The sequence below is a fragment of the Rhodococcus sp. O3 genome (assembly GCF_048897285.1).
Classification (GTDB): Bacteria; Actinomycetota; Actinomycetes; order Mycobacteriales; family Mycobacteriaceae; genus Rhodococcus.
Map to the genome: position 1 here is coordinate 1 of NZ_JBMBTE010000034.1, position 48,289 is coordinate 48,289.

The following is a 48,289-nucleotide window of genomic DNA, read 5'->3' on the forward strand; positions in this document are numbered from 1 at the left end:
CGTGCCGGGACTCCGATGTGTGGCGCGGCCGGGTTCGTAGGGGCCGGAGACGTAGGCCGCGGCGAACCGCACGATCTCCGCGGAATCGCACTTGAGATAGCCGGCACCCGGCGACGACGGCAGGTGGTAGGCGTCCGGGACACCGAGGACACTGCGGGATTCGTTCGCCGAGAACGTCTTCAGACCGATTCGGTAGGACAGATGACTGTCGAGACCGCGCAACCGACCCTCGTCGAGCCGCTGGCTGGCGAGCAGCAGGTGCATGTGCAGCGAACGGCCGAGCCGGCCGATGGCGGCGAACAGATCGGCGAAATCCGGTTGCTGGGTGAGCAATTCGGAGAACTCGTCGACGACGACGAACAGCGCGGGCAGCGGCGCCAGCGGCGCGCCCGACGCCCGTGCCCGCTCGTAGTCACCCACGTTCGCGAAATTGCCTGCCGCGCGCAGTAATTCCTGCCTGCGATTCATCTCGCCCTCGAGGGCATCCTTCATCCGGTCCACCATCGCCAGTTCGTCGGCGAGGTTGGTGATGACGGCGGCCACGTGCGGTGCCCGATCCAGGCCGAGGAACGTGGCGCCACCCTTGAAGTCGACGAGCACGAGGTTCAACGCGTCGGGTGCGTGTGTCGCGATCAGACCGAGCACCAGTGTGCGCAAGAACTCGGATTTTCCGGAGCCCGTAGCGCCGATACACAATCCGTGCGGCCCCATGCCGTTCTCCGCGGCTTCCTTCAGATCCAGTTCGACGGGGGCACCGTCGACACCGACACCGATGGGGACCCGCAGCCGGTCCCGGCCCCGACGCGGCACCCACGCCCGGTCGGGATCGAAATGCGCCGGATCGCCGAGACCGAGCAGGTCCTGCCAAGTAGACGGCCGTTCGTCGCCACCTCCGTTGTCACCGGCCGTCACCGCGGAGATACGGTAGGGCGCCAGACGCCGTGCCATGGTCTGCGCCTGCGCGACGCTCAGGCCGTCCGCCCGCGCGAACGTCTCCACCGTGCTGCCCGCGCGGGCACCCAGATCCTCGCCGTCCGACTCGCTGCCGTCGATGACCAGCTGGAGTCCGCGCGTCGCGGCGAGCCGAGGCACGAAGCGGCACAGATCGAGCACCACGACCGAATCGATCCCGCCGTCGTCGAATACACCGGAACCGGACCCGTGGACGCCGCCGTCGACCACGACGACGATCTGCGGTACGCCCTCGACCGCGGGGGCGTTGCGCGCGAAACGACCGCGCATCGCCAGTTGCTGTCCGAAGACCGTCTCGAGCTCGAGCATCGAACCGAATACGGTCCGTGCGCTTCCCGCTCCATCGCGCATCTCCGGATGCTGGGCGTGGGGAAGCCATTTCACCCATTCCCACTCCGCGGCGGTGTCGGGGCCGCACACCACCGCGACCTGCAGCACATCCGGTCCGTGAAAGGTGCACAGCTGCACCAGCATCGCCCGGGTGAGCCGCCGCGCGGCATCCCGGTCACCGTCGATCGCGACCACGGGGAAACCCCGCAACGACACCGCGGTCGGCAACGCGGCCACCACCGAATGGGTGCGCACGAACCGGCCGGGCGGCCGCGTCGACGATCGACGGGACCGTCTGCGGGAACGTGTCGACCGCCAGTTCGTGCACCGTCGGTGCCTGGTTGGTCGTATCCGGAGGGACGATCGGAATCTCCGCGGCGCCTTGCGAATCCGAGTAATGGATGATCTGGGCGGTGGCCTCGGACACCTCCTGCACCCCGTCACGCAGCACGACGTAGTAGCGGCGACCGTCCGGCTCGGCCATCGCGACCACCGAGCCCACCGTCAATCCGTCGATGGGATAATCGGGTTCGGTGCCGGCTGCTGCGATGAGGGGTGCGGTCAGGCGTGGCACCTCCGGGATCACCTCGATCAGTCCGGCCCCTGCCGGGCGCACCATCGTCTCGTCGATGCCGAGCACGCGGGTCAGCGCGCGGTCGTGCAGGTCGATCTCCGCTCGTGTCCCGTCGTAGATCAGGTAGTGCGTTCCTCCGGCGGCGACGAGCAGTGCTTCATCGTCGAGGACGCCGATCCGATCACCGTACTCGGGTGTTCCGACGACGAGAGTCGTTGTCGTCGACTGAGTTTCAGCCGCAACCGTGTCACACACGGTCCACGGATCGTCGCCGGAGCGGAGCGCCAGAGCGGACGGGGCCCCGGGGATGCCGACGAGCGGGCCGCGCGGTCGCGTCGCGAACTCCTCGTCCGCGACCACTGCCGGTTCGGCTGCGTTGCCCAGCACGAGGCGCGCCGAAGCCAGGTTGAGCACCGGATGGAACGCACCGTCGACGGCGACGAACATCGCCCCGGAGTCGCGGCCGATCACGATGGCGGCGTTGCCGATCTTGTCCTGTGGCCGGAACAATGCCAGCGCCGCGCACCCGGCGAGAACGAGACATGCAACGACGGCACCGACCGCGAGTGCCCGCGCCTGCGAACGCATCGGGTCGCCGATCATCCGCACGTCCCGGCGGACCAGCGCATGCTCCATGCGCCGCACCAGGAATCGGTAACCGCTGACCTGCCACCGCGTGGTGGGTTGCGCTGCCATGCTTCCTCCCCCGTACCGCACGCCCCCTGCCGCAACACAGTACAGTTCGCTCGGGGAATGTCGGGTGGGCCCTGCGGTCCGCCTCGGCCGGAGTCGGGGGAACAGCGATGGATCGAGTGGAATCCGCACGGGCACAAGGGACGGGCCTCGTAAGGCTCGTGGCCGCCCAGTGTGTCGCCGCGGCGGCGGGGGTGGCCGTGGCGTCGGCCGGTGCACCCGTGGCGATCGTCGCCGCCGTTGCGGTGTGCGTCGCCGCGGTGGTACTCGTGCGCATCCGCGGTCGCGGTGTGCCCGACCTCGCGGTGGTGCTGTGGCTGTACTTCAGCGGGCGATACCGGCGGCCGGGGCGGCCGGTCGATCACCCCCTCGGATCCGGCTGTATCGGACTGATCCGGGACGGCACCTGTCTGAGCGCGGTACTCGAAGTTCTTCCCCCGCCTGCCGACAGCGCTCGCCTCGATCGCGACCGTGCCGCGCCGGGCCGGGTGCTGCCGCTCGCGGCGATCGCGCGGGGCCTCTCGCACCACGACGTCACCCTCGACGCGATCGACGTCGTCGCGCACGGTCGGCGCGTCCTCGACACGACGCCGGCCGGCCGGGTCTACGCACAGCTCGTCGGGCCGCTCCCGGCTGCATCGGTGTGCACGGTACGACTTGCGTTGCGGCTCGACGTGTCCCGGTGCCGGGACGCCGTCGCGCGGCGCGGCGGAGGCGTCGAAGGGGCCGCCCGGACGATCACGGTCGCTGCGCAACGACTCGAGCGCATCCTGGGTGAATCCGGTCTGCACACAAGGATTCTCCGCTCCTCCGAGATCGATGCCGCGGTCGCGCGCATCACCCGGGGTGTCGATCCCGCCGAGCTCGAAAGGCACTGGCGGTACGTCCCGTTGCCCGGCGGATTCGACAGCGGCGGAGTCGTCGAGCCGCGCCGGCTCGATCGTGCGACGTTGACCGGGTTCTGGTCGCTTCCGTCGATTTCGTCCACTGTGACGGTGCGGCTGCGGCCGGGTTCGACACCGGACCGGGTCCGGGCCGGCGCACTCGTGCGAACCACGACACGCTCCGCCGAGCCGCTCGCCGCGCCGGGAATGCGTCCGGTGCGGGGCCGCGACCGTGCCGCTCTCGTGGCCGCGTTGCCGCTCGCCGTGCCGGGACTCGAGAATCTGACGATGCCGCGCTCCCTGACGACCGCGGATCTCGACGCGCTGGCGCTGCCGGTTGCCGGATGCGGCCAGCTCATCGGATCCGACGAATCCGGGAAGGCGGTCGCCGCGCGGCTGACGGGTGCGGGCGTGCGCTCGGTGCACGTGGCCGGGGAACTGTATCTGGCACTGCAGATCGTGTTCCGGGCGGTCGCGGTCGGCGCCCGGGTCGTCGTCCACACCGACCGTCCGCAGGCGTGGCAGCCGCTACTCGACGGCGCGGCCGGTCCGGATCGGCTGCGCCGGGCGGGCCGCCATCCCGGCGACGTCGAGTTCGACACGGTCGTCTACGACGGCGTGCGACCGGCGACCGTGCCGCCGCACGTCACCGCACTGCACGTGCACACCCATCCGGATCAGTGGCCGCGCGAGCGCCCCGATCTGACACTCGTGCAGCCGGGTGCCGTGGGCAACCGGGTGATACTCACCGCCGGCTCGCGGCGCACCGCGTTGACGCTGGTGACCATCGCCGCCGAAACGGCGCACATCGGCCGGCCCCGCACGGCAGAACCGGCTCCCGCCCGCTGAAGTCCCCGATCAGGGCGCGTCAGCCCGGATAGGGTTCGGTCTTCCGCCCGGCCCGCACGGTGCGTGCCCACCATGCGATTTCGTCGAGCATCCGCTCGGCCGCATCGATCGCGGCGCCGTCGGAGGTGCTGCCGTCGGCGGCGAATGCGTGCTTGACGCGGTGGAAGCTCACGGATTCGCGGACCGGCACCATGTGCACCTCGATCAGCACCTGGCGGAGTTGCTCGACGGCCCGCAGCCCTCCGGACAGCCCGCCGTAGGCGACGAATCCGACCGGCTTGGTGCGCCATTCGTGTTTGACGGTGTCGATCGCGGTCTTGAGCGACGCCGGATAGCCGTGGTTGTACTCGGAGGTGACGATCACGAACGCCTCAGCGGCACCGATCCGGCGGGTGAACGCCTCGGCCTCGGCTCCCCCGGACAGATCCTGCGGCAGTGGGGTATCGGCGAGATCGAGAATCCCGACGTCGAATTCGGATCGCCGGCGCGCGGTGTCCGCGAACCAGTTCGCGACGACAGGAGCGACACGTCCTGCGCGCACACTCGCCACGATGATGTCCAGCTTGATCGGCTCGGTCCCGTCCATGGCTGTATCCAACCACTCGGTGTCCTGTTGGTGCCGTGTGCCTTTCCGGCGGCCCCTGCCGCCACGAAGGAACACCGGGGGCGAAGCCCCCTAACAGCACCCCGGGGCGATCGGGCCGCGCACCTCGCGGGTCGCCGCGTTCCGGGCGGCGAGGTCCTCGTCGGCGGGATAGTCCACCCCGACGAGCGACAGGCCGTGCGCCGGCGCGACCGCGACCGACGCCGCGCGTTCGCGCTCGTCGAGCAGACCGGTCATCCATTCGACGGTCCGCCGGCCTTCACCCACCGCGAGGGCGGCGCCGACGAGGCTGCGCACCATCGACCAGCAGAACGCGTCGGCACTCACGTGGGCGGTGAGGATGTCGCCGTCCCGGGTCCACTCGTAGCGCTGCAGTTCGCGGACGGTGGTCGCGCCCTCGCGTCGCTTGCAGAACGCCGCGAAGTCGTGCAGGCCGAGCAGCGACGCCGACGCCCGCTGCATCGCGTCGAGGTCGACGGCCTTCGGCCACGCGACGGTGTCGCGGGCGCGCAGCGGCTGCGCCCCGTACACGGCGGTGGTGACGCGGTACTCGTAGTGCCGCCGGATCGCCGAGAACCGGGCGTCGAAGTGTTCGGGGGCGATCGAGATCGCGGTGACGCGCACGTCCTTGGGAAGGAAGCGGGCGAGGCGCCGCACCCAGCGGGACGGGTCTTCGGGCAGGGCGGAGGTGGGCACGTCGACGTGGGCGACCTGTCCGGAGGCGTGCACGCCGGCGTCGGTGCGCCCGGCGACCGTCAGCAGGACGGGGGTGCGCACGATCGCGGAGAGTCTCTCCTCGATCTCTCCGCACACGGTGCGCAGGCCGGGCTGCCGGGCCCAGCCGGAGAAGTCGGTGCCGTCGTAGGCGATGTCGAGTCGGAGCCGGGTGATGTCCCCGGGCTCGGATGCGGCGAACCCGCCGTCCCCCGAGGGGACGACGGGTTCGTTCGCATCAGCGGATGCCGAAACCAAGTGGACTAGTCCTTCTTGGCCTCGTCGGCGTCGGCGGCCGTCGCGGTGCTGTCCTCGATACCCTCGACGACGGCGTCCGCGTTCTCGACCTCGGCGTCGGTCGCGTCGGCTTCGACAGCCTCGACGACGTTCTCCTCGGCGGCCTGCGAGGCGGCGACGCGGCGAGCGCGATCGGCCTCGGAGGTGACCGTCTTCTCCTTGACGAGCTCGATGATCGCCATCGGAGCGTTGTCACCCTTGCGGGGAACGGTCTTGATGATGCGGGTGTAGCCGCCGTTGCGGTCCTCGTAGAACGGACCGATCTCCGCGAACAGGGCGTGCACGACGTCCTTGTTGCGGATGACCTTCAGCACCTCACGACGCGAGGCCAGCGTGCCGGTCTTCGCGTGCGTGACGAGCTTCTCCGCGTAGGGACGCAGAGCCTTGGCCTTGGCCTCGGTGGTGGTGATGCGGCCGTGCTCGAAGAGGGCGGTGGCCAGGTTGGCCATGATCGCCTTCTGGTGCGAGGCCGACCCGCCGAAGCGGGCGCCCTTCTTGGGCTTGGGCATGATTTTCTCCTAGTAACGGACCGTGAGCTGCTACAGCTGCTCGGTCTCGGCGTAGTCCTCGTTGCCGTCGGTGTCGCCGAAGGAACCGGCATCGGTGTCGCTCCAGGTACCGGTGGCGGCGTCGTAGCCGGCCACGGTGCTCGGGTCGAACGATGCGGGGCTGTCCTTGAGCGACAGGCCGAGCGAGTGCAGCTTGACCTTGACCTCGTCGATGGACTTCTGACCGAAGTTGCGGATGTCGAGCAGGTCGGACTCCGTGCGTGCCACGAGCTCGCCGACGGTGTGGACACCTTCGCGCTTGAGGCAGTTGTAGGACCGGACCGTCAGGTCCAGATCCTCGATGGGAAGTCCGAAGGAGGCGATGTGGTCGGCCTCGGCGGGCGAGGGACCGATCTCGATGCCTTCTGCTTCGACGTTCAGCTCACGAGCCAGACCGAAGAGCTCCACCAGGGTCTTGCCCGCCGAAGCGAGCGCGTCCCGCGCGGTGATCGAGTTCTTGGTCTCCACGTCGAGAATCAGCCGATCGAAGTCGGTGCGCTGCTCGACGCGGGTCGCCTCCACCTTGTACGTCACCTTGAGCACCGGCGAGTAGATCGAGTCGACCGGGATACGGCCGATCTCGGCGCCGGACGCCTTGTTCTGCACGGCCGGGACGTAGCCGCGACCGCGCTCGACGACGAGCTCGATCTCCAGCTTGCCCTTGTCGTTCAGGGTGGCGATGTGCAGGTCCGGGTTGTGGACGGTGACACCGGCCGGGGGCACGATGTCAGCCGCGGTCACGGTTCCGGGGCCCTGCTTGCGGACGTACATGGTGACCGGCTCGTCCTCGTCCGAGGACACCACGAGGCCCTTGAGGTTCAGGATGATGTCGGTGACATCCTCCTTCACACCGGGGACGGTGGTGAACTCGTGGAGCACGCCGTCGATGCGGATGCTGGTGACGGCCGCGCCCGGGATCGAGGACAGCAGGGTGCGACGAAGCGAGTTGCCGAGGGTGTACCCGAAGCCAGGCTCGAGCGGCTCGATGACGAACTTCGAGCGGTTGTCGGCGATGACTTCTTCGGTCAGCGTGGGTCGCTGCGAAATGAGCATGAGTTGCCTCCTTGTGGGCGTCCGCTATATGACGCCCTCGTGGGATGCGGTGTTCTCCCGGCCGTGACTCCGAAGAACCGGGTCGGAAGAACACCGCAGCGCATGTGCGCCTTACTTCGAGTAGTACTCGACGATCAGCTGTTCCTGCAGCGGGATGTCGATCTGCGCGCGCTCGGGGAGCTGGTGGATCAGCACCCGCAGACGCGAACCGACGACCTGCAGCCAACCCGGAACCGGGCGCTCGCCCAGGGTCTCGCGGGCGACCTGGAACGGCAGCGTGCTCAGCGACTTCTCGCGGACATCGATGATGTCGTACTGGGAGACGCGGTAGCTCGGGATGTCGACCTTCTTGCCGTTCACCAGGAAGTGGCCGTGCGAGACGAGCTGACGTGCCTGACGACGCGTGCGGGCGAGGCCGGCACGGTAGACGACGTTGTCCAGACGCGACTCGAGGATGGTCAGCAGAACCTCACCGGTCTTACCGGGACGGGAGGCGGCTTCCTCGTAGTAGCGGCGGAACTGCTTCTCCATGATGCCGTAGGAGAAGCGGGCCTTCTGCTTCTCCTGCAGCTGGAGCAGGTATTCGCTCTCCTTGATCCGCGCGCGGCCGTGCTGGCCCGGCGGGTAGGGGCGACGCTCGAACGCCTGGTCGCCTCCGACGAGGTCGACACGGAGACGACGCGACTTGCGGGTAACGGGACCGGTATAACGTGCCATTTTCTAGTACCTATTCCTTTCCCGTTAGACCCGACGCCGCTTCGGCGGACGGCAGCCGTTGTGCGGCTGGGGGGTGACGTCGGAGATGGTGCCGACCTCGAGGCCCGCGGCCTGGAGGGAACGGATCGCCGTCTCGCGGCCCGAGCCCGGGCCCTTCACGAAGACGTCGACCTTCTTGACACCGTGCTCCTGCGCCTTGCGGGCGGCGTTCTCGGCGGCGAGCTGCGCGGCGAACGGGGTCGACTTGCGCGAGCCCTTGAAGCCGACGTGGCCGGAGGACGCCCAGGAGATCACGTTGCCCTGCGGGTCCGTGATGGACACGATCGTGTTGTTGAAGGTGCTCTTGATGTGAGCAGCGCCGTGCGGAACGTTCTTCTTGTCCCTGCGCCGTGCCTTCTGGGTCTTCTTGGGACCGGTGCTGCGTGACTTGGGAGGCATTACTTCTTCTTTCCTGCGACGGTGCGCTTCGGACCCTTACGGGTGCGGGCGTTGGTCTTGGTGCGCTGTCCACGCACGGGCAGACCACGACGGTGTCGCAGGCCCTGGTAGCAGCCGATCTCGATCTTGCGGCGGATGTCCGCCTGGACCTCGCGGCGGAGGTCACCCTCGACCTTGTAGGACTCCTCGATGTACTCGCGGAGCTTCGCCAGGTCCTCGTCCGAGAGGTCCTTGCTGCGCAGGTCCGGGCTCACGCCGGTTGCCGCCAGGATCTCCTTGGAGCGGGTACGGCCGATGCCGTAGATGTAGGTCAGTGCGATCTCCATCCGCTTTTCGCGGGGAAGATCGACACCTGCGAGACGTGCCATGAGTGGCATTCCTTTTCGGTGTGCGGAGGTCTGCTCCCAGCCCGTCCCCTGCGTCGAAGAAACTGTGTGTCGACAAACACAGTGGGGCCCCGGCCTCCGAACCGGGGGTTGATCGCACAGCTTCCCGACGAATCGGGAATCGTAACCGTGCGACTGGTGCTGGAAGGTCTTCGTGCTCGTTGCCGAGCTGCTTGTTGCCAAGCCGATCTTCGCGAAGAAGAGTCGATCTAGCCCTGACGCTGCTTGTGACGCAGGTTCTCGCAGATCACCATGACCCGGCCGTTGCGGCGGATCACCTTGCACTTCTCGCAGATCTTCTTGACGCTAGGCTGAACCTTCACGTGCGTCCGATCTCCTGTATGTACGCCCCCGGACACGGCAAAAGACCGTGTCGAAGACATGGTTCTCCCCGACCGTGTAGCCGGGGAAGCTCTTACTTGTAGCGGTAGACGATGCGTCCGCGCGACAGGTCGTAGGGGGAGAGCTCCACGACAACCCGGTCCTCGGGCAGGATGCGGATGTAGTGCTGGCGCATCTTGCCACTGATGTGAGCCAAGACCTTGTGACCGTTCTCGAGCTCAATGCGGAACATCGCATTGGGCAACGGTTCGACAACACGGCCTTCGACCTCGATTGCCCCGTCTTTCTTAGCCATATCCTCCGCGATCCGTCGTTCGGTGTGTGGTTGCATCGGCATCCGATACCGTGACGCTCGGCTGGAACCGGTTCACGGGCAAGCCGATCACCGGGCGCAGAGCGCACCACCGATCAATCGTACGGGAAGTTTCCCACCTGGCCAAATAAGCCGACATGAGGAGGACCGCGGGTGCGGGCACTGGTTCAACGGGTCACGACGGCGGCGGTGTCGGTGGACGGCACCGAGGTCGCGCGCATCTCCCCCGTCGAAGGCGGACACGGACTGCTCGTTCTCGTCGGCGTCACGCACGACGACGACGCCGCGAAGGCCGCGACCCTGGCCCGGAAGGTGTGGACGATGCGGATCCTCGAGGACGAGAAGTCCGCGTCCGATCTGGGTGCTCCGCTGCTGGTCGTCAGCCAGTTCACGCTGATGGCCGACACCCGGAAGAGCCGGCGCCCGTCGTGGTCGGCGGCGGCTCCGCGCCCGGTCGCCGAACCGCTCGTCGACGAGTTCGTCGCGGCCCTGCGCGCCCTCGGAGCCGAGGTGGCCACCGGAGTGTTCGGCGCGCACATGGAGGTCAGCCTCGTCAACGACGGCCCGGTGACCCTCCTGCTCGAGGTGTGAGCCCGCTCCCCCATCCGAGCGAATGTACCGTTCATCTCCTTCAACCGAGCGAACGGTACCTTCGCTCGGGAAATCAGGGGTCGGCGACTACTCGGGGCGGAGCGTGAGGATGCGGGGGCCGTCCTCGGTGACCGCGACGGTGTGCTCCCAGTGCGCGGCCCGGCTGCCGTCGGTGGTCACGACGGTCCACTTGTCCTCGAGCACTTCGGTGTCGTACGTGCCGAGGGTGAGCATCGGCTCGATCGCGAGCACCGATCCGACGACCAGACGCGGTCCCTTGCCGGGCGCGCCCTCGTTCGGCAGGAACGGGTCCATGTGCATTTCGCGGCCGATGCCGTGACCGCCGTACCCGTCGACGATCCCGTAGCTGCGACCGTGCAGCTTCTCCGCGGCGTGGGTGCCCAGTTCGATCGCGTGCGAGACGTCGGTGAGCCGGTTGCCGGGAAGCATCGCGGCGATGCCGGCCTCCATCGACAGCCGCGTCGCCTCGCTCAGATCGGCGTCGGCCTGCGACAACTCGCCGACGCCGAACGTCCACGCCGAATCGCCGTGCCATCCGTCGAGGATCGCCCCGCAGTCGATGGACACCAGGTCGCCCTCGGCGAGGACGTCGTCGGCGGACGGGATGCCATGCACGACGCGGTCGTTCACCGACGAGCAGATCGAACCGGTGAACCCGTGGTAGCCCAGGAACGACGGGACGGCCCCCGCATCGCGAATGACCGCCTCCGCCACCTGGTCGAGCTCGAGGGTGCTGACACCGGGCTTCGCGGCGTCGCGCACCGCGACCAGCGCGGCCCCGACGATCGCGCCCGCAGCCGCCATCGCGTCCAGTTCACCGGACGTGCGGAACGGGACGACCTTGCGCTTGCGCCCGAAACCCATGTCGAACTCCTCGGTCCTGCTTGTTACTTGCCGAGCGCAGCGAGTGCGCGGGCGTTGATCTCCTCGACCTCACCGACCGCATCGACCGTGACGAGCGAATCGGCGTAGTAGTCGAGCAGCGGCGCGGTCTCCTCGCGGTACACCCGGAGGCGGTTGCGGATCACGTCTTCCTTGTCGTCGGCGCGACCACGGGCGAGCATCCGCTCGACGACGATGTCCTCGTCGATCTCGAAGGACAGCACGCCGTCGAGGGCGGTGTCGAGATCCTTCAGGATCGACTCGAGTTCGCGAGCCTGTTCCACGCTGCGGGGGAACCCGTCGAGCAGGAAGCCGTTCGCCGCGTCGGGCTCGGCGAGGCGGGCGCGCACCATGTTGTTGGTGATCTCGGCCGGCACGAGCTCGCCGGCGTCGATGTACTTCTTGGCCTCGACGCCGAGCGGGGTGCCCTGGCCGATGTTGGCGCGGAAGAGATCGCCGGTCGAAATGGCAGGGACGCCGAGCTTCTCCGACAGGATTGCGGCCTGCGTGCCCTTGCCGGCACCGGGAGGACCGAGGAGTACAAGTCTCACTTGAGGAACCCTTCGTAGTTGCGCTGCATGAGTTGACTTTCGATCTGCTTGACAGTGTCCAGCGCGACACTGACGAGAATGAGCACCGCTGCGCCGCCGAAGATGCTCGACGCGGTCTGGCTACCGGACAGGAAGAAGTGCGGAAGCGTGGCGATGAGACCCAGGTACAGCGCGCCCGGCACGGTGATGCGATTGAGCACGTACGTGAGGTAGTCCGCGGTGGGTCGGCCGGGACGGATACCGGGGATGAACCCGCCGTACTTCTTCATCTCGTCGGCGCGTTCCTCCGGATTGAAGGTGATCGCGACGTAGAAGAAGACGAAGAACACGATCAGCGCGAAGTAGATCGCGATGTAGACGGGGTTGTTCGGATTGACGAGGTACTCGTTGATGAACCGCTGCCACCAACTCGGATCGGTCGCCGTGCTCGCACCGGTGAGCTGCGCGATGAGGTTCGGCAGGTACAGCAGGGACGACGCGAAGATCACCGGGATGATGCCGGCCTGGTTGACCTTCAGCGGCAGGTAGGTGGACGAGCCGCCGTACATGCGGCGCCCGACCATGCGCTTGGCGTACTGCACCGGGATCCGGCGCTGACCCTGCTCGACGAACACGACGCCGGTGATGATCGCCAGCGCGACGACGCACACGAGCGCGAAGACGAGGCCACCGCGGGATTCGAGGATCATGTTGCCCTCGGACGGCAGGCGCGACGCGATACCGGCGAAGATCAGCAGCGACATGCCGTTGCCGACACCCCGCTCGGTGATGAGCTCACCGAACCACATGACCAGTGCCGCACCCGCGGTCATCACGAGCACGATGACGACCATGCCGAAGATACTGTCGTCGGCCAGGATCGGTTCGGCACATCCTTGCAGGAGCTGCCCTCGCGCGGCGAGAGCCACGATGCCGGTCGATTGCAGCACCGCCAGCGCGATCGCCAGGTAGCGGGTGTACTGCGTCATCTTCGCCTGACCGGCCTGGCCCTCCTTGCGTAGTTCCTCGAACCGGGGAATCACGACGGTGAGCAGCTGCACGATGATGCTGGCGGTGATGTACGGCATGATGCCGATCGCGAACACCGACAGCTGCAGTAGCGCGCCGCCGGAGAACAGGTTGATCAGCGAGTAGATGCCCGCCTGTTCGCCACCGGAGATCTGGTCGATGCAGGCGCGGACGTTTCCGTAGTCGACGCCCGGGGACGGCAGCGTCGCACCGAGCCGGTACAACGCGACCAGACCGATCGCAATGAGGATCTTCCGCCTCAGGTCCGGGGTCCTGAGGGCCGAAACGAAGGCGGAAAGCAAAGATCCTCCTGGCAGGCCGGGCGGGGGCGACGGGGCGATGGGTACCACCCGTCGGACGGTGGACAACTCTTGAACTCTAACAGTGCGGCCCGGTGCGGCGACCACGCGAGGGGGCCTCGCACGACACCGAGCGCGTGGACCGAGGCCGGGCCACGCGGGCGCAAGGACGTGCCCGTAAGGGTACGTCAGCAACCCGAAACGACGAACGGCCGCACCGCAGCAGTAGCTGCAGCGCGGCCGTTCGAGAGCCGTGCACGGGCACGAGCGAACAGGTCAGGCCTGAACGGTCGCGGTGCCGCCGGCTGCGGTGATCTTCTCCTTGGCGGAGCCGGAGAACTTGTCCGCGGTCACCTGAGCGGCCACGGAGATCTCGCCCTCGCCGAGCACCTTCACGAGCTGGTTCTTGCGAACCAGGCCCTTGGCGACGAGCTCGTCGACGCCGATGGTGCCGCCCTCGGGGAACACACGAGCGATGTCGCCGACGTTGACGACCTGGTACTCGGTGCGGAAGGCGTTCTTGAAGCCCTTGAGCTTCGGAAGCCGCATGTGCAGCGGCATCTGGCCACCCTCGAAGGCCGCCGAGACGTTCTTACGCGCCTTGGTGCCCTTCGTACCGCGGCCTGCGGTCTTGCCCTTCGAACCTTCACCGCGGCCGACGCGGGTCTTGTCCGTCTTCGCGCCCGGAGCGGGACGCAGGTGGTGCAGCTTGATGGTCATTCTCAGACCTCCTCAACCGTGACGAGGTGACGCACCACGTTGATCAAGCCGCGGTTCTGCGCGTTGTCCTCACGCACGACGGACTGGCGGATCTTCCGCAGGCCGAGGGTGCGCAGGCTGTCACGCTGGTTCGACTTGGCGCCGATGGTGCTCTTGATCTGGGTGATCTTCAGCTCTGCCATTAGTTCACGCTCCCAGCAGCCTGTGCACGTGCACGCAGCATGCCGGCCGGAGCCACGTCCTCGAGGGCCAGACCGCGGCGAGCCGCGACTTCCTCCGGACGCTGCAGCTGCTTGAGGGCAGCCACGGTCGCGTGCACGACGTTGATGGCATTGTCGGAGCCGAGCGACTTCGACAGGATGTCCTGGATGCCCGCGCACTCGAGCACGGCACGCACCGCGCCACCGGCGATCACACCGGTACCGGGGCTGGCGGGACGCAGCAGGACGACACCTGCAGCGGCCTCACCCTGCACCGGGTGGGTGATGGTCTTGCCGATGAGCGGGACGCGGAAGAAGCCCTTGCGAGCCTCCTCGACACCCTTCTGAATGGCCGCGGGAACTTCCTTGGCCTTGCCGTAGCCGACGCCGACCAGGCCGTTGCCGTCGCCCACGATCACCAGAGCGGTGAAGCTGAAGCGACGACCGCCCTTGACGACCTTCGACACACGGTTGATCGAGACGACACGCTCGATGTAGTTCGACTTCTCGGCGGCTGCGCCGCCACGCGAGTCGCGATCGCGGCGGTCGCGACCACCACGGTTGTCCCCGGTGTTGGGGCCACTCTGTCCGGCGGGGCCGTTGCCGCCGTCACGCCGCTGACGTCCCGGCATCAGGCGTTCCTTCCGTTCGAAAAAATGGTCATCAGAACTTCAACCCGCCTTCGCGAGCCGCGTCCGCGAGGGCCGCGATGCGGCCGCTGTAGGTGTGGCCACCGCGGTCGAAGACCACAGCTTCCACGCCCGCAGCCTTCGCGCGCTCGGCGATCAGCTGACCGACCTTGGCGCCACGGGCCTTCTTGTCGCCCTCGAGGGCGCGGACATCGGCTTCGATCGTCGACGCAGCTGCGATGGTCGTACCCGTCAGGTCGTTGACCAGCTGCGCGTGCAGGTGACGCGACGACCGGTTGACGACGAGACGCGGACGATCTGCGGTGCCCGAGATCTTCTTGCGGAGACGGAAGTGACGACGCGTCTTCGACAGCCGGCGCGTGGTGGACACGTCCTTGCCACGCGGGATGCGCTTGGCCTTCTGGTTCTCTGTCTGCTCGCTCATGATCACTTACCCGTCTTTCCGACCTTGCGACGGACCTGCTCACCCTCGTAGCGGATGCCCTTGCCCTTGTAGGGGTCGGACTTGCGCAGACGACGGATGTTGGCCGCGATCTGGCCGACCTGCTGCTTGTCGATACCCGAGATCGAGAACTTCGTCGGGGTCTCGACCGCGAAGGTGATGCCCTCCGGGGCCTCGATGAGCACCGGGTGGCTGTAGCCGAGCGAGAACTCGAGGTCCTTGCCCTTGAGCGCCACGCGGTAACCGACGCCGAAGATCTCCATCTTGGTGGTGTAGCCCTGGGTCACACCGACGATGAGGTTCTGCACGAGGGTGCGCGACAGACCGTGCAGCGCACGGCTGCGACGCTCGTCGTTGGGGCGGGTGACCTGGAGCGCGCCGTCCTCACCCTTCGCGATGGCGATGGGCTCGGCGATCGTCAGCGACAGGTTGCCCTTGGGGCCCTTGACGGCGACGTCCTGGCCGTCGATGGTCACCTCGACGCCGGCGGGGACGGTAACGGGAATCTTTCCGATACGCGACATGTGTTGGCCTCCCTTACCAGACGTAGGCGAGGACTTCCCCGCCCACTCCCTGCTTGGCCGCCTGGCGATCGGTGAGCAGGCCGGAGGACGTGGAGATGATCGCCACGCCGAGGCCGCCCAGGACCTTGGGCAGGTTGGTGGACTTCGCGTACACGCGCAGGCCGGGCTTCGACACGCGGCGCACACCGGCGAGGCTGCGCTCGCGGGAAGGCCCGTACTTGAGGTCGACGACGAGGGTCTTGCCCACCTCGGCATCCTCGGTGCGGAAGTCGGCGATGTAGCCCTCACGCTTGAGGATCTCGGCGATGTTCGCCTTGATCTTCGAGTGGGGCAGCTTCACCTGATCGTGGTACGCCGTGTTGGCGTTGCGCAGACGCGTCAAGAAGTCTGCGATGGGGTCGGTCATGGTCATAGCTGACCTGTTCACCTTTCTCGCTGCGGTTCCCATACAACACCGACGCCGCGACGTGGTCGCGGTTCCGGCCGTGGGCCTACAACGAACTTGGTTTCGTGCGGGTCCGATCTGCGAGAACGAATCGGACCCCTGACGGGTGTGAGGACGGGCGGGTCACGCAGTGGCGACCCGCCCGCCGTTCACGTCACCAGGAGCTCTTGTGAACCCCGGGAAGTTCACCGCGGTGTGCCATCTCGCGAAGGCAGACACGGCAGAGTCCGAACTTGCGGAACACAGCGTGCGGACGGCCGCAACGCTGGCAGCGGGTGTAGGCGCGAACCGCGAACTTCGGCTTCTTGTTGGCCTTGTTGACCAGTGCCTTCTTAGCCATGGGCTCAGTTCTCCTTGAACGGGAAGCCGAGGTGCTTGAGCAGGGCACGGCCTTCTTCGTTGTTGGTAGCGGTGGTCACGACGGTGATGTCCATGCCGCGGGGGCGGTCGATCTTGTCCACGTCGATCTCGTGGAACATCGACTGCTCGTTCAGGCCGAACGTGTAGTTGCCGTTTCCGTCGAACTGGTTGCCGTTGAGGCCGCGGAAGTCCCGGATACGGGGAAGCGCGATGGACACGAGACGGTCCAGGAACTCCCACATGCGGTCGCCGCGCAGCGTGACGCGCGCACCGATCGGCATGCCCTCACGCAGCTTGAACTGCGCGATGGACTTGCGGGCCTTGCGGATCTCGGGCTTCTGACCGGTGATGAGGGTCAGGTCCGCGACCGCGCCGTTGATCAGCTTGGCGTCGCGGGCGGCGTCGCCGACGCCCATGTTCACGACGACCTTGACGACGCCCGGGATCTGCATGACGTTGGCGTAGTCGAACTCCGCCTGCAGCGCGTCCTTGACCTCGGCACGGTAGCGGGCCTTGAGGCGCGGCTGGGTCTTGTTCTCGGTGGTGGTCATGTCAGATGTCCTTCCCGTTCTTCCGGGAAATCCGAACGCGCTTGCCGGTCTCCTCGTCGGTCCGGTATCCCACGCGGGTGGGGTTGCCGTCCGAGTCGATGACCGCGACGTTGGAAACGTGGATCGGGGCCTCCTGCGTCACGATGCCCCCGGAGGAGGCGCCGCGCTCGTTGGCCGAGACCGCCGTGTGCTTCTTGATCCGGTTCACGCCCTCGACGAGGACACGGTTCTCCTTCGGGAAGGCCGCGATGACCTTGCCCTTGGCACCCTTGTCCTTACCCGAGATCACGAGCACGGTGTCGCCCTTGTGCACCTTCATCACAGCACCTCCGGAGCGAGCGAGACGATCTTCATGAACCGCTTGTCGCGAAGCTCGCGACCGACGGGTCCGAAGATGCGGGTGCCACGCGGGTCGTTGTCACCCTTGATGATGACCGCGGCGTTCTCGTCGAACTTGATGTACGAGCCGTCCGGCCGGCGGCGCTCCTTGACGGTGCGCACGACCACGGCCTTGACGACGTCGCCACGCTTGACGTTGCCACCGGGGATCGCGTCCTTGACGGTGGCGACGATGATGTCGCCGATTCCGGCGTAGCGACGGGACGAGCCACCGAGAACGCGGATGCAGAGAATCTCCTTGGCACCCGTGTTGTCGGCGACGCGCAGTCGCGACTCCTGCTGGATCACTAACTTCTCCTTGACCTGGATTGGTTTGTACGTCAGATTTCCGACCTGGACGTACGCGGTCGTCGGCTACCCGCGGCGCACGTGCGAAAGACACACGGGTCCCGCGAAGCAACCCGTCCAGGGTAGGCGATATACCGCATGCAGGGCAAATTCGCGAACTGTGAGGTCGCTCCCCTGTCCTTGCCGGTCACGCTGCTCCGGCCGGTCACACTGCTCCGGCCGGTCACGCCGCCCCGAACACCGACGGCACCCCGCCTCCCGTGGAGAACGGGTGACGGGGTGCCGTAGTCGATAACTCGCCGACGGTGCGGGAGAAAGGCCTACTTGGCCTTCTCGAGCACCTCGACCAGACGCCAACGCTTGCTGGCGGAGAGCGGACGCGTCTCCATCAGCTGGACGCGGTCGCCGATGCCGGCCAGACCGTTCTCGTCGTGCGCCTTCACCTTGGTGGTACGGCGGATGATCTTGCCGTACAGCGGGTGCTTCACACGGTCCTCGAGCTCGACCACGATGGTCTTTTCCATCTTGTCCGAGACGACGTAGCCGATGCGGACCTTGCGGCTCGCGCGCTCTTCGTTCTTGCTCACTGCCTTTTCCTCACTCATGCCACGTCACCCGCATTCGGGCCGGTGGACAGGCCGAGCTCACGCTCGCGCAGCACCGTGTAGATCCGGGCAATTTCGTTCCGCACCACGCGGAGGCGACGGTTGTTGTCCAACTGTCCGGTCGCCATCTGGAAGCGCAGGTTGAACAGCTCTTCCTTGAACTCACGGACCTTGTCGGCCAGTTCTGCGTCGCTCAGTTCGCGGAGTTCCGCGGCGGGGGTACCGGTAGCCATCAGAACTGCTCCTCCCTCGTCACGATGCGGCACTTGCAGGGGAGCTTGTGCATCGCGCGGCGCAGCGCCTCGCGGGCAATCTCCTCGTTCGGGTAGCTCATCTCGAACAGCACGCGACCGGGCTTGACGTTCGCGACCCACCACTCGGGCGAACCCTTACCGGAACCCATTCGGGTTTCGGCCGGCTTCTTGGTGAGCGGGCGATCCGGGAAGATGTTGATCCAGATCTTGCCGCCACGCTTGATGTGCCGGGTCATGGCGATACGAGCGGACTCGATCTGCCGGTTGGTGATGTAGGCCGGCTCGAGAGCCTGGATTCCGTACTCACCGAAGGTCACCTGGGTTCCGCCCTTGGCGGCACCCGTACGGCTCGGGTGGTGCTGCTTGCGGTGCTTGACCCGCCGTGGGATCAACATGCGTCAGCCCTCCTGATTCTCAGTCGAAGCGGGTGCATCGGCGGAGGCGGCGCGGCCGGCTTCCGTGCTCGTCGCGGTGGTGCCCGAAGCACCGGAACGACGCGGACGGCTGGGGCGCTCGCGACGCGGGCGATCCGCAGGAGCGGCAGCAGCGGCCAGCTCACGACGGCCACCGACGATGTCGCCCTTGTAGATCCAGACCTTCACGCCGATGCGACCGAAGGTGGTCTTCGCCTCGTACAGGCCGTAGTCGATGTCCGCACGCAGCGTGTGCAGCGGAACGCGACCCTCACGGTAGAACTCCGAGCGGGACATCTCGGCGCCGCCGAGACGGCCCGAGCACTGCACCCGGATGCCCTTGACGTTCGGCTGACGCATGGCCGACTGGATGGCCTTGCGCATCGCACGACGGAACGCGACACGGTTGCTGAGCTGCTCGGCAACGCCCTGGGCGACGAGCTGCGCCTCGGACTCCGCGTTCTTGACCTCGAGGATGTTCAGCTGGACCTGCTTACCGGTCAGCTTCTCGAGCTCGGCGCGGATGCGATCGGCCTCGGCGCCGCGGCGGCCGATGACGATGCCCGGACGCGCGGTGTGGATGTCCACCCGCACGCGGTCCCGGGTCCGCTCGATCTCGACCTTCGCGATGCCCGCGCGCTCCAGGCCGGAGGCCAGGAACTTACGGATCGCGACGTCTTCCTTCACGTACTCCGCGTACTGCTTGTCCGCGTACCAACGCGACTTCCAGTCGGTGGTGATGCCCAGGCGGAAGCCGTGCGGGTTGATTTTCTGGCCCACTACTGAGCTCCCTTCCGGCGGTTACGGTTGGACGCGGTCGACCGGGAGGCGACGCTCTCGACGATCACGGTGATGTGGCTCGTCCGCTTGCGGATCCGGAACGCGCGGCCCTGGGCACGCGGCTGGAACCGCTTCAGGGTCGCACCCTCGTCCACGTACGCCGTCGCGACGACGAGCGTGCTGGGGTCGAGGTCCAGGTTGTTCTGCGCGTTGGCAGCGGCGGAGGCGATCACCTTGGCGACCGGCTCGGCAGCGGCCTGCGGAGCGAACTTGAGGATCGCGAGGGCGTCCTCGACCGACTTGCCGCGAACGATGTCGACGACGCGACGCGCCTTCATCGGGGTCACACGCACGTGGCGCGCAACAGCCCGAGCGCTGGGGTTGGTGGTTTCAGTGCTCATCGACGCTTGCTCTTCCGGTCGTCCTTGATGTGGCCCTTGAACGTACGGGTCGGCGCGAACTCGCCGAGCTTGTGTCCGACCATCGAGTCCGAGACGAACACCGGCACGTGCTTGCGGCCGTCGTGGACGGCAAACGTGTGACCGATGAAATCGGGCAGGATAGTGGAACGGCGCGACCAGGTCTTGATGACCTGCTTGGTGCCCTTCTCGTTCTGCAGATCCACCTTCGCCAGGAGGTGGTCGTCGACGAACGGGCCCTTCTTGAGGCTGCGTGGCATTCTCTAACTCCCTCCTTGACTAGCGCTTCTTGCCGGTACGGCGACGACGGACGATGAGCTTGTCGGACGCCTTGTTCTTGCGGGTGCGGCCCTCGGGCTTGCCCCACGGGCTGACCGGGTGGCGACCACCCGAGGTCTTGCCCTCACCACCGCCGTGCGGGTGGTCGACCGGGTTCATCACGACACCGCGGACGGTCGGGCGCTTGCCCTTCCAGCGCATACGGCCGGCCTTGCCCCAGTTGATGTTCGACTGCTCGGCGTTGCCGACCTCGCCGACGGTGGCGCGGCAGCGCACGTCGACGCGACGGATTTCACCGGACGGCATACGCAGCGTGGCGTAGGTGCCTTCCTTGCCGAGGAGCTGGATGCTCGCGCCGGCGGAACGGGCCATCTTGGCGCCGCCACCCGGACGCAGCTCCACCGCGTGGATGGTGGTACCGGTCGGGATGTTGCGCAGCGGCAGGTTGTTGCCGGGCTTGATGTCCGCGGTCGGGCCGGACTCGACGGGAGCGCCCTGCACCAGGCCCTTGGGGGCGATGATGTAGCGCTTCTCGCCGTCCACGTAGTGGAGCAGCGCGATGCGGGCGGTGCGGTTGGGGTCGTACTCGATGTGAGCGACCTTGGCCGGGATGCCGTCCTTGTCGTTGCGACGGAAATCGATCAGGCGGTAGGCGCGCTTGTGTCCGCCACCCTTGTGACGGGTGGTGATGCGGCCGTGCGCGTTACGACCACCGCGACCGTGCAGCGGGCGAATCAGCGACTTCTCGGGCGTCGACCGAGTGATCTCGGCGAAGTCCGAGACACTCGCGCCGCGCCGACCCGGGGTAGTCGGCTTGTACTTACGAATTGCCATGAGTCTTCTCGTCCTCTATCTCTCGAGTTCCGACCGCTTACGCGACCGGGCCTCCGAAGATCTCGATGGGCTTGCTGTCGGCGGTGAGGGTCACGAGCGCGCGCTTGGTGTCCTTGCGCTTGCCGTAACCGAACCGGGTCCGCTTGCGCTTGCCCTGACGGTTGGCGGTGTTGACGCTGCTCACCTTGACGCCGAAGACCTTCTCGACGGCAATCTTGATCTGCGTCTTGTTCGAGTCCGGGTGGACCAGGAAGGTGTAGGTGCCTTCCTCCATCAGCCCGTAGGACTTCTCGGAGATGACCGGAGCCAGCAGGATGTCGCGGGGATCGGCGATCGTGCTCACTTGCTCTCCTCCTTCGCGAGCTGCACGGACTCGGCCGGCCCGTGGATGAACGTGTTGAGCGCCTCGACGCTGAAGACGACGTCGTCGCTGTAGAGCACGTCGTAGGTGTTCAGCTGATCCGGCGCGATCGGGTGCACGTTCTGCAGGTTCTGCACGCTCTTCCACGCCGCGAGATCCTCACGGCCGACGACGAGGAGCAGGTTCTTGCGATCGGTCAGCTCCGCGAGGAAGCTGCGTGCGCTCTTGGTCGACGGGGTCTGCCCGGCGACGAGCTCGGCGATCACGTGGATGCGCTCGTTGCGTGCCCGGTCGGAGAGGGCACCACGGAGAGCGGCGGCCTTCATCTTCTTGGGCGTGCGCTGGCTGTAGTCACGCGGCTGCGGTCCGTGGACCGTGCCACCGCCGGCGAACTGAGGCGCGCGGGTCGAACCCTGACGGGCGCGGCCGGTGCCCTTCTGCCGGTACGGCTTCTTGCCACCGCCGCGGACCTCGCCGCGGGTCTTGGTGGCGTGCGTGCCCTGGCGAGCCGCGGCGAGCTGTGCCACGACGACCTGGTGCAGCAGCGCGATGTTGGCGGGAGCGTCGAAGATCTCGGCGGGGAGATCGACGGTGCCGTCGGTCTTGCCACCCGGCGCCTTGACGTCCAGCGTCAGCTTGGTTGCGGTCTCGGTGCTGGTCATGCCCGTGCACCACCCTTCACTGCGGTCTTGACGATCACGACGCCGCCCTTGCGGCCCGGGATCGCACCCTTGATCAGCAGCAGGCCGTTCTCGGCGTCCACCTTGTGGACCGAGAGGTTCTGCGTCGTGATGCGGTCGCTACCCATGCGGCCGGACATGCGCGTGCCCTTGAACACGCGGCCCGGGGTGGCGCAGCCACCGATGGAGCCGGGACGACGGTGCACGGCCTGCGCACCGTGCGAGGCACCCTGGCCGGCGAAGCCGTGGCGCTTCATGGTGCCCGCGAAGCCCTTGCCCTTGGAGGTGCCGGTGACGTCGACGAACGCGCCGTCCTCGAAGACCTCTGCGGTGAGCTCCTGGCCGATCTCGTAGGCCGAGGTGTCCTCGACACGAAGCTCGACGAGATGGCGGCGGGGGGTCACGCCGGCCTTGGCGAACTGACCGGAGACCGGCTTGTTCACCTTGCGGGGGTCGATGGCGCCGAAGGCGAGCTGCACGGCGTTGTAGCCGTCGCGCTCCTCGGTGCGAATCTGCGTGACCACGTTCGGTCCGGCCTTGACGACGGTGACCGGAACGACCCGGTTGTTCTCGTCGAAGACCTGGGTCATGCCGAGCTTGGTGCCCAGGATTCCCTTGATCTGGTTAGTCATTTGTTATCTCCGCTGCGTCTTCTACGAGCTCACTGAATGTTGACGTCGACGCTGGCCGGGAGGTCGATGCGCATGAGCGCGTCGACCGTCTTCGGCGTCGGGTCGAGGATGTCGATCAGCCGCTTGTGAGTACGCATCTCGAAGTGCTCGCGCGAGTCCTTGTACTTGTGCGGCGAGCGGATGACGCAGTACACGTTCTTTTCGGTGGGCAACGGCACCGGGCCGACCACGCGGGCACCCGTACGGGTCACCGTCTCGACGATCTTGCGCGCAGATGCGTCGATCGCCTCGTGGTCATAGGCCTTGAGCCTGATGCGGATCTTCTGTCCCGCCACGCTTAGTGTCCTTTTCTTGCCGCGTTTCGTAGCACCCGAACGAGCCGGGAGCCACCTCGTCTGCACAGCCCCACCGGAACGGCGACCGAGAACAGCACTGACACGATGCGATACCGGGACGCACCCGATCCGCTGCCGCTGTTCATCTGTCAATAGTTCTCCGGTCCACGCGGTCGGGCGTGTCGCCTTCCCGCTCATTCCCCGGCACCGAAGCTCGATGCCGCGGGAACCCACCGGATGCACCCATACGGGCGCACAGGGGTACTGCTTCCGTCTTGCATGTGGCCGCGACCAGGCCGTCAGGCTCGATCCGCGACTGTCACACCAACCCGTTCCGAGCCGCAAAAAAACCATGACCCGGTCAAGGCAACCCGACCAGTATGCAGGACCGCCGCCGCAAACTCAACTCGGGAGACCCGACGCACACGTCCGCGGGCGTGCACCGTCGACGTACCCTTCCCGGCACACCGCCGCGTCGAGGTCGTCGTGGACGAACAGCCGGTTGCAGTGTCCCGGAATCCGTCCCGGAATCGGAACCCCGGCCCATGCGGGGTGGGATACTGCACCGACCGGATCCGGTCCCCACCGAGCCCCGGACCCGAGGAGTGCCCATGACATCGTCCGCCCGGCCGCGTCCCGTCGGGTCCCGTGCGCTGCGCCGTCGTCCCCAGCTGTCCGACGACGTCGCTGTTCACGTACGCAATCGCATCATGTCCGGCGGCGTGCGGCCCGGAGACTTCATCCGCCTGGACGAGACCGCCGCGGAACTCGGCGTGAGCGTCACACCCGTGCGGGAGGCGCTGCTGACCCTGCGCGGCGAGGGCCTGGTCGAGCTGGTCCCCCACCGCGGGTACGTCGTCGCACCGCTGAGTCGCGGCGACATCGACGACCTGTTCTGGCTCCAGGGACAGATCGCGGAGGAACTAGCCCGGCGCGCGGCGCGGTCCATCACCCCCGAGACGGTTGCCGAACTCACCGAACTCAACGAGCAGCTGCGTGAGGCCGTGCGTGCCAGCGAGGGCGGGCGGATCGAGGACATCGAGTTCGTCTTCCACCGCACCCTGAACCGGGCGGCGGACGCGCGCAAACTGTCCTGGTTCCTGCTCAACGCCACCCGCTACACGCCGGCCAGCTTCTACTCCTCGGACCCCGACTGGGGTGCCGCCGCGGTGCAGAGTCACACACGCCTGATCGACGCGCTCGCCCGCGGGGACTCCGACGCTGCCGGGGAGGTGACCCGGCAGCACTTCACCGACGGTGCCCAGCGCCTGGTCCGGCACCTCGACGAAGTCGGAGTGTGGGACTGAGTTCAGCCGACGGGAACGGTCGGCCGGTCCGGATCCGTGGACCCCAATGCCGAGACCAGCGCGTCGAACGAATCCTCCAGTGCCCGCCGGAAGCGCTGCGGATCCGGCATCGCCGCCGCGTTCGCGGTGAAGCTGATCGACAGTTCACTCCCGAGCGACGTGATGCTCATCGCGAAACCCGAGTGAACCGACGACAGGTTGAAGGCCTCGAGGGAGCGTCGGCCGAAGAACGTGAGATCGGACGATCCACGGGGCACGTTCGTGATCATGGCGTTCGCGGAGATACCGGTCCCGGCTTCGACGGCGTGATGCGTCGCCGCGACGACCCTGCGGGCCATCCACCACGGATAATCGTCGAGCGCGGTGGTCGCAATCATCGCCGGGGCGCTGCGGCTGCGCCGTTTGCCCTGCGCGGTGGATTCGGCGATCTTCTCGAGGCGGACTCGCGGGTCCGGTTCCTGCACGTGCAGATCGACGAGAATCATCCCGAACTGGTTCGACGCCTGTTCCGGGTTCCTCCGGCGTTCCGCCAGCGGCACCAGCGACATCGGCGACGCGACCACCACCGGGTCGTCACCGAGTTCGCCGTGGTGGCGCAGGTATTCACGCATCGCCCCGGAGACGACGGCGAGCGCGAAATCGTTCACGGTGACGCCCGGCACCGTCCGGCGAGCGGCCTGCGCGGCATCGAGCGATCGCCGCGCGACGTCCACGACCACCGCACCGCCGCTCGCAGGCGAATTGAACCGATTCGGCACCGCGGCCGGCGCGGGCGGGATCTCACCGCTGGCGGTCAGGGCGTCGAGTTCGGCGACCGCTTCCTTGGTGCGACGCGCGGCGCGCAGCATGTTCACCACCTGCCCGGGGACCGCTGCGACCTGACGCACCAGTCCCGGAGGGACGTACTCGGGTTCGGGCTTCTCGACGTCCGCATCGGGAGCATCGAAGAGCCTCCGTGAGATCCCGACCGCCTCGACGCCGTCCCCGATCGCGTGCTGGAACTTGATCACGATGTAGAGGGCGTCGTCCGGGATGCCCGGCACGTCCCGCACTCCGGTGATCGCGTGCAGTTCCCACAGCGGCCTGCTCAGATCCATCGGTGCGGCGACGATGCGAGCCAGTTCGGCGGTGAACCCGTCCCAGCCGGCACCGTCGAGGTCGAGGTACCGGATGTGGTCGGCGACGTCGACGTGCTCGGCCGTCCGCCAGACGGGATACGCCAACGGCGACCGGAATTCGACGATCTCGGTGAACACCCGGGATCGATCGAGCCGGGCGGTCATCCACTCGACGAGTTCGTCGCGGCCGATCGGCTCCTGGCCGGCCTCTCCCGGTTCGAAGACCCAGATCTGGATGAACTTCGATTCGTCCACAGTCCGTGGATCCGTCAGATTGAGTGCATGCCTGGGTGTCATCACCCGGCGTCGTGCTGCGCGTCCGGCCCCCGACCGTCCATTCATTCCGCGTTGTCCCTGTCTGGTGATGTCACGACACCCCTTGCCGTGGCGGCGTCATACCGGCAGTCGATACGACACCGAGACGCACATTACCTTTCGGTAACGGTGGGTAGCGGACATACACGGTAAAGCTGTCTCAGGTCACACCGAGATGCGGTTCCTCGGCGGATCACCCCGTGAACTGCCGTCGATAGCCGTCACCAGCGCGTCGTAGGAGGCGAGCAGGTCGTCCCGGTAGGCGTCGGGATCCGGCATCATCGACTCGTCGGCGGTGAACGTGAGCGCCAGCTCGTCTCCGAACGACGTCACGATGTGTCCGAGGCCTCCCCCGCCGTGGACGGCAAGGACACCGAACGCCGAAACTGCCTGCGCACCACAGCACATGAGCCCACCCGGACCCCGAGGCACGTTCGCGACGGTGGTGTTCGCGACCACCCGCGCTCCCGCCGACACCCGTCGCTGGTGAGCGGCGACGATGCGCTTGGCGACCCACCAGGGGTAGTCGTCGAGCGCGGTGGTCGCGGTCACGGCGGCCGTGGTTCGTGCCCGGGCCTTGCCCGCGGCGGACGCGGACACTATGGACCGGAAACGGACGAGCGGATCGGGTTCGTCGGTGCTCAGCGAGAGCAGCACCATCGAGAACTGGTTGGAACCGCGCTCGGGCGCGCGCAACCGCTCCGCGGTCGCGACCACAGACATGGGGATCGCTCCGACGAGCGGTTCCTCGGGCAGCTCCCCGTGGCGTTCGAGGTATCCACGCAGACCACCGGCCACCACGGCCAGGACGAAATCGTTGAGAGTCGCACCGGGCACCTTCCGCCGCGCCTCCTGCACGGCGCGCAGGTCCCATCGCAGGACATCGGCGGTCGTGCGGCCGGTCAACGGCCCGTTGAAACGGGTGCGGGGCGCTACCGGTGCCGGGGTGATCTCCTCGCTGGCGACCAGGTCCTCGAACTCCGCGACCGCGGTTCGGGCCCGGCGCCAGGCGCGCAGCATGCGTACGAACCGGGCAGGCACGGCCGCCGTCTGCACGAGGAGTGGTGGACCGGACAGCACGTCGGGGTCGGCGGGCTCGGCTTCACCGTCCGGGTCGTCGAACAGCCGGCGAGCGATCGCAACGGTCTCGATTCCGTCGCCGACACAGTGGTGGAATTTCAGGACGACGAAAGTCGAGCCGTCGGGAAAACCGTCGATTCCTTTCGCGCCGCTCAATACATGCAATTCCCAGGGCGGTCTGCTCAGATCCATCGGTTCCGCGAGCACGGCCGCGAATCTGCGCCGCAATCCGTCCCAGTTCTCCCCGGCGACGTCGACGTAATTCACCTGCTGCTCCCACTGCGGGTCGACGTCCCGAATCCAGTTCGGATCCGCCGGCCAGCGGTGGAATTCGACTCGCTCGGTGAGCGCCCGCGACCGCGAGATCCGGTCGCCGATCCATTCGAGCAGAGAATTCCGGTCGATCGGGCCGGCACCGTCGGGACCGGGAGCGAATACCCAGACGTCGACGATCGCCGATTCCCCGGTAACCGCATCGGAAACCAACTCGAGGGCGTGACGCGGTGTCATCGCCCGTCGATATTGCACTCGCTTCGCGAGGCGTGCCTGGCCATCACGCAGAAGGATTTTCACTCGGAATCTCCCCGCAACTCCCGCCCCGACGCGAATTTCACGATAGCCGACACGTTGTCGGTGCGGATGGAAAACGGGCATTACAACCAGAGCACGCGAGGTCGCCTCCCGGTCCGGATCCACGAAGATTTCCGGACGGCGCGATTTTCGGACGGACGTGTCCGGATCGTCCGCGCGGGTAGCATCAGCGAGACGACGACGCTCCTCGCGCCGCGAAACGGCGAGGAACAGGAAGTGCAGGGGAACAGGGACAGGACGGGCCATTCCGGATCGAACTCGACGGCGGAGCGTGATGCTGGGATATCAGGACTACGCAGTACTGGTGGAGGACGTCCACAAATCGTTCGGTGATGTGCACGCACTCAGCGGAATCTCCTTTTCCGCACCCCCGGGCAGTGTCCTGGGAATCCTCGGACCGAACGGCGCCGGAAAGACGACGACCGTCAAGATTCTGTCGACCTTGATCCGGCCCACGAGCGGCCGCGCGCGGATCGCCGGCTACGACGTGGTGACCCATGCGCCGGAAGTCCGGCGCTCGATCATGATGACCGGGCAGTACGCCGCGCTCGACGAGGCGCTCACCGGACGCGAGAACCTCATCCTCTTCGGGCGTCTGATGGGGCTCGACCGGGCGACGGCGAAGGCCCGGGCGGAAGCCCTCCTGGAGGAGTTCGATCTCGTCGAGGCCGGTCGGCGCGCGGTCCGGCACTACTCGGGCGGCATGCGGCGGCGGGTGGACATCGCGTGCGGGCTCGTCGTGCGCCCCGAGGTGGTGTTCCTCGACGAACCGACCACCGGACTGGACCCCCGGAGCCGACAGGGCGTCTGGTCGCTCGTCGCGGCACTGAAGAACCAGGGCATCACGGTCCTGCTCACCACGCAGTATCTCGAAGAGGCCGATCTCCTCAGCGACAACATCATCGTCATCGACAGGGGCACCATCGTCGCGGAGGGTACGGCCGACGAACTGAAGGCCCGCACCGGCGGCAGCTTCTGCGAGGTCGTGCCGGCCGACCCGGCAGCGGTGCCGCGGGTGATCGCCGCGCTCGGCGACCTGGTGCCCGACGAGGTGCGTGCCGAGGTCGCGCAGCACCCGAGCGTCGACCACGTCTCGATTCCCGCGCCGGGCGGGGCTGCGACGCTGGCCGAAGCGCTGCGCCGGCTCGACGCGGAGGAGATTCCGCTCGCGGACATCGGACTGCGCCGACCATCCCTCGACGACGTGTTCCTCACCTTGACCGGTCACTCCGCTTCTCCCCTGCCCGACGAGCAGCCGGCGGAAGAGGTGGCCACGTGACCGCCACCGCGAAGAGCATGACTGCCGGCGCGAAGGGTGTCACTACGCCGCGCAGCCTTCGACGCGATGCCGCGCTGTCGCCGCCCGACAGGACCGTCGGTGTGCACCGACGGGTCGAACCGTCGGGTTTCCACCAGTGGCGGGCCCTGTCGGGCCGGTCGATCCGTGCGATGGTCCGCGAGGGTGAACTGTTCATCGCGATCATCGCGCCGCTGGTCTTCACGATCGGCTTCTATCTGCCGTTGAAGTTCGTCATGCAGATCAGGGGCATCGACTACGCACAGTTCCTCATGCCGATCATCGTGATGCAGGCGATGGCCTTCACCGCCATCTCCGCGTCACAGATCGCCGCCAAGGAATCCGCGAACGGATTCACCACCCGGCTCCAGACGATGCCGGTGTCGGCGCCGGTACCGCTCATCTCCCGGATGACCAGCAGTTCCCTCCGGGCCGCGGTGGCACTGACAGCCGCGCTGCTCTTCGGGCACGTCATCGGGTTCCGGTTCAGCGCCGGTTTCTGGCAGGCCGCGGCGTTCTGCGGATTCGGGCTGCTCATCGGCGTCACGCTGTCGCTGGGCGCCGATGCGATCGGGTCGCTGTCGAAGAGTCCCGAGGCGACCTCGCAGGCCCTGGCCCTGCCGCAGCTGATCCTGGGCATGCTGTCCTGCGGGTTCGTTCCGGAGGAGGGCTTTCCCGAATGGATCCGCCCGTTCGTCCGCAACCAGCCCATTTCCCAGTTCTCCTTCGCGATGCGCGACATGGCGGAAGGTGGCATCACCGCCTCGGTACTGCTGCCGGCGGCCCTGTGGTGCGCGGGTCTGCTCGTGGTGTGCGCGCCCCTCGCGGTCTGGGCGAGTGTGAGGCGCGGATGAGCACGCACACCGACCGCAATCTCCCCCAGGGCGCCTTCGACGCCGATCGGATGTTCGATTTCCCGGAGCCCGACGGGGCGCATCCGGAGGGGTCGGCACGCGCGCTCGTCGACCACAGCCTGATGCAGTGCACCCGGCTGCTGCGACGCTGGTCCCGCGACCCGGCGACGATGATTCAGGCGCTGCTGTATCCGGCACTGACGCTCGTGATGTTCCGGCTCGTGCTGGGTGACTCGATCACCGCGGCGACCGGGCAGCCCGCGATCTACGGCAACGTCCCGCTGATCGCGCTCATCGGTGCGATGTTCGGGTCGGTCGTCAGCGCCGTGGGATTGCGGGAAGAGCGCAAGAAGGGCCTGCTCAGCAGGTTCTGGGCGATGCCCGTCCATCGCGCCTCGGGCCTGGTCGGCCGCATGATGGCCGAGGCCGTGCGGATCTTCGCCACGACCGTGCTCATCGTGGTCGTCGGAACGGCCCTGGGATTCCGGTTCCTGCAGGGACCGCTCGCGGGGGTCGTCATGCTGCTGGTCCCGATTCTGTTCGGGCTGGGTTTCGCGGTGATGGTCACCGCGCTGGCCGCGGTGTCCGGCGATGCCCCGCTCGTGGAGACGGTGTCGATCGTCTGCACGCTGCTGATGTTCTTCAATTCGGGATTCGTGCCGGTGATGGCTTATCCCACGTGGCTGCAGCCGGTCGTGGAGTACCAGCCGCTCTCCTGCGCGGTCGACACGATGAAGGGTCTCTCGCTCGGCGGGCCCGTCCTCGAGCCGCTGCTGCTCACGTGTGCGTGGTCGTTCGGATTGATCGCGGTCTTCCTGTATCCGGCGGTCCGCGGCTATCGCCATGCGGCCGCCCACAATTGAGCGAGGTCCACTACGGTGGCCGCATGACTGATTCCGCAGCCACATCACCGTCGACCCGCCCGGTCGCACTCGTCACCGGCCCCACCTCCGGACTCGGCGCGGCATTCGCCCGATTGCTCGCCGAGCAGGGGCACGATCTGGTTCTGGTGGCACGCGACGAGGCACGGCTGCACGCGCTGGCGGACGAACTCGCCGGCGCGCACGGCGTCCGCGCGGAGATCATCGCGGCGGATCTCGCGACCGAGGCCGGGCGGGACGCGGCCTCCGAACGGCTCGCGAAGGGTGTCGACGTCCTCGTCAACAACGCCGGTTTCCTCACGGACGGCGAGTTCTGGGACGCGGACCTCGACCTGCTGCGCGGCCAGCTCGGGGTCAACGTCACCGCGGTGATGGAACTGACCCACGCCGCGCTGCCGCCGATGCGCGCAGCCGGCCGCGGCACGATCGTCAACGTCGCCAGCGTGTCGGGTCTGTTCACGGGCCCGGCATCGACGTACAGCGCGAGCAAGGCGTGGGTCGTCAAGTTCTCGGAAGGTCTCGCCCACAAGGTGGCCGCGGACGGGGTGCGCATGGTCGCGCTGTGCCCCGGATTCATGGACACCGAGTTCCATCCTCGTGGCGGGCAGGACGTGTCCGGCGTCCCGAAGCAGCTGTGGCTCGACACCGCGGACGTCGCGCGGACCGCCCTCGAGGACGCGGCGAAGGGCCGGGTCGTGAGCATCCCCGGCCGCCGTTACAGGCTGTGGACCACCCTCGACCGGCTCAAGCCGCGCCGGTTCGTGTGGCGGGCCTGAACCACTCCCCCCCAGAAGCGGCCTCGGGGCCGGTGACGAAGTTCGTCACCGGCCCCGAGATGTTCGTCGCGGCTGTCGCGATTCGCTCGCGGATCAGCTCTCGTCGATGTCGAGTGCGCGTGCCAGCACCGGCCACGACTCCTTCAGCTCGTCCTCCCAGTAACCCCACGAGTGGGTGCCGTCGTCGCGGAACTTGAAGGTCGCCGGAATGCCGAGCTCGTTCAGCCGGTCCTGCAGATTGTGCGTGCAGTAGTTGGTGGCGGCCTCGATCACGCCACCGACGATGACCTGGTTGGCCACGTTTCCGGCGTCGCCGTTCATACCCGGGCCGTCGCCGTTGTCGTAGCGGCCGGGCAGGCCGGTGCCGTTCGAGACGTACAGTTCCAGGCCGCGCAGCTTCTCCGCGTGCAGGTAGGGATCGTTCGCCTCCCACGCCGGGTCGTCGTCCGAACCCCACATGTTGGCGACGTCGCCGCCACCCCAGGTCTCGACCGTGAGCTTGACGAACTGCTTGCCGATCGGGTCCGACGTCTGCGCGCAACCGCTGTACGCGGCGACGCCGTTGAACAGGCCCGGCTTCGCGGTCGCGAGCGAGAACACCGACGTGCCGGAGGAGGACAGGCCGGCGATGGCATTGACGCCGTTGGTGCCGAGCGCGGCGTCGACGATGGGCGGCAGTTCCTCGGTGATGAACGTCGTCCACTTGTTGTTGCCGAGGACCGGGTCCGGGGAGTACCAGTCGGTGTAGTAGCTGAACCGGCCGGCAAGCGGCGACACGACGTTGATGTTCTTCTCGGTCAGGAAGTCGATCGCGTCGGTCTGCAGACGCCACGTCCCGGCGTCCTCGCCGCCACCGGCACCGTTGAGCAGGTACAGCGTGGGCCGCGGTTCGCTCGTGTCGGCCGGACGCCACACATCGACCGGGATCTCACGTCCCATCGACGCCGAATAGACCCAGATGATGATCGAGTGCTCGTCGTACACCTCGGCCTTGGTGATCTTCGAACCGTTGGGCGACTCGACCGAAGCGAGAACCTTCCCGGTGTCGAGGACCGGATCGGCCCCCGCAGAGGCCGCGCCCACAGCCATGGGCAGTGCGGCCGCGGTCAGTACCACGGCAAGGGACCTCGCGACGGCTACCGCCGTACGGTTCGTGTTTCGGCGCATGCGCTCGCTTCCCACCTTCTCCATTGCTGTTCCTGCGTGTCGGGTCACCGCGGAGCAGCGCCCTCGTACATGCGACGATGGGACCCCCGAAGGGATCCCATCGTCGACTGTTGCGAACGGTTGTCGCGTATCAGCCGATCACGAAGCACTGACCGCCGATCACGGCGAACAGGTTGCCCGGAGGGCAGTTCGGCGGGGTGACCGCGTCCGCGAGCTGATCGGGGGTCAGGCCGATGAACGGGATCGGCGCCTGCGGCACGATCGGTTCCGCCTGAGCGGCACCCGCGGCGCCGAAAGCGATACCGGCAGCGGCTGCGCTGCCGAGCAGAACGGTCAGTGCACGACGCATCTGAGAACTCCTCCTGTAGGCGACCGCCGCAGCGGCCGGTTCAACGATGGCGGCGACAGCACGAACCCCCCATCGGTGCGGATCACACCGTACGCCAACGGTGACGATACCGTAAAGAAGTTCGGATCTCCGGCCGCGCACCGGCCGTTGAGGAACTATTGCCGTGATGAAACGGAAACCCGTTTCGCGACGATGAGACAACCGAACCCAGCCGGCGCCGGGCTTCCGGCGCCCACCGACAGGCAGGTCCACGACGATGATCCGACCGGCATCACGCGATGCGCTCCGCGCACCCGGCCAGAGCAGAACGCGGCGTGCGCGGATAGCCCAGGCGGCGGCGTTCGCCCTCGTCACCGCACTGTTCCCCGTCCTCACAGCCGGTGCTGCAGAGGCCGATCCGGTCGTCGACAACGCCCAGCCGCTCGCCTCGCCGGTGTCGGTCAACGGTTCACGCATCACCCGGATCGAGGTGCGCGACGCACAGTCCCTCGTGATGTACGTGTATTCCGGGTCGATGGACCGGGAGATCCCGCTGGATATCATCCGTCCGAAGGACACGAGCGTCCCGCGCCCCACCCTCTATCTGCTCAACGGCGCCGGCGGAGGCGAAGACGGTGCGACGTGGCGGGCCCGGACCGACGCCGCGACGTTCCTGGCGGACAAGAACGTCAACGTGGTGACCCCGATGGCCGGGAAGTGGAGCTACTACACCGATTGGCAGCGGCCCGATCCGGTGCTCGGTGTCAACAAGTGGGCGACCTTCCTCACCGAGGAACTGCCCCCGCTGATCGACGCCGGTCTGGGCGCCAACGGCGTCAACGCGATTGCAGGCCTGTCGTCGTCGGGCACGTCGGTGCTGCAGCTTCCCCTCGCGAAGCCGGGCCTCTACCGCGGGGTCGCCGCGTACAGCGGCTGCGCGCAGACGTCGGACCCCGTCGGGCAGGCGTACGTGAATCTCGTGGTCGAATCGTGGGGCGACGGAAACACCGAGAACATGTGGGGCCCACCGGACGACCCCGACTGGGTGGCGAACGACCCCTACGTCAATGCCGAGAAGCTGCGCGGTCTGGCCCTGTACCTGTCGAACGGCAGCGGGCTGCCCGGCCGATACGACACGCTCACCGGACCCGACATCGACGGGGACATCGGGGTACTCGCGAATCAGGTCGTCGTCGGCGGGATCATCGAGGCCGCGACGAACGGCTGCACGCAGAACATGGCACGCCGGCTCGACGAGCTGGACATTCCCGCGACCGTTGTCTTCCGGCCCACCGGAACGCATTCGTGGGGTTACTGGCGCGACGAGCTCGAGAACTCCTGGCCGGTCCTGGCCGGTGCGCTCGGCGTCTGATCCGCCTCCCGTTTCCGGCGTCCCTCACCCACTGCCCGAAACCGGAACGGCCGGACCGGAACCCACGTTCCGGTCCGGCCGTTGCCGGTTCTACCCGTCGAGCGGGCGGAAGAAGCCGGTCCGGGCGTAGTACTCCACGTACCGGCCGAGCACCTCCGCGTCCACGACCGGGCACTCCACGCCGGTCCCGGCCAGGTGTGCGCGGGTCTTCTCGTCCGAGAACGTCTCGATCTCGGCGAGACCGGTCGCGAACTGGCCGGACACGAGCATCGCCCGCATCAGACTGTCGTCGCCGGCCGCGGACAGTTTCTCCGCCGTGGTGAACAACGTCTCCCCGAACTCGGGCACCGTCACCGTGCGCAGATCGAATCCGTGCGCACGCAACTGCGTTTCGAGGTCGGCCATCGGCACCCGTCGCTGCGACACGAGATGGTAGGTCCCGCCCCACGTCGCCGGATCGACGGCGAGCTGGACGAGCGCCCGCGCGACGTAGTTGACCGGGACCATCGGCACCGTGCCGGTCGCGATGTCCGGGATCTGCTGCAGCGCGACGATGGCGCGCACCATGTTCCAGAACGCGTCGTCCGAACCGCACGCACCGGTTTCCACGTCGCCGGTGATCAGACCGGGCCGGTAGATCGACACCGGAACGCCCCGTTCGCCGGCGAGCCGGACCACGGCCTCGCCGACCCACTTCGACTGGACGTACCCCGAGCCGCCGACCCGCTCCGCCTCGAGCAGATCGTCCTCGCCCGCGACGTACGGCCGCCCTTCCGCGAGCGCCGCCTCGTCGGTGAGCACCGAGCCTGTGGACACGAAGTGCAGCGGCTTGAGCCGGACGGTCGCGGCGAGCCGCAGCAGTTCCTCGGTCGCGAGCACGTTCGGCCGATGCAACCGGCTGTACGTCTCGATGTGGTTGACGCGTGCCCCGTTGTGCACGATGGCGTCGACCCGCTCGGCGAGTTCGGCGAACCGGTCCTCGTCGAGGCCGAGCCGATCCCGGCCGAGGTCACCCGGTACCGCGACGATGCGGTCGGCTCCGGTGTCCCGCCAGGATCCGAAGCGGCGCATCGATTCCACGATGCGGGCGTGACCGTGTTCGGGCGACTCGGCCCGGACGAGGCACCACACCTCGGCGTCGGTGCGATCGAGCAGTTCCCGCACCAGGTGCGAGCCGAGGAAACCGGTGGCACCGGTCAGCAGCACGACCTCGGGTTCGACGCGCGGCGGCTGTGCGCCGTCGGCGGTGATGTCCGCGGCGAGGCTCACGTGTTCGGCGAAGCTCGCGACGTCCGGGCCGCTGCGCTGCGGGTCGATCGCCCGCGCGAGATCCTCGACCTGCGGGTGGTCGAACAACTCCTGGACGCCGACCTCGAGACCGGTCAGGTCCCGCAACCGGTTGATCACCTTGATCACCAGCAGCGAATGCCCGCCCAGTTCGAAGAAGTCGTCGTCGAGGCCGACCCGTTCGACGCCGAGGACCTCGGCGAACACGGCTGCGACCGCGAGTTCGACCGGCGTGACGGGTGCGCGGAACTCCCGCGCCTCGAACACCGGCGCCGGCAGGGCCCGGCGATCCAGCTTGCCGACCGGGGTCAGCGGCAGCTCGTCGAGGACCATGATCGCCGACGGAACCATGTGCGAGGGAACGCTTCTCGCCACGAACTCCTTGAGTTCGGCCGGATCGATCCGCTCCCCCGCCACCGGCAGCACGTATCCGACGAGCTGAGCCGAAGCGGACTCGCCGTCCTTGTGCGCGACCGTCGCGGCCACGTCGACGGAGGGATGCGCGGACAGGGCCGCATCGATCTCACCGAGTTCGATACGCAGACCGCGGATCTTGACCTGGAAGTCGCTGCGCCCGACGTAGGCGATCTCGCCGTCCGCCGTCCAGGTCACGACATCGCCCGTGCGGTACATGCGGTCACCGGGAACGCCGAACGGATCCGCGACGAACCGCTCCGCGGTCAGACCGCGACGCTCGTGGTATCCGCGGGCGAGCTGCACACCGGCGATGTACAACTCGCCGGGCACGCCCACCGGGACGGGCCGCAACCGGCTGTCGAGCACCAGTTCCCGCATTCCCCGGATCGGCCCGCCGATCGTGACCGGCGCACCGGGGACCATCGGTTCGGAGATGTTCGACATGATCGTCGTCTCCGTCGGCCCGTAGCCGTTGTACAGCGACCGTCCGGGCGCCCACTTCTCCACGATGTCCGCCGAGACCGCCTCGCCACCGGCGACGAGATGCTGCAGCGAATCCAGACCCGCCGGGTCCATCGACGCCAGCACCGTCGGGGTGATGAATGCGTGCGTCACCGACTCGCGCCGGATCAGGTCCTCGAGCGCGTCCCCGCCGAACACGTCCGGCGGCGAGACCACCATCGTCGCGGCCGCACCGAGCGCCAGCAGCAGTTCGAGGACGGACGCGTCGAAACTCGGCGATGCCACGTGCAGGACGCGCGACTGCTCCGTCGGCGAGTACCTCTCGTACTGCTCGACGCAGAAGTTGTGCAGACCGGCGTGGGTGACGGCGACGCCCTTCGGGAGGCCCGTCGAACCGGACGTGTAGATCACGTACGCGACCTGCGACGACCGGATCGGTGCGGGCAGATCCCGGTAGGTGACCGGAGCATCGGATTCGGCAGCACACCGGGATCGCACGTCCTCGTCGTCGAGCACGAGCCAGTCGACACCGTCCGACAGTGCGTCGACGTGCGCCGACATCGTCAGGCCCAGAACGACTCCCGAATCGTCGATCATGTGCGCGACCCGATCGGCCGGGTACTTCACGTCGACCGGGACGTAACCGGCGCCGGTCTTCGCGACCGCCCACACGGCGAGCACGGACTCGATCGACCGCGGCACCGCGATCGCGACGAGATCGGACGACCCGATTCCCCGGCCGAGCAGCACCCGCGCCAGGCGCGAGGACTGCTCGTCGAGTTCCCGGTAGGTCAGCGAACGGTCACCGAAGACCAGTGCGGTCCCGTCCGGGTTCTTCGCGACGGCCTCTGCCATGAGCGCGGGCAGGGTCGAGGTCCACACCCGGCCGCGAGGAGCGCGGGCAGCGGTGGCGCCCGCGCGGGCAGCGCCGACGAGGGCCGCGCGCTCGGAGTCCGCGAGGACCTCGACGTCCCCGACGACGATCGTGGGATCGGCGGTGACCGCGGCGAGAACCCGGCCGAACCGCTCGGCGAACGCCACCACGGTCGACTCGTCGAACAGGTCGGTCGCGTAGGTCAGGTCGACGCGGTATTCGCCGCCGGCACCGATCTCGGTGACGGTCACCTGCAGGTCGAAGCGCGAGACTCCGTCCTCGAATTCGACTGCGGCGAGCCGCAGTCCACCGAGATCGAACGCCGCGGCCGGCTGGTTCTGGAACACCAGAGCCACCTGGAACAGCGGGTTGCGCGCGGTGGACCGTTCGACGTCGAGCGCTTCGACGAGGCGCTCGAACGGAATGTCGGCGTGTCCGAACGCGCCGAGATCCGTCGTCCGGGCACGCGCCAGCAGGTCCGCGAACGTCTCGTCGGCCACCACGGGGGTGCGCAGCACGAGCGTGTTGACGAACATGCCGACGAGATCGTCGAGCGCGGCGTCACCTCGACCGGCCACCGGAGCACCGACGGTCACGTCGTCACTGCCGGACAACCGCGCCAGCAGCAGCGCCAACGCGGCGTGCACCACCATGAACGGCGTCGATCCCCGCTCCGCCGCCAGCCGGTCGATACCGGCGCGCACGTCGGCGGGAACGGTGAACCGGTGGGTGGCACCGTGGTGCGACAGCGCGGCGGGACGCGGCCGGTCGGTCGGCAGCGTCACCTCCTCCGGAGCCCCGGCGAGGGCTTCGGTCCAGTACCCGAGCTGCTGGGCGAGCAGCGACTGCGGATCCGCCTCGTCACCGAGCACGTCCCGCTGCCACAGCGTGTAGTCCGCGTACTGCACCGGAAGCGGCGCCCAGGTGGGGGTGCCACCCTGCACGCGGGCCGCGTACGCCGTGACGACGTCGCGGGTCAGCGGCGCGATCGAGAAGCCGTCCGCGGCGATGTGGTGCGCGACGAACACGAACACGTGGTCGTCCTCGGCGATCCGCAGCAGAGCCGCGCGGACCGGAACCGCCGTCGTGACGTCGAACCCGGCCGTGACCAGCTCGGCGACCCGCTCGAGTACGGCGGTCTCCGAGACGTTCTCGACGGCCAGGGCCAGGCGGGCCCGCTCCGGGGACAGCACGTCCTGCACGCCGGTGCCGTCGACCTCCGGGTAGACGGTGCGCAGCACCTCGTGGCGGGCGACCACGTCGTCGACGGCGAGCTGCAGGGCCGCCACGTCGAGTGCGCCCGACATGCGGATCGCGATCGGGATGTTGTACGCGGCCGAATCCGGGTCGAAGCGGTTGAGGAACCACATGCGGGACTGCGCCGCCGACAACGGGATCCGGTCGGGGCGGGGCTGCGGCACGAGAGCGGCACGGCCCGGTCCCCCGGTGTGCGACTCGAGACGCGCGGCGAGCGCTTCGACGGTCGTCGCCTCGAAGAGCGCACGCACCGGCACCGCGGCGTCGAGCGCCGCTCCGAGCCTGGCCACGACCTGGGTCGCGACGAGCGAGTTGCCGCCGAGCTCGAAGAAGTCGTCGTCGACACCGATCGTGTCGATGCCGAGAACGTCCGCGAACACCCCGGCGACGATCTGCTCGACCGGGGTCGACGGAGCCCGGAACTCCCGCGCCTCGAACACCGGCGCCGGCAGGGCCTTGCGGTCGAGCTTGCCCGACGCGTTGAGCGGGAACGCGTCGAGCACGACGAACGCCGACGGCATCATGTAGGTCGGCAGCTTCCGGCTCAGCGACTCGCGGGCCCGATCGAGGTCGAACGACTCCGGCGCCCCCGGCACGATGTACGCGACGAGCTGTTCACCGGTGGCGGTGTCGACGACGAGCACCGCCGCGGAGATGACCGCGTCGTCGTCGAGCAGCGCCGCCTCGATCTCTCCGAGCTCGATGCGCTGGCCGCGGAACTTGACCTGGAAGTCGGTGCGCCCGATGTAGACGAGTTCACCGCCCTGCCAGTACACGAGGTCACCGGTGCGGTACATCCGCTCGCCCGCCTCGAACCTGTCGGCCACGAACCGGTCACTCGTGAGGTCGACCCGGCCGTGATAGCCGCGCGCCAACTGCACGCCCGAGAGGTACAGCTCGCCGGGCACGCCGTCGGGCACCGGATTCAGGCGGGAGTCGAGGACGTAGACCTTCGAATTCCACTGCGGCGCACCGATCGGCACCGAGCCGGCATCGCCCGGTGCGGCCTGCCGGTAGGTGATCGAGACGGCGGCCTCGGTCGGGCCGTACAGGTTGTGCAGCCCGGCGCCGCTGATCCGCGCGAATGCCTCGGCGGTCGCTGCGGGCAGGGCCTCACCGATGACGAACACGTCGCGCAGGCCCGCGACGTCGCCCGGCGCCACCGCGGAGACGAACACCGACAGCATCGACGGAACGAAGTCGGTGACCGTGACCGCCGCCGAACGGATCCGCTCCGCGAGGTAGAGCGGGTCGCGGTGCCCGTCCGGGGTCGCGACGACGAGGGTCGCCCCGACCCGCAGCGGCAGGAAGAAGCCCCACAGCGACACGTCGAACGTCGTCGCGGTCTTCTGCAGGTACACATCGGCCTCGGTGAACCGGTACTGCCCCTGCATCCATTCCATCTGGTTGACGATCGCGCCGTGCGGGACCGCGACGCCCTTGGGCTTGCCGGTGGACCCGGACGTGAAGATCACGTACGCGGTGTTGCCGGCGTGCACGGACCCGATCCGCTCGGAGTCCTCGATCGGATCGGTCGGGACATCGGACAGGTCCAGGGTGTCGAGGAACAGCACGGTCCGGCCGCTCGCGGCGGTGAATTCGTCCCGTTCGGTGCTGAGCACCGCGACCGGGTCCGCCGCGTCGAGGATGTAGGCGATGCGATCGGCCGGATGATCCGGATCGACCGGCACATACGCGCCGCCCGCGCGGAGCACGGCGTACATGCCGACGACCAGCTCGAGCGAGCGTCGCATCGCGAGCGCGACCCGCGACTCCGGCCCCACCCCGAGCCCGATCAGGCGCCGCGCGAGCGCGGTGACACGAGCGTCGAATTCTGCGTAGGTCAGCGAATCACCTTCGTAGACTACAGCATTCGCGTCCGGAGTCAGGACCACCTGCCGGTCGAAGCTGTCGAGCAGCAGGGTGTCGACGGTGGGGTGCTGCGTCCGGTTGCGCGCGTCGACGATCTCGGCGCGTTCGTCCGCGGCGAGGACCGGCAGGTCACCGACGGCGATCGCCGGGTCGGTGGTCACCGCTTCGAGTATCCGCACGAAGCGGTCCGCGAACGCGACGATCGTCGACTCGTCGAACAGGTCGGTGGCGTACTGGAGCTCCACCGCGGCACCGGCCGATGCGCCGGCGTCGTCGAACATCTCGGCGACCGCGACCTGCAGGTCGAACTTGACGAGGTGCGTCTCGGTTTCGACGGGCGCGACGGACAGTCCGCCGAGTTCGAGCGCGGTGCGGTTCATGTTCTGGAAGAACAGCGCCACCTGGAACAGCGGGTGCCGGCCTTGCGACCGTGCCGGGTCGAGCACCTCGACGAGACGCTCGAACGGCACGTCGGCGTGCGCGAACGCCCCGAGGTCGGTGGACCGGACCCGGCCGAGCAGTTCCTCGAACGGTTCGCCTGCCGCGACGTCCGTGCGCAGGACCAGCGTGTTGACGAACATGCCGACGAGGTCGTCGAGCGCGGCCTCGCCGCGGCCCGCGATGGGTGCGCCGATCGCGATGTCGTCGGTGCCGGACAGCCGCGCCAGCAGGGACGCGAGGGCCGCGTGCACGACCATGAACGGGGTCGCCTGACGGTCACGCGCCAGCGCGCCGATCGCGTCCTGCAGCCGCGCCGGGAGCGTGAACGTGTACGCCGCACCCCGGTTGGTGGCCACCGCCGGCCGCGGCCGGTCGCTCGGGAGGTCCAGCTGGTCGGGGATGCCCGCCAGCCGTTCGGTCCAGTAGCCGAGCTGCCGTGCGATCACCGAATCGGGATCGGACTCGGCACCGAGCACCTCGCGCTGCCAGAGCGTGAAGTCGGCGTACTGCACCGGCAACGGTGCCCACGCCGGGGCCTCGCCGCGCGAACGCGCGGCGTACGCGATCATCACGTCACGGGTCAGCGGTGCCATCGAGAAACCGTCGGCGGCGATGTGATGGACCGAGAAGACCAGGACGTGTTCGCCGCCGCCGAGCTGCAGCAGCGCGGCACGCACGGGAACCTCCGTGGTGACGTCGAATCCGGACTCGACGATCTCGGTGACCACCTCGAACGCCGAATCCGCGGTGACGGCTCGCACGTCCAGTTCGACCCCGGCCTCACCGGCGGGCAGCACCACCTGGTGCCCGCCGCCGTCGACCTCCGGGTAGACGGTACGGAGCACCTCGTGCCGGGCCACGACGTCGGCGACCGCCGCACGCAGCGCGCCGACGTCGAGTTCGCCGGACAGGCGCACCGCCACCGGGATGTTGTTGACCGCGGAGGCGGTGTCGAACCGGTTGAGGAACCACATGCGGGACTGCGCCAGCGACAGCGGGATCCGGTCCGGGCGCGGCTGCGGCTCGAGCGGCGCACGCCGGCCCGAACCGGCGCGGGATTCGACACGGGCCGCGAGGGCCGTCACCGTCGAATCCTCGAACAGGACCCGCACGGGTACCTCGGTGTCGAGGGCCGCCCCGAGCCTGGCCGCGACCTGCGTCGCGACGAGCGAGTTGCCGCCGAGCGCGAAGAAGTCGTCGTCGGCACCGACGCGATCGACACCGAGAACGTGCGCGAACGTGGCGGCGACGATCTCCTCGACCGGGGTGGCCGGGGCACGGAACTCCCGGGCCTCGAACACCGGGGCGGGCAGGGCCTTGCGGTCGAGCTTGCCGCTGGCGTTGAGCGGGAACGCGTCGAGCACGGTCACCACGTCGGGAACCATGTACCCGGGCACGCGTGCGCCGACCGCGGACTTCACCGCGGCCACATCGACATCCGCGCCGTCGGCCGGCACGACGTACGCGACGAGCTGCTGCCCGAGTTCGCCGTCGTGGACCACCACGACGGACTGGGCGATCTCGGGCAGGTCCGTCAGCGCCGACTCGATCTCGCCGAGTTCGATGCGCAGACCGCGGACCTTCACCTGGAAGTCGGTGCGGCCGATGTATTCCAGTTCCCCGGCGGCCGACCACTTCACGAGGTCGCCGGTCCGGTACATGCGCGCGCCGGTCGTGCCATTCCCCGTCGCTTCGCTCGCCCCGACGAACGGGTCGGCGACGAACCGTTCCGCGGACAGGTCGGGGCGCCGCACGTAGCCGCGCGCGACCTGGACACCCGACAGGTACAGCTCACCGGCGACACCCACGGGCACCGGCTGCAAGCGCGCGTCGAGCACGTACACCCGGGTGTTCCACACGGGCGCACCGATCGGCACGGTCACGACGTCCGCGTCGGTGACCTCGTGGAAGGTCACGTCCACCGCGGCCTCGGTCGGGCCGTAGAGGTTGTGCACGGCGACCCCGGGCACGAGTTCCCGCATCCGCGCGGCGATCGGCGCGGGCAGCGCCTCACCGGAGGCGAACACCATCCGCAGTCCGGAACCCGCCGCCGCGCTCGGCTCGGCGACGTAGGCGGCGAGCATCGACGGCACGAAGTGCACCACCGTGACGCCGGCGTCGGCGACGAGCCGGGCCAACGCCGCCGGATCGCGGTGCACGTCCGGTGCCGCGACAACCAGGCGGGCACCGATCTGCAAGGGCCAGAAGAACTCCCAGACCGACACGTCGAACGTGAACGGGGTCTTCTGCACGACCACGTCGTCCGCGGTCAGCTCGTACTGCCCCTGCATCCACAGCAGACGGTTGACGATCGCGGCGTGCGCGACCGCCACACCCTTCGGGCGGCCCGTCGAACCGGACGTGAAGATCACGTAGGCGGTGTTGTCCGGGAGGACGGCACCGAGCCGTTCGGCGTCCGTGACGGGACCGTCCGGGTAGTCGGAGACGTCGAGCCGATCGAGCAGCACCACGTCCCGTCCCGGGGCCTCGATCGCGTCCGTGCTCGTGGACAGCACGAGCACGGGATCCGCGGTCGCGAGCACGTAGTCGTTGCGTTCGGCCGGCTGGTCGGGATCGATCGGCACGTACGCACCGCCCGCCACGACCACCGCGTACATGCCGACGAGCAGTTCCGTCGAGCGACGCATCGTCAGGGCGACGAGCGCATCGGGACCGACACCCGACGCGATCAGGACCCGCGCCAGCCGGTGCACCCGCGACGCGAATTCGCGGTAGGTCAGGGTCTCGTCACCGAACACGACCGCCGGGGCGTCCGGAGTGCGCACGACCTGCGCCTCGAACAGATCGACGAGGGTCGCGGTCGAATCCGTCCCGTGTGCGGTGTCGTTCCATGTTTCGAGGACCGAGATCCGTTCGGCCGCATCCAGCACCGGAACAGCTCCGACCCGCAGCGCCGGATCGGCGACGACCGCCGCGAGCACCCGGGTGAACCGCTGCGCGAGCGACGCCACGGTCGCCTCGTCGAACAGATCGGTCGCGTAGGTGACACCGGCGGCGATTCCCGCGGGCGATCCGTCGGCGGTGAACGTGTCCGACAGCACGAACTGCAGGTCGAACTTCGCCGTGCGGTTCTCGGCCTGAACACCGGCGACCGTCAGCCCCGGCAGCTCGAAGCTCGACTGCCCGATGTTCTCGAACGTGAGCATCACCTGGAACAGCGGGTGCCGCGCCTGCGACCGCGGCGGATCCAGCACCTCGACGAGCCGCTCGAACGGCACGTCGGCGTGCCCGAACGCACCGAGATCGGTGTCCTTGACCCGGGCCAGCAGGTCGGTGAACGGCTCTCCGCCGTCGACGCGCGTCCTCAGAACGAGGGTGTTGACGAACATGCCCACCACGTCGTCCAGCGCGGCCTCGCCACGACCGGCGACCGGCGTGCCGATCGCGATGTCGTCGCTGCCGGACATGCGCGCCAGGACCGCGGCCAGCGCCGCGTGCACCACCATGAACGCGGTCACGCCCGTACGCCGCGCCAGGTCGGCGATGCCGGCCTGGACGTCCGCTCCGATCTCGAAGCGGTGGTCGCGGCCGGTGTTCGACGCGACCGCCGGCCGGGGCCGGTCGGTGGGCAGATCCAGCTGATCCGGCACACCCTCCAGCGCGGTGGTCCAGTAGTCGAGCTGGCCGGCGATCAGCGACTGCGGATCCTCCTCGGCTCCCAGGACCTCGCGCTGCCACAGCGTGTAGTCCGCGTACTGCACCGGCAACGGCGCCCACGACGGGTGCTCCCCGCGCGAGCGGGACGCGTACGCGATCATCACGTCACGGGTCAGCGGTCCCATCGAGAAACCGTCGGCGGCGATGTGGTGCGCCACGACCACCAGCACGTGCTCGTCCGGGGCGACGCGCAGAAGTTCCGCGCGCACCGGCACAGCGGTGGTGACGTCGAATCCTGTTCCCACGGCGGCGAACACCCGTTCGAGCGCCTCGGACTCGGTCACCTCGAGCGGCGCGAGCTCGATCCGCGCCTGCGCGGCCGGCAGGATCACCTGCGTGCCGGCGCCGTCGACCTCCGGGTACACGGTGCGCAGGGCTTCGTGCCGGGCGACCATGTCGTTGACGGCCGCTTCGAGCGCCGTCACATCGAGTTCACCCGTCAGACGGATCGCGACCGGCACGTTGTACGCGGCCGACTCCGGATCGAACCGGTTGAGGAACCACATCCGGGACTGCGCCAGCGACAACGGAATACGGTCCGGGCGCGGCCGCGCGGTGAGCGCGACCCGGCCGCCGGCACCGGCGTGCTGCTCGGCGACCGCGGCGAGTGCGGCGACCGTCGGGGCCTCGAACAGCGCGCGCACCGGGATCCGGGTGTCGAGTTCGCTGCCGATCCGGGAGACCACCTGGGTTGCGACGAGCGAGTTGCCGCCCAGAGCGAAGAAGTCGTCGTCGAGGCCGACGCGATCGAGACCGAGAACCTCGGCGTAGACGGCGGCGACGATCTCCTCGACCGCGGTCGTCGGGGCGCGGAACTCGCGCACGGCGAGCGCCGGCTCCGGCAGAGCGCGCCGGTCGAGCTTGCCGGAGTGGTTGAGCGGAAGCTCGTCCAGCACCATCACGACGTCGGGAACCATGTACCGGGGCAGCGATTCGCCGAGGCGGTCGCGGGCGGCGTCGACATCGACGGTCGCGCCCGGCGACGGCACCACGTAGGCGACGAGCTGCTGCCCGAATTCACCGTCGTGGACCACCACGACGGACTGCCAGATCTCGGGCAGGTCGGTCAGCGCCGTCTCGATCTCGCCGAGTTCGATGCGCAGACCACGCACCTTCACCTGGAAGTCGGTGCGGCCGAGGTAGTCCAGCGTGCCGTCGGGCAGCCACCGCACCAGGTCGCCGGTGCGGTACAGGCGACCACCGGCGTCGGCCGTGCCATTCCCCGTCGCTTCGCTCGCCCCGGCGAACGGGTCGGCGACGAAACGCTCCGCGGTCAGGTCCGGCCGGCCGAGGTAGCCGCGGGCGACCTGGACACCCGACAGGTACAGCTCGCCGGGGACACCGACGGGCACCGGATGCAGGCGTGCGTCGAGGACGTACGCACGGACGCCACGGATCGGCTCGCCGATCGGAACCGACGAGGATTCCTCTGCGACACAACGGAACACCGTCGAGGTCACGGTCACCTCGGTCGGCCCGTAGGTGTTGTCGAGCACCGCATCCGAACGCGACACGAAACGCGCCACCAGTTCCGGGGGCAGTGCCTCGCCACCGACCGACAGGTACCGCAGCGACGGGGGCAGGGCGAGGCCGTCGTCGGCGAGGAACAGCGCGAGCATCGACGGAACGAACTCGAGGATGCACACGTCCCACCGGCGGGAGACCTGCACGAGATACTCGGGGTCGCGGTGGCCGCCGGGCTCGGCGATCACCAGCCGGGCACCGGCCTGCAGCGGGTAGAACAGCTCCCACACACACGCGTCGAACGTGATGGGGGTCTTGTGCAGCGCGGTGTCCCCGGCGCCGAGGTCGTACCGCTCGGCCATCCAGGCGATCTGGTTGACGACGGACCGGTGCGAGACGGCGACGCCCTTCGGACGTCCCGTCGAACCCGACGTGAAGATCACGTACGCGGTGTTGTCCGGTCGCAGACCGGCGGCCGTCACGACCTGCGCCGTGTCGACATCGAGGTCGAGGTCCGCGACGTCGATCGCCGCGACCTCGCCCGGCAGGGCGTCACGGTCCGCCGCGGTGGTGAGCACGAGCAACGGTGCCGCGACCTCGAGCACGTACGCCGTGCGGTCGAGGGGATGCTCCGGATCGATCGGGACGTAGCCGCCGCCCGCCCGCAGGATCGCGTAGATCGCGACCAGCATGTCGACGGATCGGCTCATGCACACGCCGACCAGCACTTCCGGGCCCACGCCCCGGTCGAGGAGAACCCGCGCGAGCGCGTTCACCCGGCGGTCGAACGCCGCGTAGTCGAGGATCTCGTCGCGGAACACGACCGCCGGTGCGTCCGGCGTCCGCTGCACCTGCGCGGCGAATCCGTCGAGCAGCCGTTCGCCGGTCGCGGGGCGGGCCGTGTCGTTCCACTCGACGAGCATCCGGTGGCGTTCGCCGTCGTCGACCAGTTCGAGGTCGCCGACGACGACGTCCGGATCCGCGGTCGTGGCCGCGAGAACACGGACGAGGCGCTCCGCGATCGCGGACACGGTTGCCGCGTCGAAGATGTCCGCGGCGTAGCCGATCTCGCCCAGGTAGGACCCGTCGCCTCCGGCGGGTTCGACGAGCGTGACAGACAGATCGTATTGTGCTGCCTGCCAATCGAATTCGAGCGCAGACACCGAGAGTCCGGGAAGCTCGACCACGGACTGGCTGTAGTTCTGGAAGGCCAGCATGACCTGGAACAGCGGTGAGAACGACTGCGAGCGCACGGGATTGATCCGGTCAACGAGGCGCTCGAACGGGACGTCCGCGTGCGCGAACGCACCGAGATCGGCGCGCGACGCTCCCGAGAGCAGGTCACGGAACGACGCGCCCGGGTCGATCGGAGTGCGCAACACGAGGGTGTTGACGAACATGCCGACCAGGTCGTCGAGCGCGGCGTCACCGCGACCGGCGACCGGGGTGCCGATCGTGATGTCGTCACTGCCGGACAGCCGGGCCAGCAGCACCGCGAGCGCGGTGTGCACGACCATGAACGGCGTGGCGCGCTGCTCGGCCGCCACACGCTTGATCCCGGCGACGACATCCGCGGGCACCGCGAAGTCGACGGTTCCGCCGACGCCGGTGCGCACCGCCGGCCGGGGCCGGTCGGTGGGCAGGTCCAGCACGTCCGGGGTTCCGGCGAGGGTCTCGGACCAGTAGTCGAGCTGGGTGGAGATCAGCGATTCCGGATCGTCCTCGTCGCCGAGGACCTCGCGCTGCCACAGCGCGAAGTCCGCGTACTGCACCTCGAGGGGCTTCCAGGCCGGGGCCTGCCCGCCGACGCGGGACGTGTAGGCCAGGACGATGTCACGGGCCAGCGGTCCGGTCGACACACCGTCGGCCGCGATGTGGTGCACGACGAGTGCGAGCACGTGCTCGTCCTCGGTGATCCGGAACAGGGCGCCGCGCACGGGCGGCGCCACGGTCACGTCGAAGCCCGCGGACAGCAGTTCCGCGACCCGGGTGCGCAGGTCGTTCTCGTCGGCGACCCGGACCGGCTCGAGGCCGGCCGGCAGCCACCCGGCCGGGAGCACTTCCTGGACGCCGGCGCCGTCGATCTCGGGGTAGAAGGTGCGCAGGACCTCGTGACGGGAGATCACGTCACGGACCGCCGCTTCGAGCGCGGCGACGTCGAGCGCTCCGCTCAGCCGCATCGGGATCGGGATGTTGTAGGCCGCGGAGTCGGGC

47 protein-coding genes and 1 pseudogene are annotated in these 48,289 nt (G+C 68.4%); 8 read left to right on the plus strand and 40 right to left on the minus strand.

Annotation, left to right across the window (positions count from 1 at the left end; genetic code table 11):
* Positions 1-1,563, minus strand: a pseudogene (gene eccCa, locus ACN675_RS12190) (type VII secretion protein EccCa); the annotation flags it as partial.
* Positions 1,478-2,572 (minus strand): type VII secretion protein EccB, encoded by a 1,095-nt coding sequence (eccB, locus tag ACN675_RS12195; protein ID WP_420751111.1) that lies wholly within the window; start codon positions 2,570-2,572, stop codon positions 1,478-1,480. The gene eccB and the pseudogene eccCa, both read right to left, overlap by 86 nt.
* Before the next feature lie 158 nt (positions 2,573-2,730).
* On the opposite strand from eccB, the gene eccE reads away from it, so the two are divergent.
* A complete protein-coding gene (gene eccE / locus ACN675_RS12200; protein ID WP_420751112.1) occupies positions 2,731-4,302 on the plus strand; it encodes a type VII secretion protein EccE in 1,572 nt (523 codons plus the stop codon).
* A gap of 19 nt (positions 4,303-4,321) precedes the next feature.
* On the opposite strand, the gene ACN675_RS12205 is transcribed toward eccE, so the two are convergent.
* From ACN675_RS12205 to infA, 9 genes are all read right to left on the minus strand, one after another.
* On the minus strand, positions 4,322-4,888 hold the full coding sequence (locus ACN675_RS12205; RefSeq protein ID WP_197252004.1) for an NADPH-dependent FMN reductase: 567 nt from the start codon (positions 4,886-4,888) through the stop codon (positions 4,322-4,324).
* Positions 4,889-4,978: 90 nt separating this feature from the next.
* On the minus strand, positions 4,979-5,878 hold the full coding sequence (gene truA / locus ACN675_RS12210; protein WP_420751113.1) for a tRNA pseudouridine(38-40) synthase TruA: 900 nt from the start codon (positions 5,876-5,878) through the stop codon (positions 4,979-4,981).
* A 5-nt stretch (positions 5,879-5,883) separates the two neighbouring features.
* The gene (gene rplQ / locus ACN675_RS12215; protein WP_197257025.1) at positions 5,884-6,426 is read right to left on the minus strand and encodes a 50S ribosomal protein L17; all 543 of its coding nucleotides are present in this window, start codon (positions 6,424-6,426) and stop codon (positions 5,884-5,886) included.
* 30 nt (positions 6,427-6,456) lie between these two features.
* Positions 6,457-7,518, minus strand: a complete 1,062-nt coding sequence (locus tag ACN675_RS12220; RefSeq protein WP_197257027.1) for a DNA-directed RNA polymerase subunit alpha — start codon at positions 7,516-7,518, stop codon at positions 6,457-6,459.
* A gap of 111 nt (positions 7,519-7,629) precedes the next feature.
* Complete coding sequence (gene rpsD, locus ACN675_RS12225; RefSeq protein ID WP_420751114.1) at positions 7,630-8,235, minus strand: 30S ribosomal protein S4; 606 nt, start codon at positions 8,233-8,235, stop codon at positions 7,630-7,632.
* Positions 8,236-8,259: 24 nt separating this feature from the next.
* Positions 8,260-8,673, minus strand: a complete 414-nt coding sequence (gene rpsK, locus ACN675_RS12230) for a 30S ribosomal protein S11 (RefSeq protein WP_006554585.1) — start codon at positions 8,671-8,673, stop codon at positions 8,260-8,262.
* The gene (rpsM, locus tag ACN675_RS12235; protein WP_197257037.1) at positions 8,673-9,041 is read right to left on the minus strand and encodes a 30S ribosomal protein S13; all 369 of its coding nucleotides are present in this window, start codon (positions 9,039-9,041) and stop codon (positions 8,673-8,675) included. The genes rpsK and rpsM overlap by 1 nt, the downstream gene beginning before the upstream one ends.
* Before the next feature lie 227 nt (positions 9,042-9,268).
* Positions 9,269-9,382 (minus strand): 50S ribosomal protein L36, encoded by a 114-nt coding sequence (gene rpmJ / locus ACN675_RS12240; protein WP_003938068.1) that lies wholly within the window; start codon positions 9,380-9,382, stop codon positions 9,269-9,271.
* 92 nt (positions 9,383-9,474) lie between these two features.
* A complete protein-coding gene (gene infA / locus ACN675_RS12245; protein ID WP_003418601.1) occupies positions 9,475-9,696 on the minus strand; it encodes a translation initiation factor IF-1 in 222 nt (73 codons plus the stop codon).
* 171 nt (positions 9,697-9,867) lie between these two features.
* Between infA and dtd the strand changes: the two genes are divergently transcribed.
* On the plus strand, positions 9,868-10,305 hold the full coding sequence (gene dtd, locus ACN675_RS12250) for a D-aminoacyl-tRNA deacylase (RefSeq protein WP_420751115.1): 438 nt from the start codon (positions 9,868-9,870) through the stop codon (positions 10,303-10,305).
* 87 nt (positions 10,306-10,392) lie between these two features.
* Here dtd and map read toward each other — a convergent pair whose 3' ends face one another.
* The 24 genes from map to rpsJ form a co-directional block, all read right to left on the minus strand.
* Positions 10,393-11,190, minus strand: a complete 798-nt coding sequence (map, locus tag ACN675_RS12255) for a type I methionyl aminopeptidase (RefSeq protein WP_420751116.1) — start codon at positions 11,188-11,190, stop codon at positions 10,393-10,395.
* A 23-nt stretch (positions 11,191-11,213) separates the two neighbouring features.
* Positions 11,214-11,759: an adenylate kinase gene (locus tag ACN675_RS12260; RefSeq protein ID WP_197257043.1), complete on the minus strand. Its 546-nt coding sequence runs from the start codon at positions 11,757-11,759 to the stop codon at positions 11,214-11,216.
* Complete coding sequence (gene secY, locus ACN675_RS12265) at positions 11,756-13,069, minus strand: preprotein translocase subunit SecY (RefSeq protein ID WP_420751117.1); 1,314 nt, start codon at positions 13,067-13,069, stop codon at positions 11,756-11,758. Before secY ends, ACN675_RS12260 begins: the two co-directional genes overlap by 4 nt.
* 273 nt (positions 13,070-13,342) lie before the next feature.
* Entirely contained in the window at positions 13,343-13,786 is a 444-nt protein-coding gene (gene rplO / locus ACN675_RS12270) for a 50S ribosomal protein L15 (RefSeq protein WP_068163632.1), read from the minus strand.
* A gap of 2 nt (positions 13,787-13,788) precedes the next feature.
* Positions 13,789-13,968: a 50S ribosomal protein L30 gene (gene rpmD / locus ACN675_RS12275; protein WP_006554593.1), complete on the minus strand. Its 180-nt coding sequence runs from the start codon at positions 13,966-13,968 to the stop codon at positions 13,789-13,791.
* Positions 13,968-14,618, minus strand: coding sequence for a 30S ribosomal protein S5 (gene rpsE / locus ACN675_RS12280; RefSeq protein WP_197257047.1), 651 nt, complete (start codon positions 14,616-14,618; stop codon positions 13,968-13,970). The genes rpmD and rpsE overlap by 1 nt, the downstream gene beginning before the upstream one ends.
* Before the next feature lie 31 nt (positions 14,619-14,649).
* Positions 14,650-15,060 (minus strand): 50S ribosomal protein L18, encoded by a 411-nt coding sequence (rplR, locus tag ACN675_RS12285; protein WP_248675545.1) that lies wholly within the window; start codon positions 15,058-15,060, stop codon positions 14,650-14,652.
* Between the two features lie 2 nt (positions 15,061-15,062).
* Positions 15,063-15,602 (minus strand): 50S ribosomal protein L6, encoded by a 540-nt coding sequence (gene rplF, locus ACN675_RS12290; protein WP_420751118.1) that lies wholly within the window; start codon positions 15,600-15,602, stop codon positions 15,063-15,065.
* A gap of 13 nt (positions 15,603-15,615) precedes the next feature.
* A complete protein-coding gene (rpsH, locus tag ACN675_RS12295; protein ID WP_068163625.1) occupies positions 15,616-16,014 on the minus strand; it encodes a 30S ribosomal protein S8 in 399 nt (132 codons plus the stop codon).
* A gap of 187 nt (positions 16,015-16,201) precedes the next feature.
* Positions 16,202-16,387, minus strand: a complete 186-nt coding sequence (locus ACN675_RS12300; protein ID WP_006947159.1) for a type Z 30S ribosomal protein S14 — start codon at positions 16,385-16,387, stop codon at positions 16,202-16,204.
* Positions 16,388-16,391: 4 nt separating this feature from the next.
* A complete protein-coding gene (gene rplE, locus ACN675_RS12305) occupies positions 16,392-16,958 on the minus strand; it encodes a 50S ribosomal protein L5 (protein ID WP_420751119.1) in 567 nt (188 codons plus the stop codon).
* 1 nt (position 16,959) lies between these two features.
* A complete protein-coding gene (rplX, locus tag ACN675_RS12310; protein ID WP_420751120.1) occupies positions 16,960-17,277 on the minus strand; it encodes a 50S ribosomal protein L24 in 318 nt (105 codons plus the stop codon).
* Positions 17,277-17,645, minus strand: coding sequence for a 50S ribosomal protein L14 (gene rplN / locus ACN675_RS12315; protein WP_068163686.1), 369 nt, complete (start codon positions 17,643-17,645; stop codon positions 17,277-17,279). Before rplN ends, rplX begins: the two co-directional genes overlap by 1 nt.
* Before the next feature lie 320 nt (positions 17,646-17,965).
* Positions 17,966-18,250, minus strand: a complete 285-nt coding sequence (gene rpsQ / locus ACN675_RS12320) for a 30S ribosomal protein S17 (protein WP_197257052.1) — start codon at positions 18,248-18,250, stop codon at positions 17,966-17,968.
* The gene (gene rpmC / locus ACN675_RS12325) at positions 18,247-18,483 is read right to left on the minus strand and encodes a 50S ribosomal protein L29 (RefSeq protein WP_068163609.1); all 237 of its coding nucleotides are present in this window, start codon (positions 18,481-18,483) and stop codon (positions 18,247-18,249) included. The genes rpsQ and rpmC overlap by 4 nt, the downstream gene beginning before the upstream one ends.
* A complete protein-coding gene (rplP, locus tag ACN675_RS12330; protein WP_068163605.1) occupies positions 18,483-18,899 on the minus strand; it encodes a 50S ribosomal protein L16 in 417 nt (138 codons plus the stop codon). The genes rpmC and rplP overlap by 1 nt, the downstream gene beginning before the upstream one ends.
* Positions 18,900-18,902: 3 nt before the next feature.
* Positions 18,903-19,697, minus strand: a complete 795-nt coding sequence (gene rpsC, locus ACN675_RS12335) for a 30S ribosomal protein S3 (RefSeq protein WP_197257053.1) — start codon at positions 19,695-19,697, stop codon at positions 18,903-18,905.
* Positions 19,697-20,098, minus strand: coding sequence for a 50S ribosomal protein L22 (rplV, locus tag ACN675_RS12340; RefSeq protein ID WP_068163599.1), 402 nt, complete (start codon positions 20,096-20,098; stop codon positions 19,697-19,699). The genes rpsC and rplV overlap by 1 nt, the downstream gene beginning before the upstream one ends.
* Entirely contained in the window at positions 20,095-20,376 is a 282-nt protein-coding gene (rpsS, locus tag ACN675_RS12345) for a 30S ribosomal protein S19 (RefSeq protein ID WP_068163597.1), read from the minus strand. Before rpsS ends, rplV begins: the two co-directional genes overlap by 4 nt.
* 19 nt (positions 20,377-20,395) lie before the next feature.
* Complete coding sequence (gene rplB, locus ACN675_RS12350) at positions 20,396-21,229, minus strand: 50S ribosomal protein L2 (protein ID WP_169685525.1); 834 nt, start codon at positions 21,227-21,229, stop codon at positions 20,396-20,398.
* Between the two features lie 37 nt (positions 21,230-21,266).
* Positions 21,267-21,572, minus strand: a complete 306-nt coding sequence (rplW, locus tag ACN675_RS12355) for a 50S ribosomal protein L23 (RefSeq protein ID WP_197257056.1) — start codon at positions 21,570-21,572, stop codon at positions 21,267-21,269.
* Positions 21,569-22,252 carry a 50S ribosomal protein L4 gene (rplD, locus tag ACN675_RS12360; protein ID WP_420751121.1) on the minus strand — a complete coding sequence of 228 codons (684 nt, stop codon included), beginning with the start codon at positions 22,250-22,252 and terminating at the stop codon, positions 21,569-21,571. Before rplD ends, rplW begins: the two co-directional genes overlap by 4 nt.
* The gene (gene rplC / locus ACN675_RS12365; protein WP_420751122.1) at positions 22,249-22,902 is read right to left on the minus strand and encodes a 50S ribosomal protein L3; all 654 of its coding nucleotides are present in this window, start codon (positions 22,900-22,902) and stop codon (positions 22,249-22,251) included. Before rplC ends, rplD begins: the two co-directional genes overlap by 4 nt.
* A 29-nt stretch (positions 22,903-22,931) precedes the next feature.
* Positions 22,932-23,237: a 30S ribosomal protein S10 gene (gene rpsJ, locus ACN675_RS12370; protein ID WP_003938093.1), complete on the minus strand. Its 306-nt coding sequence runs from the start codon at positions 23,235-23,237 to the stop codon at positions 22,932-22,934.
* Between the two features lie 611 nt (positions 23,238-23,848).
* On the opposite strand from rpsJ, the gene ACN675_RS12375 reads away from it, so the two are divergent.
* A complete protein-coding gene (locus ACN675_RS12375; RefSeq protein WP_420751123.1) occupies positions 23,849-24,544 on the plus strand; it encodes a GntR family transcriptional regulator in 696 nt (231 codons plus the stop codon).
* A gap of 2 nt (positions 24,545-24,546) precedes the next feature.
* On the opposite strand, the gene ACN675_RS12380 is transcribed toward ACN675_RS12375, so the two are convergent.
* Both ACN675_RS12380 and ACN675_RS12385 read right to left on the minus strand, forming a co-directional pair.
* A complete protein-coding gene (locus ACN675_RS12380; protein ID WP_420751124.1) occupies positions 24,547-25,917 on the minus strand; it encodes a wax ester/triacylglycerol synthase domain-containing protein in 1,371 nt (456 codons plus the stop codon).
* A gap of 225 nt (positions 25,918-26,142) precedes the next feature.
* Positions 26,143-27,567, minus strand: a complete 1,425-nt coding sequence (locus tag ACN675_RS12385; protein WP_420751125.1) for a wax ester/triacylglycerol synthase domain-containing protein — start codon at positions 27,565-27,567, stop codon at positions 26,143-26,145.
* Between the two features lie 355 nt (positions 27,568-27,922).
* On the opposite strand from ACN675_RS12385, the gene ACN675_RS12390 reads away from it, so the two are divergent.
* The 4 genes from ACN675_RS12390 to ACN675_RS12405 are packed head-to-tail and all read left to right on the plus strand — an operon-like array spanning position 27,923 to position 31,456.
* Positions 27,923-28,927: an ATP-binding cassette domain-containing protein gene (locus ACN675_RS12390; RefSeq protein WP_420751126.1), complete on the plus strand. Its 1,005-nt coding sequence runs from the start codon at positions 27,923-27,925 to the stop codon at positions 28,925-28,927.
* A gap of 17 nt (positions 28,928-28,944) precedes the next feature.
* Positions 28,945-29,799 (plus strand): ABC transporter permease, encoded by an 855-nt coding sequence (locus ACN675_RS12395; RefSeq protein ID WP_420751132.1) that lies wholly within the window; start codon positions 28,945-28,947, stop codon positions 29,797-29,799.
* Positions 29,796-30,662: an ABC transporter permease gene (locus ACN675_RS12400; protein WP_420751127.1), complete on the plus strand. Its 867-nt coding sequence runs from the start codon at positions 29,796-29,798 to the stop codon at positions 30,660-30,662. Before ACN675_RS12395 ends, ACN675_RS12400 begins: the two co-directional genes overlap by 4 nt.
* Before the next feature lie 23 nt (positions 30,663-30,685).
* Positions 30,686-31,456 carry an SDR family NAD(P)-dependent oxidoreductase gene (locus ACN675_RS12405; protein ID WP_420751128.1) on the plus strand — a complete coding sequence of 257 codons (771 nt, stop codon included), beginning with the start codon at positions 30,686-30,688 and terminating at the stop codon, positions 31,454-31,456.
* A 93-nt stretch (positions 31,457-31,549) separates the two neighbouring features.
* Here the strand turns inward: ACN675_RS12405 and ACN675_RS12410 are convergent, their stop codons facing one another.
* Positions 31,550-32,623 carry an alpha/beta hydrolase gene (locus ACN675_RS12410; RefSeq protein WP_420751133.1) on the minus strand — a complete coding sequence of 358 codons (1,074 nt, stop codon included), beginning with the start codon at positions 32,621-32,623 and terminating at the stop codon, positions 31,550-31,552.
* Between the two features lie 130 nt (positions 32,624-32,753).
* Positions 32,754-32,972 (minus strand): hypothetical protein, encoded by a 219-nt coding sequence (locus ACN675_RS12415; protein WP_420751129.1) that lies wholly within the window; start codon positions 32,970-32,972, stop codon positions 32,754-32,756.
* 256 nt (positions 32,973-33,228) lie between these two features.
* On the opposite strand from ACN675_RS12415, the gene ACN675_RS12420 reads away from it, so the two are divergent.
* Positions 33,229-34,323 carry an alpha/beta hydrolase gene (locus ACN675_RS12420; protein WP_420751130.1) on the plus strand — a complete coding sequence of 365 codons (1,095 nt, stop codon included), beginning with the start codon at positions 33,229-33,231 and terminating at the stop codon, positions 34,321-34,323.
* A gap of 90 nt (positions 34,324-34,413) precedes the next feature.
* On the opposite strand, the gene ACN675_RS12425 is transcribed toward ACN675_RS12420, so the two are convergent.
* A partial coding sequence (locus tag ACN675_RS12425) for an amino acid adenylation domain-containing protein (RefSeq protein WP_420751131.1) occupies positions 34,414-48,289 on the minus strand: 13,876 nt, incomplete at its 5' end.

What these genes read in the sequence shown, in the direction of transcription:
- eccB (WP_420751111.1), bottom strand. Translation starts at nt 2,572, where the DNA reads ATGGCAGCGCAACCCACCACGCGGTGGCAGGTCAGCGGTTACCGATTC.
- ACN675_RS12205 (WP_197252004.1), bottom strand. Translation starts at nt 4,888, where the DNA reads ATGGACGGGACCGAGCCGATCAAGCTGGACATCATCGTGGCGAGTGTG.
- rplQ (WP_197257025.1), bottom strand. Translation starts at nt 6,426, where the DNA reads ATGCCCAAGCCCAAGAAGGGCGCCCGCTTCGGCGGGTCGGCCTCGCAC.
- ACN675_RS12220 (WP_197257027.1), bottom strand. Translation starts at nt 7,518, where the DNA reads ATGCTCATTTCGCAGCGACCCACGCTGACCGAAGAAGTCATCGCCGAC.
- rpsD (WP_420751114.1), bottom strand. Translation starts at nt 8,235, where the DNA reads ATGGCACGTTATACCGGTCCCGTTACCCGCAAGTCGCGTCGTCTCCGT.
- rpsK (WP_006554585.1), bottom strand. Translation starts at nt 8,673, where the DNA reads ATGCCTCCCAAGTCACGCAGCACCGGTCCCAAGAAGACCCAGAAGGCA.
- rpsM (WP_197257037.1), bottom strand. Translation starts at nt 9,041, where the DNA reads ATGGCACGTCTCGCAGGTGTCGATCTTCCCCGCGAAAAGCGGATGGAG.
- infA (WP_003418601.1), bottom strand. Translation starts at nt 9,696, where the DNA reads ATGGCTAAGAAAGACGGGGCAATCGAGGTCGAAGGCCGTGTTGTCGAA.
- map (WP_420751116.1), bottom strand. Translation starts at nt 11,190, where the DNA reads ATGGGTTTCGGGCGCAAGCGCAAGGTCGTCCCGTTCCGCACGTCCGGT.
- rplO (WP_068163632.1), bottom strand. Translation starts at nt 13,786, where the DNA reads ATGACCATCAAGCTGCACCACCTGCGTCCCGCTCCGGGCGCGAAGACG.
- rpmD (WP_006554593.1), bottom strand. Translation starts at nt 13,968, where the DNA reads ATGGCAGAGCTGAAGATCACCCAGATCAAGAGCACCATCGGCGCCAAG.
- rpsE (WP_197257047.1), bottom strand. Translation starts at nt 14,618, where the DNA reads ATGCCGGGACGTCAGCGGCGTGACGGCGGCAACGGCCCCGCCGGACAG.
- rplR (WP_248675545.1), bottom strand. Translation starts at nt 15,060, where the DNA reads ATGAGCGAGCAGACAGAGAACCAGAAGGCCAAGCGCATCCCGCGTGGC.
- rplF (WP_420751118.1), bottom strand. Translation starts at nt 15,602, where the DNA reads ATGTCGCGTATCGGAAAGATTCCCGTTACCGTCCCCGCCGGCGTCGAG.
- rpsH (WP_068163625.1), bottom strand. Translation starts at nt 16,014, where the DNA reads ATGACCATGACCGACCCCATCGCAGACTTCTTGACGCGTCTGCGCAAC.
- ACN675_RS12300 (WP_006947159.1), bottom strand. Translation starts at nt 16,387, where the DNA reads ATGGCTAAGAAGGCACTGGTCAACAAGGCCAACAAGAAGCCGAAGTTC.
- rplE (WP_420751119.1), bottom strand. Translation starts at nt 16,958, where the DNA reads ATGACCACCACCGAGAACAAGACCCAGCCGCGCCTCAAGGCCCGCTAC.
- rplX (WP_420751120.1), bottom strand. Translation starts at nt 17,277, where the DNA reads ATGAAGGTGCACAAGGGCGACACCGTGCTCGTGATCTCGGGTAAGGAC.
- rpsQ (WP_197257052.1), bottom strand. Translation starts at nt 18,250, where the DNA reads ATGAGTGAGGAAAAGGCAGTGAGCAAGAACGAAGAGCGCGCGAGCCGC.
- rpmC (WP_068163609.1), bottom strand. Translation starts at nt 18,483, where the DNA reads ATGGCTACCGGTACCCCCGCCGCGGAACTCCGCGAACTGAGCGACGCA.
- rplP (WP_068163605.1), bottom strand. Translation starts at nt 18,899, where the DNA reads ATGTTGATCCCACGGCGGGTCAAGCACCGCAAGCAGCACCACCCGAGC.
- rplV (WP_068163599.1), bottom strand. Translation starts at nt 20,098, where the DNA reads ATGAGCACTGAAACCACCAACCCCAGCGCTCGGGCTGTTGCGCGCCAC.
- rpsS (WP_068163597.1), bottom strand. Translation starts at nt 20,376, where the DNA reads ATGCCACGCAGCCTCAAGAAGGGCCCGTTCGTCGACGACCACCTCCTG.
- rplB (WP_169685525.1), bottom strand. Translation starts at nt 21,229, where the DNA reads ATGGCAATTCGTAAGTACAAGCCGACTACCCCGGGTCGGCGCGGCGCG.
- rplD (WP_420751121.1), bottom strand. Translation starts at nt 22,252, where the DNA reads ATGACCAGCACCGAGACCGCAACCAAGCTGACGCTGGACGTCAAGGCG.
- rplC (WP_420751122.1), bottom strand. Translation starts at nt 22,902, where the DNA reads ATGACTAACCAGATCAAGGGAATCCTGGGCACCAAGCTCGGCATGACC.
- ACN675_RS12375 (WP_420751123.1), top strand. Translation starts at nt 23,849, where the DNA reads ATGACATCGTCCGCCCGGCCGCGTCCCGTCGGGTCCCGTGCGCTGCGC.
- ACN675_RS12385 (WP_420751125.1), bottom strand. Translation starts at nt 27,567, where the DNA reads ATGACACCGCGTCACGCCCTCGAGTTGGTTTCCGATGCGGTTACCGGG.
- ACN675_RS12390 (WP_420751126.1), top strand. Translation starts at nt 27,923, where the DNA reads ATGCTGGGATATCAGGACTACGCAGTACTGGTGGAGGACGTCCACAAA.
- ACN675_RS12395 (WP_420751132.1), top strand. Translation starts at nt 28,945, where the DNA reads ATGACTGCCGGCGCGAAGGGTGTCACTACGCCGCGCAGCCTTCGACGC.
- ACN675_RS12400 (WP_420751127.1), top strand. Translation starts at nt 29,796, where the DNA reads ATGAGCACGCACACCGACCGCAATCTCCCCCAGGGCGCCTTCGACGCC.
- ACN675_RS12405 (WP_420751128.1), top strand. Translation starts at nt 30,686, where the DNA reads ATGACTGATTCCGCAGCCACATCACCGTCGACCCGCCCGGTCGCACTC.
- ACN675_RS12410 (WP_420751133.1), bottom strand. Translation starts at nt 32,623, where the DNA reads ATGCGCCGAAACACGAACCGTACGGCGGTAGCCGTCGCGAGGTCCCTT.
- ACN675_RS12415 (WP_420751129.1), bottom strand. Translation starts at nt 32,972, where the DNA reads ATGCGTCGTGCACTGACCGTTCTGCTCGGCAGCGCAGCCGCTGCCGGT.
- ACN675_RS12420 (WP_420751130.1), top strand. Translation starts at nt 33,229, where the DNA reads ATGATCCGACCGGCATCACGCGATGCGCTCCGCGCACCCGGCCAGAGC.